Source organism: Halorubrum saccharovorum DSM 1137, assembly GCF_000337915.1.
In the GTDB taxonomy this organism is placed as follows: domain Archaea; phylum Halobacteriota; class Halobacteria; order Halobacteriales; family Haloferacaceae; genus Halorubrum; species Halorubrum saccharovorum.
Window position 1 is genome coordinate 109,121 of record NZ_AOJE01000060.1, and the last position, 54,739, is coordinate 163,859.

The following is a 54,739-nucleotide window of genomic DNA, read 5'->3' on the forward strand; positions in this document are numbered from 1 at the left end:
GCTCCGGCTGGCGGACCGGGCGATCGAGTGTCTCTCGGTCACCCCCGTCTCCGACGCTGACGCCGAGACTCCCGAGGCGGAAGGCGATAACGCCGCCGCTCGGGTGCTCGTCGGGACGTTCGACGCGGGGTTGTTCCGGTCGACCGACGGCGGGGAGTCCTTCGAGCGCGTCGCCGTCGATACCCTCGGTCCCGGCGGATCCGGACCGCGGGCGGTTACCGCGGTCGCGACGAGCCCGCACGACCCCGCTGTCGTCTGGATCGGTACGGAGCCCTCGCGGGTGTATCGGTCGACGGACGGCGGGGTGACCGCCGAGCGAGTCGGCGGACTGACCGAGGTCCCCTCCGCGTCCGAGTGGTCGTTCCCGCCCCGACCGGACACCCACCACGTCAGATGGATCGAACCGTGTCCGGCGGACCCGGACCGGTGGTTCGTGGGCGTGGAGGCCGGCGCACTTGTCGTCACGTCGGACGGCGGGAAGACGTGGGTCGACCGACCCGAGGGGTCCCGGCGCGACAACCACGCGCTCGCGACGCACCCGGACGCGCCGGATCGGGTGTACGCGGCCGCGGGCGACGGGTTCGCGGAGAGCGACGACCGCGGCGACTCGTGGCGCGTCGTCGGCCGCGAGGCGGGCCTCGACCACGGGTACGTCTGGGGGCTCGCGGTCGACCCCGACGATCCGGAGACGGCGCTCGTGAGCGCGGCCTCCGGTGCGATGGCGGCGCACCGCCGCGGCGAGGCGTACCTCTATCGCCGGTCGGCGTCTGACTCCGGCTCCCGCTTCGAGCGCCTCGACGACCGGGGGATCCCGACCGGCGAGGGAACGTACCGGGCGGTCATCGCGAGCGGGCGAACGGACGGGACGGTTTGGGCGGTACACAACGTGGGGCTCTACCGGACCCGAGACGCCGGAGGGTCGTTCGAGCGAATTCCCGCGGACCTGCCGGCGTCGCCCGCGCGGGCGCTGGCGGTCAACTAAGGAGGAAATAACGGGAAAGGTGGAACCGGAGCGACTCGACCCCGGAGCTACTCGCGCACGGCGCCGACGACGAGGTAGACGATCGGCGTGTCGAGGACGGCGATCGCGAGCTTGAGGAGGTACTGGCCGAGACCCAGCGCGAGGAGGATGCCCGGCTGGAGGGGGTCCCCGGACCCGAGTAGGATCGGCGCCCCGTAGAAGGCGACGCCGACGAAGATCGCGGTGTCGATCGCCTGACTGCTGGCGGTCGAGGCGATGTTGCGCAGCCACAGCAGTCCCTCTCCGGTGCGGTCGCGGATCGCGTGGAAGACGAACACGTCCCAGTTCTGGCTCACGACGTACGCGAGCAGGCTCCCGGCGACGATGTTCGCCGCGGGGCCGAGGGCGGTGTCGAAGGCGGCGGCGACCTCGGGGTCGATGCCCGGCGCGGCGAGGGTGGACCAGACGAGGGCGAGCACGAGGAAGTTCGCCAGGAAGGCGACGTTGACGACCACCTGCGTGGCGCGGCGGCCGTACAGCTCGGCGTAGCAGTCGGACGCGAGGAACGTCAGCGCGTACGCGAGCGCGGCGCCCGGCAGGGTGATCTCCGGACCCACGACCGGGAGCGCGAACGGGAGCGGTAAGGCGATCACCTTCGCGGCGGTGAGCTGCGAGGTGGCCAAGGCGACGACGAACAGCGTGATCAGCGAGACGGCTGCCACCGCTGAGCGGTCCAGCGGGTCGGCCGCGAACGGGCCGTCGCCCCCCGCCCGCGTCGCCGTCCCCTCACTCATCGTCGTCTCCGGCGGGCCCGTCGGAGCCGGCGGCGCCCTCGCCGTCGAGCCGGTCGTGGCGCGCGTCGATCTCGTCGAGCACGTCGAGCGTCTTGCGGATCGACGCGCGGACGGCGTCGCTGCGGTTCACGAACTTCCCCTCGTCTCCGACGTGGTCGTCGAGATCGTCGAGCAGTTCGCCCGGGATCTCGACGCTTATCTTAGGCATACCGCGTCGTCTCCGCCGCGGGCGTATGAGTGTTATTATCCGAGTATTCGCCAGGGAGTATCTATGAGGAGATCGAACCGGTGTCGGCGTCGACACCGACTGCCCCGCAGTCTCCGTCTCTCCCGATCCGACGCGCGGGCCGCGCGAACGCGGTGTGTGCCTCTGCGAGTCTTCTCATCGATCGAGGGGGGCGTGCGGTGCGGCCAGGTGTGGGTCCCTACCCGAGGCGGCGGCGTCGGACTGCGTCCGACTGCCGGTGAGCGCTTCACTCCCGCCCTTGTGCCCGGCCGCGTGCGGGGGTATCTACGCTCCTCGACTGCCTACATGTCCGGCGGATGGACGTCGGCGACGCACAGGACGGCCCGATGTGAATTGTCGGTCGGCTCGGCGCTACCGCACCGCGATCCGGCGCGCCACGATCGATGTACTGAACACCCGATCTCTGCCGTCCCCCGCGTGTCATTTATTTGCACGCGAACGCCGTAGCGAAGCGGTTAAGGGCGAACCGCGGGAAGTACGGGCAACTCGCTGGTGCGGACACAGCGGGCACTCGCCGCCGGGACCGGCTTCGACGCCGACGCCACCGTGGCCGTCGACGCCGAGTCCCGGGACGAGACGACATGTGGCCGCCTCGCGGCTGAATCGCAACCGTCCGCGGACAACATATGGCACGAAGCTTCTACTCGCACATCAAGGAGGCGTGGCGGTCCCCCAAGGAGGGGAAACTGGCAGAGCTGCAGTGGCAGCGCAAACAGGAGTGGCGCGACGAGGGCGCCATCGAGCGCATCGAGCGCCCCACTCGTCTGGACAAGGCCCGCGAGCTGGGCTACAAGGCGAAGCAGGGCGTCGTCGTCGCCCGCGTGAGCGTCCGCAAGGGCGGCTCCCGCAAGCAGCGCTTCAAGGCGGGCCGCCGCTCGAAGCGTCAGGGTGTCAACCGGCTCTCGCGGCGCAAGTCGATCCAGCGCATCTCGGAGGAGCGGGCCTCCCGCAAGTACCGGAACCTACGCGTGCTCAACTCCTACTGGGTCGGTGAGGACGGCTCCCAGAAGTGGCACGAAGTGATCCTGGTCGATCCGAACCACCCCGCGATCGAGAACGACGACGACCTCGGATGGATCACCTCCGACGACCACAAGGGGCGGGCCTTCCGCGGGCTCACCTCCGCCGGTACCAAGGGTCGCGGCCAGCGCACGCGCGGGAAGGGGACGGAGAAGACCCGCCCGAGCGTCACCGGCAACGACCGTCAGGGCAAGTAACGGTCCGTCGCGGTCTCGCCCGACTTCTTTCGTTTATCAGCCGCGTAGTAGCAACGCCGGCGTCGTCGAAGCGATCCTCGGCGATACGTGATCGACAACTCCGCGGTGAACACTGCCAAAGCCCCAGCCGCTCGGCTATAAGCGGCCCCAGCAGATCGACGGTGAACACTGCCAAAGCCCCAGCCGCTCGGCTATAAGCGGCCCCCAGCAGATCGACGGTGAACACTGCCAAAGCCCCAGTCGCGAGGACGGCGCACGCTCGTTGTGCGCTTCAGTCGCTCACTTCGTTCGCTCCTTGCAGTGCTTACGTCCCCTGCGCCGTCCTCGCGACTGCCCCTTTGAGTCCCACCCCGCCCCACACAGCACCGCACCTCACGTCTCCCCAGCCTCGTCAGTCGCCCTCCGCGTTGCTCCGGGCGACTGACTCCCTCGCGCGGCGCTGTTCGCGCCCTTCGGGCGCTCACAGGCGCACGCCACCGCAGTTCGTTTATAAATGAATATCGTCGTCGCTCACAGGCATTTAAATCACGTATGGGTATCGCTGGAATAACGGTAGCAACTGCGACGGATTTCGACGGAGCCAAAAAACGAAACTGAGGGAATGCAAGCGTGCGTGTTCGAGGTGCGGTACGCGGGCCGCTGGGGAGGGAATTGTGTCCTATCGGACGCTTACACCTCGCGGGTCGCGTACGCTCACGGGACGCATCGTCCCGTTCGCTTCGAGGTCTCCCTCCGGTCGACCTCGCTCGCTCCCCGCTCGGCAACGAGGTTCTTTCAGAACCTCGCTTACATCGCACCGCCCATGCCGCCCATGCCGCCCATGCCGCCGGCGGGGGCGCCGCCCTCGTCGTCGTCGCCGCCGGTCGAGAGGTCGCCCGCGGAGATGATGTCGTCGATTTTCAGCACGAGGTTCGCGGCCTCGGCAGCGGAGGCGATCGCCTGCTCCTTCGCGTGGGCCGTCTCGACGACGCCGGCCTCGGTCGTGTTCTCGACCTCGCCGGTGAAGACGTTGAGCCCGGCCTCGGTGTCGCCGGCCTCGTGGGCCGCGCGGAGGTCGACGAGCAGGTCGATCGCGTCGAGCCCGGCGTTCTCGGCGAGCACGCGCGGGATCAGTTCGAGCGAGTCGGCGAACGCCTCGACGGCGAGCTGCTCGCGACCCGAGACGGAGTCGGCGTAGTCACGGAGCCGGCTGGCGAGCTCGACCTCGATCGCGCCGCCGCCGGGGAGCGTGCGCCCGTCGGAGACGGTCGTCGAGACCACGTCGATGGCGTCCTGAATACCGCGTTCGAGCTCGTCGACGACGTGCTCGGTGGTGCCGTACAGCAGGAGCGTGACGCCGTGGGCGTCTTCGCCCTCGACGTAGAACAGCTCCTCCTCGGTGTCGCGGGTGACCGAGCCGACCGCGAGGTCGTCGGCGGTGAGCGAGTCGAGGTCGCTGACGATGGGCGCGCCGAGCACGTTCTTGAGGAAGCTCAGGTCGGACTTCTTCGTCCGGCGGACCGCGAGGACGCCCTCCTTCGCGAGGTAATGCTGGGCGAGGTCGTCGATCCCCTTCTGACAGAAGACCACGTCGGCGCCCGACTCCACGATCTTGTCTACCTTCTCGCGGAGCTGCTCCTCCTCCTGATCGAGGAAGCGCTGGAGCTGGTCGGGCGAGTCGACGTTGACGGAGGTGTCGACGTCTGCCTCCTCGACCTCGATCGGGTCGTTGAGGAGGAGGACGTCTGCGTCCTCGAAGTCGGTCGGCATGTCCTCGTGGACCGGATCCTTATCGATGACGGCGCCCGAGAGCAGCCGGGACTCGCCGGCCGCGCGACCGGTGCGCGTCTCGATGTTGAGGTTCGCCAGGTCGACGACGTGCGAGCCGTCGTCGGCCTCGACGGTGACGCCCTGGATCGCGCGGACGACGAGGTCGGCGAGCGTGTCCTTGTCGAGCTCCGCGCCCTTGCCGGTCATCGACGTCTCGGCGACGCTCTTCAGTGTCTCGGTGTCGTCGGGGTCGACCTCGGTGGCGACCTCGTCGACCTGCTCGCGGGCGTACTCGCTCGCGAGGTTGAAGCCCTTGATGACGGCTGTCGGGTGAATGTCCTGCTCGAGGAGGTCCTCGGCGTTCTTGAGGAGTTCGCCCGCGATAGCGACCGCGCTCGTCGTGCCGTCGCCGGCCTCGTCCTCCTGCGTCTCGGCGACTTCGACGATCATCTCGGCGGTCGGGTTGTCGATGTCCATCGTCTGCAGGATGGTGACCCCGTCGTTCGTGATGGTGACGTCGCCCATCGAGTCGACGAGCATCTTGTCCATCCCTTTCGGCCCGAGCGTCGAGCGTACGGACTCGGCGACGCCGCGCGCCGCGGAGATGTTGTACTCCTGTGCGTCTTTATCCTTGACGCGCTGGGCGTCGTCGCCCATGATGATCATCGGCTGACCCTGCTGCATTCGCTGACTCATACACCGTTTGATTGATTGTGATTCTATATAAATATGTCGTTGACCGCCGTTCGGCTGCTCCTCTCGAATTCCGCGAGACAGCCGAGAAAAACGCCCGACACAGCGGCTTTCGGACGATTTTTGTGTGTATAGTTAGCACGGGTCTCCACCGCGATCGAACGTCCTCTTCTGGTGTATTTATATGTGGCTCTTCGATGCTCGGCGGTTCCGGAGATACCTCCGTACGGGGGTGTCGCTGTGAGAGCGTTGCTGCCGGAGCGTCGCCGTCGGGGCGCCGTCACCGGATTCGCTGTGAGGACGTTGCTGTCGAGGCGCCGTCACCGGATTCGCTGTGAGGACGTTGCTGTCGAGGCGCCGTCACCGGATTCCCGTGAGGACGTTGCTGTCGAGGCGCCGTCACCGGATTCGCTGTGAGGGCGTTGCTGTCGGGACGCCGGTTCGAACTACCGAACGAGAACGGAGAAGCGGGGTCGGCCGCGAGCAGTCACCGATCGAGCTCGTTCTCGGTGAGGTACTCCGAGTCGACTTCGTCGATCGTCGGTTCCGGTGGTTCGTCGGCGGCGTCGAGCTCGCGTCGGTTGAGGTGGCTCTCCAACTGCCGGCGCTTGTTCCTCCCTTTCCGCTCGCGACCTGATTTCGTGTCTGGCATCGTCAACCGTGCTAACACCACCCATACATATGAGTCTTTTGTCGGTGTGCGGAAGCGTCCGTGACATGGGCGAACAGCGCCGCTACCCGGGGCTCCGAGTTCGAGGTCGTCGACGAAGAACGCCAGGAGAGGGATTTGAACCTCAGTCGTTCCGCCCGCTTCACTCTCTGGTTCAAACCCTCGTCTGTACTCGTCGACGCCGGACTCGCTCGTCGCTCCGCTCCTCGCTCGTGGTCGGCGTCGACGAAGAACGCCAGGAGAGGGATTTGAACCCCCGATCCCGGATGGGAACACGCTTTCCAGGCGTGCGCCTTACCACTCGGCCATCCTGGCTCGGCCTGAGATAATCCGGTGAGACTGTTAAGTCCTTCTTTTCGCGTGGAGTCGGTGTTCGGTCGCGTACGCGATCCCGCCGGACGCGACGGCGATCGCTCCCGCGAGCGCGAACACCCCGGCGTACCCGAAGGGGAGGTCGCCGTCGAGAAGCAGGTACCCCTGTGCGAGTACGAGGAACGCGAACCCACCGACGAGCCCCCAGAGAACGGCGGACTGCGCCCTCGCCCGAGGGGTCGCCGGGACGCCCGGCGGGTCTGCGACTCCCTCCGTCTCGTTCTCCTCGACGGAGTCGTCGGCCATCACTCGACGACGGCGACGGCCTCGATCTCCACATCGGCGCCCTTCGGGAGGGCGCCGGCCTGTACGGCCGACCGGGCGGGGGGAGACTCCTCGAAGTAGTCCGCGTACGTTTCGTTCATCTCGTCGAAGTCGTCGATGTCGGCGAGGAACACGGTCGTTTTGAGCACGTCCGCCGGCTCCGCGCCCGCCTCGTCGAGCACGGCCACGAGGTTGTCGAGGACCTGCTCGGTCTGTTCGGCGATCGACGCGTCGTCGAGGAGGTCGCCGTCCGGCGTCAGCGCGATCTGTCCGGCCGTGAACACGAGATCGCCGTTCGTCGTCGCCTGACTGTACGCGCCGACCGCCGCGGGGGCCGCGTCGGTGTGGACTGTCTCCTTCATACGCGTTCGCTTTCGGCGGGCGCGCATAAAGTGACCCGGGGAACGCTCTCGGTCTGTCGGCCGTGACCGCGATCGTGGTGTCGGCTGTGACCGCGATCCTGGCGCCGGTCGTGGCCGCGGTCGTCTCCCGCCGGGCCCCCGTCGCCACCGTTGCCCCTATATCCTTCGCGTGCTAACACACGACACATGACGGGAACAGAGATCGCCCCGCTCGTCGCGATCCTCGGCGCGGTGGCTCTGATCAACCTCGCGTTCGCGTGGCTGTTCACGCGTACCGACCGCGACCCGGCCGACTTCCTCGGGTCGGTGCGCGAGGTCCCCGATGACGCGACATCCGATTCGGAACCACCTCGCGACGAGACGACGGGGTTCGCGGTGAACGGTGTGGAGTCGGACCCCGCCGGCGACCCGCCGCCGCTCGACGCCGACGGCGAGACGGTCGTCTGTCGTCACTGCGGCGCGGAGAACCGGACGGGCTACCAGTACTGCCGCTGGTGCGTCCGCTCCGGCTTCGTCGACGACGGGACCGGTGGGGCCGCGGGGGCGACGATGCCGAACCGGTCGCTGTGAGTTCGCGCGGCCCGCGGCGCGTTCGGTTCCGTCGTGAGTGCACCGCGACGCGATCAGTCCGCGTCGACGCGGCACCCGCCCGAGTAGTCGATCCCCTCGATCGTCTCGATGCCGTCGTCGCCGCAGACCGGGCAGTCGGGGTTGCGCCGGTACGGCACTGACTCGAAGGTCATGTCCATCGCGTCGTAGAAGAGGACGCGCCCCTCCAGCGCCTCGCCCGCGTCGAGCAGGAGCTTGATCGCCTCGGTCGCCTGAATGCACCCCACCGTGCCGGGTAACACGCCGAGCACGCCCGTCGCCGCGCAGTCGGGCACCGTCCCCGGTTCGGGCGCCTCCGGGAACAGACACCGGTAGCAGGGACCGCCGGGGACGAGCGTCGTCGCCTGTCCCTCGAACTTGTAGATGGCGCCGTGAACGACGGGGAGCCCCTCGATCCGAGCCGCGTCGTTGACGACGTACCGAGTCCGGAAGTTGTCCGCGCAGTCGACGACGAGGTCGTAGCCGGCGAACAGGTCGCGGACGTTCCCCTCGTCAAGCCGCGTCTCGTGGGTCTCCACGTCGATGTCGGGGTTGAGCCGGTCGACGTACCGCGCCGCGGACTCGACCTTCGGCTCGCCCACGTCGGCGTCGCCGTGAACCACCTGTCGCTGGAGATTCGAGCGCTCGACCACGTCGTCGTCGACGATCCCGAGGGCGCCGACGCCCGCGGCCGCGAGGTACTGGATGACCGGCGCGCCGAGCCCGCCCGCTCCGATCACGAGCGCGCGTGCGTCGAGGAGACGCTTCTGGCCCTCCGGGCCGACCTCGTCCATGATCACGTGTCTGGAGTACCGGTCGAGCTGGTCGGCGTCGAGCGAGAGACTCATGGGTGGACGTGCGGCGTGAGCCGATATAATCGTGTTCCCGACTGTGCGGGGGTTCGGCTCTTCGAGGGGAGCGTCGCTCTCGTCGGTCGTGTCTGACCAGTCGACCTCGGTCTAGCGACGAACTCCTCCAAAGTCCGGCCTCGTCGCCTGCCGGTGGTCCCATCACCCCGCGGTCCGGCGTCGATCCAACAGGGTTCAAGTACCCCTCCGGCAAAGTTTGCGGCATGCAGACGCTGCTTCTCAACTCCGATGATGTCGACGAGAACGCCCGGATGGACCGGGTCATCGACGCGGTTCGGGGCGCGTTCACGGCCTACGAGCGCGGTAACGCCAAGATGCCCGCGAAGTCGTACATCGACCTCCCCGAGTACAACGGCGACTTCCGCTCGATGCCCGCCTACCTCGACGTGCGAACGGAGGACACCGCAGAGGAGGCCGGCTGGGACGCCGCCGGGATCAAGTGGGTGAACGTCCACACCGACAACCCCGCCGACCACGACCTCCCGACCGTGATGGGGACGATGATCTACTCTGACCCCGAGACGGCGTTCCCGCTGGCGGTCCTCGACGGGACGACGCTCACGATGAAACGGACGGGCGCGGCGGCCGCGGTCGCCACCGACGAACTGGCGGTCCCGGACGCGACCTCGCTGGGGATCGTCGGCGCCGGCGTCCAGTCGTACACCCAACTGGAGGCGATCGCGGCGGTCCGCGACATCGACGAGGTCGTGATCAGCGACCTCGACGAGGAGCGAGTCGCCGACTTCATCAACGCCTTCGACGACCGGTTCGACGTGCGAGCTGGCCCGATATCGGAGGCCGGCCACTGCGACGTGCTCTCGACGGTGACCCCGGTCGAAGAGCCGATCGTCGGTCTCGACGACGTGGGCGATCACACCCACGTCAACGCGATGGGCGCGGACGCGGCCGGCAAACACGAGCTCGCCGACGACCTCCTGTTGGACGCGACGATCGTCATCGACGACCACGAGCAGTGCACCCACTCCGGCGAGATAAACGTCCCCTACGCCGCGGGGCTTCTGACCGACGACGACATCTACGGCGAGATCGGCGAGATCGTCGTCGGGAACCGTCCCGGACGCACCGGAGCCGGGTTCGGGAGCGACGATGCGGACGCGGGTGACGGCGACGACGCGGGCGTCGACGGCGTCACCGTCTTCGACTCCACCGGTCTCGCGATCCAGGACGTGGCGGCCGCCCGCGTCGTCTACGAGCAGGCCGACGACAACGACAACGGCTACCCGTTCGACCTCCTCGGCGTCGCGGAGTAGCGCGGCTGCTCTCGTCTCTGTTCCCTGGCAGTCCCGTCCCCCCGCCCGACCGCTTTTTGTCGCCCGAGGCCGTACGAAGCCCGTGCAACTCGTCAGCGTCGCGGCGCTCGCGGAGAACCGAGCGATCGGCAGGGACGGAGAAGTCCCGTGGCCTCACATCGAGACCGACGTGCGGCAGTACCGCGAGCGCGTCGCGGGCTCGCCGGTGATCCTGGGCCGCCGAACCTTCGACTCGATGCGCGACGACCTCCCCGGCTCCCGCCAGATCGTCGTGAGCCGGAGCGTCGACGCGGTCGACGTTCCGACCGCGGTCGTCGCCGACGGCGTCGGCTCGGCGATCCGACGCGCCGAGGAAATCGCCGATCGCGACGGCAACAGCGGTGGCGACCCAGTCTACGTCCTCGGCGGCGGAACGATCTACGAGCTGTTCCAGCCCCACCTCGACCGGATGGTACTCAGTCACGTGATCGGGAGCTACGAGGGCGACACGTTCTACCCGGCGTGGGACTCGGAGGAATGGGGCGTCGCCGACGAGACCGAGTTCGACCGGTTCACGCTCCGCGAGTGGGTCCGGCGTGGCGAGGCGGCCTGACCGGGGTCAGGTCCCGTCGTCCGTTTCTCCGCCGACACCGCCGTCGCCGCCCCGGCGCAGTCGTCGCTTAACGGCCAGTCCGACGATCAGCACCGCCGCGGCGGTGACGAGCCCGGAGACGAGCGCGCCGCGGAGGCTCGTCGTCCCCGTCGCCACCGTGGTCGCCGAGGCGCCGCCGCCCGCGAGCGCGGCGCCGCCGGCGATCCCGCCGAGCCCGATACAACAGAGGCTGAGCAGCCCGACGATCGAGAGCGATTCGAAGATTCCGTCGCCGCTCACGGCCCCTTACACCTCCTCGTCGCCGTCAGTCGGGTCCGGCGCGTCCGGATCGGATGTCCCCGCGTCGACCCGCGTGGCGAACCCGAACCGCGGCTTGGCGTCGTCGACCTCGACGGTCACGGTCTCGCCCACGTCGGCGTCGGAGACGAAAAGCGAGTACCCCTCGACGTACGCGATCCCGTCGCCCTCGTCGCCGCGCTCCTCGACCGTCACCTCGATCCGGTCGCCCGCTTCGACGGGGGCCGTGTTCAGTCCCCTGGCGACGAGGTACACCTCCGAGGAGGAGTCGCGCGAGGCGGGCGGCGAGACGGTCCGGAGGTACTGGAACTCCTCGCGAACGTCCTCGCGGAACGCGTCCAGGTCCTCGCCCTGGAACACCTTCACGACGAAGTCGCCGCCGGGCGCGAGCAGCTCCTCGGCCACGTCGAACGCCTGCCGCGCGAGGTGGACCGACCGGGCGTGATCGAGGGCGTACTCGCCGGTCATGTTCGGCGCCATGTCCGAGATCACCGCGTCCGCGCCGCGCTCGCCCACCGCCTCGCGCAGGTAGTGGCGGGTGCGCTCCTCGGTCATGTCGCCGCGGATCGTCTCCACGTCGTGTTCCTCCAGGTCGTCGATGCGCTGGAGGTCGACGCCGACGACGGTCCCCGACCCCCCCACCTCCTCGGCGGCGACCTGCAGCCACCCGCCGGGCGCGGCGCCGAGGTCGACGACGGTGTCGCCGCGCTCGAACAGGTCCGACTCCTCGTCGATCTGCTTCAGCTTGTAGGAGGCGCGGCTTCGGTACCCCTGCTGTTTCGATCGGTTGTAGTACTCGTCTTTGCCGCTCATACGGGCATCACCGCGCCGCGTGGCGCCGTCCGGCGGCCGACTGCGGGCGAGATCGCGTTCATACCCGTACGAAGGGGGGCGACCCGGAAAGACGTGCCGGATCCCGGCGTGAACTCGGCATCGCCGTCCGGAACCGTAACTGACAGGCCGGCGTGCGAGGGCACGTTCCGCATGCTCGGTGACGCGGCCCGCACGTACTCGGCAGTGTTCGCTCCGGAACTGTTCGTCCTGCTCTGCGCGCTGCTGCTCGTCGGCTACGAGTGGCGGAGCGACCCCGATCGATCCCCGTCTGCCCTCGCGCCGCGGATCGGCGTACTCGGGGTCGGGTGGGCGCTCGCGTTCGCCGCCTACGAGGGCGTCCCGGCGCTCGTCGCCCTCCCGGCGTGGGGCTCCGACCTCACTGGGAGCGTCGGGCTGGGCGTCGGTGTTGCGGTCATCTGGCTCGGGTGGCGGCTCGGCGGCTGGGGCGCCCTCGTCGAGGGGTTCGCCGCGCTCCTCCTCGCCGTCACGGTGCCGCACCTCCTGATAACCCCGTTCTGGGACGTGTCGAGCCACGTCCTCTACGCGCTGGCGCCGGCGGGCTACCTCCTCGCGGTCGACCGGCGGTTCACTCCCCTGTTCGTCGCGGCGCTGGGGATGATCGCGGCGCGACCGCTCGCGGGCGCTCACACGTGGGGCGAGTCGGTCGGCGCGGCGCTCCTCGCCGGCGCGTTCCTGGTCGCGCTGCTGCGCTTTTCCCCGCCCGCGTCGCGCCCGGTCGCGGCGTGATAGCGGGGTTCGATCGAGCCGTCACCGATTCCGATCCGGCGCTCAGCCCGGACCGTCGTCGACGCGTTTGACTCCCCGCAGGCGACCGTCTCGATCGCCGATTTCGAACCCGAGATCGGCGTAGAAGGACTCGAGCGTCGGCTCGAACGCAGCCGTGACGCGATCCGCATCGGTGTCGCCTTCAGCGCGCCGGACCGCCTCGGCGACGAGCGCGGAGCCGATTCCCCGGCCGCGACGCGCGCGCCTGACCGCGACGGCGTCGACGTGGACCTGCCCCGATTCGGGGCGCGTCGCGACCAGCGCGCCGACGACCGCACCTGTCCTTTTAAATCGGGCGACGAGGGCGTCGTCCGCGCCGATCGCGGCGTCGACGCTCGCGGCGTCCGTCTCCAGCATGGCGGCGTCGAGCACGCGGAGGACATCGAGCCGGTCGGCCGGCGAGGCCGTCTCGACCGCGACGTTCTCGGGAGGGTCTCCGGAACGGTTCTGCTCGCTCACGCGCCGCCGTCAGTCGGGCTGTCGCCCGTCGACCCGCCCTTTATCAGTCGGAGCAGCCGGACCGACTCGGCGTCGACGACGCGGTCGCCGGGAACGGGCGAGCCGTCGACCAGCGCGGACGCCTCCTGCGGGTGGTAGCCCGCCTCGCGGATGAGATCGGCGTAGGTGGCGTCGTCCGGGAGGTCGTACTCCGCGGTCCCCTCGCCGACGACTTCGACGGTGACGTTCATCGACGTGGAGCCTCGCTAGCGGTCACGGACGCTACCCGTCCAGCTCCTCGCGGAGCAGCCCGTTCACCTCGCCCGGGTCGGCGCTCCCCCCCGTCGCCTGCATCACCTGACCGACGAGGAAGTTGATCGCGCCCTCGTCGCCGTCGTGGTAGTCGGCGACGGCGTCGGGGTTCTCGTCGATGGCGGCCGCGACGGCGGCCTCGACCTCGCCGCTCTCGGCTTTCCCCAGTCCCTCGCGCTCGATTATCGCCTCCGGGTCGTCGCCCTCGTCGAGCATCTCGCGGAGGACGACCTCCTCGGCGTTCTTCACCGTCAGCTCCTCGTCGGCGACGAGCTCGATCAGGCGTTTGAACTCGTCGAGCCGGTGTTCCACGTCCGTGATCGCCATCTCGCGGTAGTTGAGCTCGCCGAGCAGGTTGTCGGCGACCCACGTCGCGGCGAGTTCGGGATCGAACGACTCGGCCACGTCCTCGAAGAAGTCGGCGACCGACTTCGTGGAGGTGAGCTTCGAGGCGGACTCGCGGTCGAGCCCGTACTCCTCGCGGAAGCGCTCGCGGCGGGCGTCCGGCAGCTCCGGGATCGCGATCCGGTCTTTCCAGTCCGACACCTCCAGCGCGGGGAGGTCGGCCTCCCTGAAGTAGCGGTAGTCCTTCTCGGCCTCCTTCGAGCGCATGGAGACGGTGACGCCGCGCGCCTCGTCCCAGTGGCGGGTCTCCTGTTCGATCTCGCGGCCGCGCCGGAGCACGTTCTCCTGGCGGGTGACCTCGTACGCGAGCGCCTGCTCCGCGCCCTTGTGACTGGAGATGTTCTTCACTTCCGCGCGGTTCACGTCTGCGAGGGCGTCGTCGGTGATCGTCCCGTCGTCGTCGACCGCGCTTTCGGGGATCAGGGAGACGTTGGCGTCGACGCGCAGGCTCCCGTCGCGGGTCGCGTCGAAGACGCCGAGGTACTCCAGGACCTCCTCCAGTTTCGCCAGGAAGGCCCGGGTTTCGGCGGGCGACCGAAAGTCCGGCTCGGTGACGATCTCCATCAGGGGCGTCCCGGCTCGGTTGTAGTTCACCAGGGTGTGCGTCGCCGACTCGATGGAGCCGCCGGCGTGCTGGAGGCTGCCGGGGTCCTCTTCGAGGTGCGCGCGGGTGATCCCGATGGTTCGGGGCTCGCTGTCGACGCGGACCTCCAGCTCTCCCGACTGGCAGATCGGGGCGTCGTACTGGGTGAGCTGGAAGTTCTTCGGCAGGTCGGGGTAGTAGTAGTTCTTCCGGTGGAACGTGGTCGTCTCGGGGATGTCGGCGTCGATCGCCTTCCCGATCTTCACGGCGGCCTCGACGGCGCCCTCGTTGAGGACGGGCAGCGCGCCCGGGAGCCCGAGGCAGGTCGGGCACGTGCGCGTGTTCGGCTCCTCGTCGTCTCCGGGCTCCGTCGAGCAGCCGCAGAAGATCTTCGTGTCGGTCTCGAGCTGGACGTGGACCTCCAGCCCGATCACGACCGTCCGCTCCTCCGTCGCGGCCTGAGTGCTCATTACCGACCCGTTGCGGGCGGGTCACCTAAATCGTGTCGGGACCGATACGTGGTGTACTCGCGTCGAGTCGGCGTGATTTCTGGAATTCGTTTTCGCGGTTCCCGGCGATGCGACACTGTTGCTAACACGGTGAAGGCCTCCAAAGCCCCAGCCGGGAGGCGGGCGCACGCTCGCTGTGCTCCTCACTCGGTCGCTTCGCTCCCTCGCTGCGGTGCTTCCGTCGCCTGCGCCCGCCTCCCGGCTGCCCCTTTGAGTCCCGCCCTGCACAGCACCGCAGCCTCACGCCTCCCCAGCCTCGTCGCTCGGTCGGGGCTCCCGGCGGTCGCCCGCTCCCTCGCGACTCCCTCGCGCGTGCNCCTCCCCAGCCTCGTCGCTCGGTCGGGGCTCCCGGCGGTCGCCCGCTCCCTCGCGACTCCCTCGCGCGTGCTCCTCGCGCCCTGCGGGCGCTCGGAGGCACGCGCCACCGCAGGCGTTCCTGAATGACCGATTCCGTGGCGCTCGTCGCGCCCGATACCCTTCGAACCGTTGCTAAACCCTTATGAGCGCGCGGGTGGGAGAAGCGGTCGTATGAGCGACCTCCCGGACGACTTCGACTGCACCCTCACCAACTGGGAGTACATCTACGGGCTCTGCCGCAACGTGTCGAACGCGGTGAAACGCGCCGACTTCGAGCCGGACGTGGTCGTCGCGCTGGCCCGCGGCGGCTGGTTCGCGGGGCGGTGTATCTGCGACTTCCTCGGGCTCAACGACCTCACGAGCCTGAAGATGGAACATTACGTCGGCGCCGCCGAGAAGAGCGACGAGCCCCGGATCCGGTACCCGATGCCGGAGGGGAGCGTCGAGGGGAAGAACGTCCTGATCATCGACGACATCGCGGACACCGGCGGCTCGATCCGCCGCGCCGAGGAGTACGTCGAGGACCGCGACGCCGGCGAGGTCCGGACCGCGACGCTCCAACTGCTCGGCACCTCCGAGTTCCAGCCCGACTTCGTCGGCGAGCGGCTCGAACAGTGGACGTGGGTCGTCTACCCGTGGAACTTCCTGGAGGACATGATCGATCTCACCGAGGGCGCGATGGAGCGAGCCGACCAGGCCGTCTTTGACCGCGAGGACGTTCGGCACTACCTCGAGGAGTTCCACAGCATCGGCCGCATCGAGATGGAGGTCGCCCAGCCCGGCCGCCTCGACGAGGTGCTCGACGAGATGGTCCGACGCGACGTGGCCGACCTCGCCGACGAGGACGCCTGGACGCTCGCCGAGTAGCGGCTCACGATGGTCGGAGACGAACCGGAGTCGGACGCGGAACACGCCCTCGACGCCCTCCTCGACGCCTACGCCCTCAAAGACGAGCAGCGCACGGGCTGGCAGCTCCGCGGCGTCGACGCCCCCGAGTCGGTGGCCGCGCACGCGTGGGGCGTCGCGTACCTCGTCCTCGCGCTCGGCGACCGGTTCCGAGGGGACCTGCCCGGCGTCGACCTCGATCGCGCGCTTCGGCTCGCGGTCGTCCACGACGTGGCGGAGGCCGAGACCGGCGACGTCGCGACGCGCGCCGACTCGACGGCGGACGCGGCGGACCCGGACGCCAAGGAGGCCGCCGAGCGCGAGGCGATGGCGGACCTCGCCGGAGCGCTCCCGGAGCGCGTCCGCGACGCGTGGGAGGCGTACGAGGCCCGCGAGTCGCCGGAGGCGATACTCGTCAAGGAGTGCGACCTCCTCGACGTCTGTCTCCAGGCGGTGATCTACGAGCGCGGCGACCGGTACGACGCCGCCGCCGGCGACCCGGACGCGTTCCGCGAGTACGACGACCTCGACGAGTTCTTCGCGACGACCGGGCCCCGCTTGCGGACCGAGACCGGTCGGGCGATGTTCGATCGACTCCGCGAACGGTACCGGGCGGCTCGGGACGGCAGGTAGTCGAGCCGATCTCCGCAGGCATTCGACGAACGTCGAACCTCAAAAACGACGACTGTAGGTCCTCTCCCGCCCGATCAGCGCAGAGAGATAGCAAGAACGTTAACGGCCGAGTCCGTTTCGGGGAGTGAGAGCTTTCACCACGCATGTCCGAGAACACTGATCTGATCATCGTCGGCGGGGGAATTAGCGGGGCGTCGCTGTTGTACACGGTCGCGAAGTTCACCGACATCGACGACGTGACGCTGATCGAGAAGGAGCGGGAGATCGCCGCGATCAACTCCCACCGGACGAACAACTCCCAGACGCTGCACTTCGGCGACATCGAGACGAACTACACTCTCGAGAAGGCCGAGGAAGTCAAGGAGGGCGCCGAGCTGCTCGCGGGCTATCTCGAGGGGACGGATCCGGACCGGGAGATGCACAGCAAGCGCAGCAAGATGGTGCTCGGCGTCGGCGACGAGGAGGTCGCCAAGCTGGAGGAGCGTTACCGCGAGAACGGGTTCGGCGACCTCTTCCCGAAACTGCGCGAGATCGGCCGCGAGGAGATCGAGGAGCTGGAGCCGAAGGTCGTCGAGGGCCGCGACCCGTCCACGGAGCTCAAGGCGCTCCAGACGCCCGACGGCTACGTCGTCGACTACGGCGCGGTCGCGAAGTCGTTCGTCGACGCCGCCCGCGAGGAGGAGGGCGTCGGCGTCCACCTCGGCACCGCGGTCGAGAACGTCGACGAGGGCCGCGACGGGTTCACGGTCGAGACCGACGACGGCGACTTCGCGGCCGACGCGGTCGTCGTCGCCGCCGGCTCCCACAGCCTCCAGTTCGCCAAGGAGATGGGATACGGCGAGCACATGTCTCTGCTGCCGGTCGCAGGGAGCTTCTTCCTCGCCGACGACCTGCTGAACGGGAAGGTGTACACGCTCCAGATGAAGAAACTCCCGTTCGCCGCGGTCCACGGCGACGCCGACGTGCACGACGACGGGGTCACCCGGTTCGGCCCCACCGCGAAGCTCGTCCCGACGCTCGAACGCGGCCGGTTCTCCACCGCGAGCGACTTCGCCGACGTGTTCGGCTTCTCGCCCGCGTCGGTCCTGAGCTACGCCAACATCCTCTCGGACCGCATCCTGTTCCCGTACGTGGTCCGGAACCTCGTGTACGACCTCCCCGAGGTCGGTAAGCGCGCGTTCCTTCCGAACGTCCAGAAGGTCGTCCCCACCGTCGACGTCGACGACATCGAGCGCGCGAAGGGGTACGGCGGCGTGCGTCCGCAGATCGTCGACACGAAGAACAAGGAGCTCGACATGGGCGAAGCGAAGATCACCGGCGACGGAATTCTGTTCAACATCACGCCCTCGCCGGGCGCGTCGACCGCGCTGAAGAACGCGATGACCGACGTGCAGACCGTCCTCGACTTCTTCGACGAGGACCACGAGTTCGACGAGGAGGCCTTCCGCGAGGCGACGATCGCGAACTTCCCGCGGGTCGACGGTGGCGCGGAGACGGACGCTGACGAAGACGACGACGCCGGGGTCGAAGACGACACAGAGGCCGAAGACGACACCGGGGCCGAAGACGACGACGCCGAGGACGACGACTCCGACGACCGCGTCCCCGCCAAAGCCGACGACTGACGCGACTGACGCGACAGAGGCGACTGACGCGACTGACGCGACAGAGGCGACTGACGCGACTGACGACGGATCGGGACGACGGATCGGGACGACGGATCGGGACGACGGATCGGGACGACGGATCGGGACGACGACTGGACCCGTCGGTCCGACCCCCGTTTCACCGGGTTTCGACGCGGTTCGCGGCTCGCCGTCCGAGCGCCCCGAGCCCGTAGCTCCCCGCGACAAGCACGACCGCTATCGGCGTCCAGAGCGCCGGCGCTCCGTGTCCGTAGAACGACAGCACGAACGCCACGGGGGCCGCTTGCCGCGTCGAGATCAGCCACGTGTAGACCGCCAGCGGTCCGTACACCGGTCCGAACACCAGCGCCGCACTGGCCAGCAACCCGCCGCCGCCGTACGCCATGCCGATCGCGAGCAGGACGCCGAGCAGGACGAAGAGCCACAGGAGCGCCTCGGGTATCACGTCGAAGGCGACCTGTGACACGAGCGCGATCAGTCCGGTCGCGGCGAACAGCCCCGCCCCTGCCGCGGCTCCCAGTCGTCTCGGTGCCGATCGCGTTCCGAGGACCGCCCGCCGGACGGTCGCTTTCGCGTCGAGATTCATGTGTCCGTTCGGGGAAGTCCCCGCCTCCGACGTGGTACGCCTCCGTCGGCGATAAATCATGGGCGCGATGGTGCGGTCAACCGGCGTCGCCGTCCGGACTACGTCTCCGACGCGACGCCGACCTCCCGCTCGAACGCCTCTCGGAGCACCCGGATCGCCCGCCGCTTCGTCCCGTCGGGGACGAACACGAAGGGGATCGGCACGTCGAACGCGCGGTCGCCGTACAGCCCCCAGTCACCGACGGAGCGCGTCGTCCCGCCGTACGCGATGGGGATGTCCTCCAGCTCGTCGGGGTCGTAGGCGGGCACGTACGACCGGTCGATCCACACCTCGTGGACCGGCACGTCGAGGGCGTCGGCGAGGAGCCGCTCCAGCCGGTCGTCGCTCTCGGTGAGCCACGCCGTGAACTCGTCGAGCGCGGGGGCGCGTCCCTCGTCACCGTCGCGGTCACCGGCCACGTCGCTGCCGATCCGGTCCGCCAGCGCGATCCGGTGTTTCCAGCAGGTGGCCGGGAAGCGCCGCCCGCGGAAGCGGTCGTACATCGACGCGAGCGTCGAGTCGGGGTTCTCGCGGGCGGCGGCTTTGAGGCGTTCGAGCACGGCGTTGTCGTCGAGCTCGCGGTCGAGGATTCCGTCCACCGTCACGGGGCTCTCGCCCGTTTCGGTCGCGTACTCGCCGAGCATCGCCTGCAGGAGCCGGTTGGCGTACACCGACTTGTGGTGCTGGGTGACCCACATGTACAGCGCGATCCGCCCTTCGAGGTAGTTGCCGATGGTCGACAGCGCCTTCTCCGAGAGCGCCAGCCCCTCCTCCGGGTGGGCGGTGTAGGCGTCGACCATGCGCTCGACGTCGAAACTCAACACGCCCGCGCCGGTCATCTCGTTGTCCCGGGTGATGTAGTCGAGTCGGTCCACGTCGATGGGGGAGTGGAGCAGCTGCGCGCCGACCCCGTACTGCCACGGCTCGCCGCGCTCGTACGCGAGGCTGTAGCCGAGCACGTACGCGCACACCTCGAAGGGGTCCACGTCGAACGCGCGGAGCGCGTCGCCGTACTCCTCGACGATTATCACGCAGCCGAGCAGCTCGTGCGGATTCGCCGAACGGAGCGGGGCGCCGCCGACGCCGGCCCGATCGAAGGCGTCAACCAGGCCGGTCTCCGCGACGCGCTCCCGGAGGACGCCCTCGTCGAGGAGCCCCTCTGAGAGGTGCGAGAAGGGCGGGTGCCCCACGTCGTGGAGCAGACAGGCGCACTCGAGCGTGCGTTGGATCTCCTCCAGCTCGTCGGTCGTCGCGTCCCGCGCGAAGTACGACTGCCGGCGGAGGTTCTCGAAGACGGTCCGGCCGAGATGGTAGACGCCGAGCGAGTGCTCGAACCGGGTGTGGTTCGCGCCCGGGTACACGAGGTGCGTCGCCGAGAGCTGGCGGACGTACCGCAGCCGCTGGAACGGTCGAGTGTCGACGACGCCCTCGACGAGCGCGTCCGGCAGCTCGACGTAGCCGTGGACGGGGTCTTTGATCTGGGTGGTGGGCATCGCTCGTGGACACGACACCGCCCCGCGACCTGCCTCTTTCGGTCCACCTCCGGCCGCCGGGTCCGTTCGAATTCCGCTTCCTCCCGGAACGTCCCGATTCCGTCCTTATAAGTAGCGAGCGCGGCGATCCTCACGCATGGTATCGGACGCCGCGGACGAACCCGGTTCCCCGCTCGTCGACCGGTGGACCGCACTCGACCGGGGCTGGCAGGCGCTCGCGCTCGGGCTGGGAGTCGTCGCCGTCCACGCCGCGGCACAGGCCGCGGGCGTCTTCTGATGAGCGCCGTCGCCGCCGCACGGCCCTACCTCCCCGGCCTCGGGCTGCTGGCCGTCGGCGCGCTCCTCTCGCACCTCGTCGCCGGCGCGGTCGACGGGCTCCAGCCCCTCGTCGTCGCCGTCGCGATCGGCGCGCTCGTCGGCAACACGGTCGGGACGCCCGACGCGGCGGAGCCGGGGGTCGGCGTCGACAAGCTGTTCTTGGAGACGGGGATCGTCCTGCTGGGCGCGGCGGTCGTCGTCGAGGAGTTCCTCGCCGCGGGACCGACCGTGCTCGGTCTCGTCGTCGCGACGGTCGCCGGCGGGCTCCTGCTGGCGGAGGGGATCGCCCGGGGTCTGTTCCGGCTCGACGGGACGACGCCCTCGCTGCTGGCCGCGGGCGCGAGCGTCTGCGGGGTCTCTGCGGTCGTCGCGATCGGACGCGTGCTCGACTCGCGCGGGTCGGCGATCACGTTCGCGGCGGCGACCGTCCTCCTGTTCGACGCCGTCACGCTCGTCGCGTTCCCGGTCGCCGGCGAGTGGCTCGGGCTCACCGGTCGGCAGTTCGGCGTCTGGGCCGGCGTGAGCATGTTCTCGACCGGCCCCGTCGCGGCCGCGGGGTTCGCGCACTCCCCGGAGGCGGGCCAGTGGGCGACCGTGACGAAGCTCGCGCGCAACTCCCTGCTGGGCGGCGTCGCGGTCGCCTACTCGCTCGCGTACACCGCCCGGTCGGCGACCGACCCCGGCGTGCGCCGGCTGTGGGCGGAGTTCCCGAAGTTCCTGCTCGGCTTCCTCGCGGTCGCCGCGGTCGCGAACAGCGGGCTCCTCTCGCCGGCCGCGCTGGCGTCGATCGGGCGCGTCTCGGACGCGCTGTTCACGCTGGCGTTCGTCGGTCTCGGGCTCTCGATTCGGCTCCGGGAGATGCGCGAGGTCGGCGGCGCCGCTGTCGGCGCGGTCCTCGTCCATCTGCTCGTCGTGAGCGCGCTCGCGCTGGCGGCGGTGCGGTGGCTGCTGTGAGCGAGGCGCGACAGCCGCGTGCCGCCGACCGCGTTCACTCCTTATAAGTAGCGAGCGGGCGCACTCCGGGTATGAGCACCATCGGTTTCATCGGCGGCAGCGGCATCTACGAGGCGCTCCCCCTCAACGACGTTCGCGAGGTCGAGTACGACACGCCCTACGGCGAGCCCAGCGACGCGATCACGATCGGCGAGTTCGCCGACACCGGGACGGAGGTCGCGTTCCTCCCGCGTCACGGCTCCGAGCACGGCGTCTCGCCCACCGACCTCCCGTACCGCGCGAACATGTACGCGCTGAAGCAGGCGGGCGTCACCCACGTCTTCGCCTCGAACGCGGTCGGCAGTCTGAAGGAGGATCTGGAGCCCGGCACGCTCGTCGTCCCCGACCAGATCTACGACCGGACGAAGCACCGCGACCTCTCCTTCTACGGCGACGGCGTCGTCGTCCACCAGCCGTTCGCGGACCCCTATAGCCTCGAACTGGTCGACCATCTCACCGAGGCCGCCGAATCCGCTTCACCCGCGGACACGAACGTCGTCAAGGGCGGCACCTACGTCTGCATCGAGGGACCGCAGTACTCGACGCGCGCCGAGTCGGAGTTCTACAAGAGCCAGGGGTGGGATCTGGTCGGCATGACCGCGATCCCGGAGGCGAAACTCGCCCGCGAGGCCGAGATCGCGTACGCGACGATCGCCGGCGTCACCGACTACGACGTCTGGAAGGAAGACAGCGAGGTGACGCTCGAAGAGGTGCTGGAGAACGCCGAGCGGAACCAGAAAGCGATCAAGGCCGCCGTCGAAGAGGCCGTCCGGTCGCTCCCCGACGATCTGGAGTGCGAGGCGCACACCTCGCTCGAAGGCACCGTCAACACGCCGACCGAGGCGATCCCGGAAGAGACGAAAGAGCGCGTCGAGCCGCTGCTGGGCGACTACCTGTAAGCGGTTCTGCCCTCGACCCGCGTACGGACCGGATCAGTCCGCGATCGCTTCCGACTCCCCGGTCATCGCCGACGGGTCCTTCACCCACAGGTCGCCGAACAGGTCGTCCTGCTGGAGCCGGACCGAGCCGCGGTGGGCCATGAACAGCAGCGCGAGGTACGTCATGAAGGGGCGGCCGCCGGCGGTCTCGATCTCACCGAACAGCACCTCCGTGCGCCCGCGGTCGAAGTGGGTCCGGAGGGCGTTGTCGATCTCCACGATCACCTCCTCGATGTCCTCGTCGTGGGTGCGGTCGGTCGCCTCGCCGGCGGTCGGCTCCCCGTCCTGTCGGAACTCGTCGCCCGCGTGATAGTCGAGCGTCTGCGTGCCGCGGGCGTGGCCGTGCGGCGACTCGGAGGTGTCGTACTCGCGCGAGTCCTTCCACCACGAGCCGCGCTCGGCCTCGCGAAGCTCCCGAACCAGTTCGTCGAGGGTCTCGGGAGATCCCCGGGTGTTCTTCCGGTCGAGCCGGCGGTCCATCTCGGCCTCCAGCTCGTCGATCGGGTCGAAGTCGCCGTCGGCGGGGTCGGGCGCGCCGCCCTCCATCGCGACCTCCCACGGCTCCGGCTCGGGCTCCTCGTCCTCGTCGTCGTCCGCCAGCATCCCGTCGCTTTTCATCCGGAGCAGGACGCTGGCGTAGAAGAGGGCGCGCCCGGTCGTCCGGAGGTCCGTCTCGTCGAGCTTCTCTAAGAACGCGTCGGTCACCTGCACGATGTCGATGTCCCACGGCTCGATCTCGCCCTCCTCGGCGAGCTGGACGAGGAGCTCGACGGGCTCGACCTCGTCGTCGTCGGTCTCGTCCGGGGGCGAGACGTCGGTCACGCCCGGATCGGAGTCGCCGGTTACGTCCGGTTCGGACTCGTCGGTCGAACCGTCGTCCGGGGAGCCGCCGGTCGAATCGGGGTCGCCGTCCGGGGAGTCGTCGGCGAACGGGTCCGCGCCGTCGCGCTCGCTCGTCAGGTCCAGGTCTGGCACGCCGCCCGCCGACTCCGGCGGCTCAGTCATCCGCGGTCACCTCCTCGTCGCCGTCGTCGCCGAACTGCATCCCCGTCACGGCGGAGAGGTTGTCACCCTGCATCGTGACGCCGATGGCGCGGTCGGAGCGCTCCAGCAGCGCCGAGCGGTGCCCGACGACGACGAACTGCGCGTCCTCGGCCAGCTCCTCGATCATCTCGCCGACGCGCTCGGCGTTGACCGCGTCGAGGAACGCGTCGATCTCGTCGAGCGCGTAGAACGGCGCGGGGTTGTGCCGCTGGATCGCGAAGATGAAGGAGAGCGCGGTCAGCGACTTCTCCCCGCCGCTCATCGCGTCGAGCCGCTGGACCGGCTTGTCGGCGGGCTGGGCCTTCATCGTCAGTCCCTCCTCGAAGGGGTCCTCGGGGTTCTCCAAGAGGAGTTCGCCGCTACCCGCCGAGAGCCGCGCGAATATCTCCTCGAAGTGGTCGTTGATCGACTCGAACGTCTCCATGAACGTCCGCTTCTTCTCGGCCTCGTACCCCTCGATGCGCTCCTCGATCGCGTCGCGCTCCTCGACGAGCACGTCTCGGCGCTCCTGGAGCGTGTCCAGCGCCTCCTCGACCTCGTCGTACTCGTCGATCGCGAGCATGTTGACGGGTTCTAACGCCTCCATCTCGGCTTCGAGCTCCTCGATCCGCGACTCCACCTCGTCGAGGTCCGGGATCTCCGAGGCGTCGTACTCACCGACCTGCGACTCCAGCTCGTCGATCTCCCACGCCAGCCGGTCCTGCCGGTCGGTGAGATCCTCCAGGTCGGACTCCGCCTCCGAGACGAGCGAGCGCTGCTCGTCGCGCTCGCGGGTCGCCTCGGTGATCTCCTCGCGGAGGTCCTCGCGGTCAGCCTTCAGCTCCGTCAGCTCCTCTTCGAGCTCCGCGATCGCCTCCTTCTTCTCCGCCAGCGTCTCCTCTTTCTCCTCGATCGCGGCCTCGTGGTCGGCGATCGCTTCCTCGGCCTCGGCCTTCCGGTTCTGCGCCGTCTCGACGGTGTCGTGGAGGTCGTCGACCGCCTCCTCGGCGTACCCCTTCTCCAGTTCGAGCTCGTTGCGCCGCCCGTCGAGCGAGCTCATCCGGTCTTCGAGGTCCGAGATCTCGCCGCGGATCTCGTCGGCGCGCTCCGACAGCTCCGGGATCTTCGAGTCCGCGAGCTCCGCCTCGATGTCGTCGATCTCGGCGTCGAGCTCGTCGATCTCCGCGTTCAGCCCGTCGATCTCCTCGTCGAGCTCGCTCATCTCCGCGTCGACCGACTCGCGTTCCGCCTCCAGCTCTTCGAGCTCGGCCTCTAGCTCCTCGATGCGGTCCTCGGCGTCCGCCAACTCGCTTTCGGCGCGCTCCACGTCGGCCTCCAGCGACCGGACGCGCTCGGCGGCGTCGGCCTTCCGCTCTCGCGCGTCGTCGATGTCGCCTTCGAGGTCGTCGATCTCGGACTGCAGCGTCTGCCGCTCGTCCTCCAAGTCCGAGATTTCGGTCGCGAGCCGTTCGAGCTTCCCGCCGCCGGACTTCGTGAACGCGTACCGGGAGCCGCCGCCGGAGCCGCCGGTCATCGCGCCGGACTTCTCGACGAGGTCGCCGTCGAGCGTCACCATCCGGTAGTCGCCCATCAGGTCGCGGGCGGTCGCCATGTCCTCGACGACCAGCGTGGAGCCGAGCACGTACGAGAAGATCGACTCGTACTCGGTGTCGTAGTCGACGAGGTTGCGCGCGAAGTCCACCACGCCCGGCACAGATGGCTTGCGCGGGAGCCCCCGGTTGTCCATCTCGGTGATGGGAAGGAACGTCGCCCGGCCCGCGTTGCGCCGCTTGAGGTAGTCGATGCAGGTCGACCCCACGCCGTCGTCGTCGACGACGACGTTCGCGAGCCGACCGCCCGCGGCCGTCTCGCACGCCTCGGCGTACTCGGCCTCGACGGAGCCGAGTTCGCCGACCGCGCCGTGGACGCCGTCGATCCCGCCGTTCTTCACCTCGGTCACCGCGCGCGGCCACGAGGCGTCGCCGCGCTGGTCGGCGGCCGCCTCCAGCTTCGCGTACTCGTTCTGCTTCTCGCGGAGGTCCTCCTCGATCGCCTCCAGCCGCTCGCTCGTCTCGGCCTTGTCGGCGAACAGGTCGGCGACCGCGTCCTCGATCGTCTCCTCGTTCTTCTCGGCCTTGTCGAGCTCGCTCTTCAGCTCGGAGACTCGCGCTTTGTGCTCGGGGATCGACTCCCGTGCCTCCTCCAGGTCCGCCCGCGCCTCGCTCACCGCGTTCGAGCGCCGGCGGGCCTCGTCGAGCAGGCGGTCCTTCTCGCGCTGCAGCTCGTTTTTCTCCTCGCGCAGCGACTCGATCGACTCCTTCTTCTCCGAGAGCTCCGCTTTCAGCTCGTCGAACTCGGTGTCGGCGCCCTCGATCTCGGCCTCAACGTCGGCGAGCTCGGACCGCTTCGTGGCGATCTCCGATTTCACGGAGGCCTTCTCGACTTTCACCTCGCGGATCTCCTCGTCGAGCTCCTCGATCGTCTCCTCCTTGCGGTCGATCTGGACGAACGCGTCGCGGCGCTCGGTCTCGGCCTCCTCGGCGCGCTCCTCGGCGGCCTCTATCTTGTCCTCCAGCCGGGAGATCTCGCCTTTCACCTCCTCGATCTCCGAGCGGATCTCGATCTGCTCGTCCTCGCCTTTGGTCTCGATCTCGTGGTTGAGGTCGGCTAAGTCCTCCTCCAGCCGCGTGAGCTTCCCCTGTCTGGCGTCCAGTTCGGCGCGGAGCTCTTCGAGTTCGGCCTCGGCGTCGTCGATGTCGTCTTCGACGCCTGCGAGCGTCTCGCGCTTCTCCTCGAGCTCGGAGGCCTTGAGGAAGCCGCGGTACTCCTCCAGCTCGTCGCGGAACTGTTGGTACTGGAGGGCGGTCTCGCGCTCGTCGGCCAGCTGATCGAGCCGGTCCCGCTTCTCACCGATCCGGAGATCGGCCTCCTCGATCCGGTCCTCGACGGTCTCTAACTCCTCGTAGGCGGCCTCCTTCTTCTCGTCGAACTCGGCGACGCCCGCGATCTCGTCGATGATCCCCCGGCGCTGGTAGGGGGTCATGTTGATGATCTCGGTCACGTCGCCCTGCATCACGACGTTATACCCCTCCGGGGTGACGCCGGCTGCCGCGAGCAGGTCCTGCACGTCGGAGAGGTTCACCGAGCGCCCGTTGAGGTAGTAGTACGAGTAGTAGTTGTCCTCGGTCTCCTTGACGCGCCGCTTGATCGTGATCTCGGAGACGTCGCCGACGTTCTCCGTGCCGGCGGCGGAGACGACCTGCGAGCGGTCGAGGGTGCCGTCCTCGTTGGACAGTACCACGGTCACCGAGGCCTCGTTCGGGCCGTCGGAGCCCTCGCCGCCGTCGTGACCGGGGTTGTAGATCAGGTCCGTGAGCTTCTTCGCCCGGATCCCGCGGGTGCGAGCCAGCCCGAGCGCGAAGAGGACCCCGTCGATGATGTTCGACTTCCCGGAGCCGTTCGGCCCGGTGACGACCGTGAAGTCGTCGTAAAAAGGGATCCTCGTCGTCCGTCCGAAGCTCTTGAACCCGTCTAAGACCACTTCTGTGATGTGCATGTGCGCGGAGGGTGGACGGCGGGTTACGCGACGATGATGTCGCTGTCGGACTCCTCGTCGTCGCTCTCCGCGTCCGACCCCTCGGACGCGGCGGCCTCGGCGTCGGGCGTCGTCGCCTCCTGATCGGGAACGATCACGTCGTCGCCCTCGGAGGCGCCCGAGTCGCCGTCGGCCGCGGATCCGTCGTCAGTTCGCTCGACGACCTCGACGTGGTCGTCGGAGTGCGTCCGGCGCTCGCCGCCGGTCGGCTCGGGCTCCTCGGCGGTCGCGTCCGTCGACTCGTCCTGCACCGTCTCTGCCGACTCCGTCGACTCGGACTCCTCGGCGGCTTCGGCCGCGACGGACACCTCCTGGGCGTCTTCCACTTGTCGGACGCGCTCTTTCATCTCGACGAGCTCCTCGGTGAGCCCGTTGACCGCCGCCTGTAGCTCCGCGACCTGTCGTTCGAGGTCCTCAACGCGGTTACTCATTATACACACGTATGCCCACGCGGGCCGTATAAATCTGCGTCAGACATGTGTGTCCACGTCACACACTTTCTGAACGGCGCCGAAGACACACGTTTCAGTGGGGTGAAACGTGTCTGTCGTTCGTCGGACACGAGGAGAAGATACTTGTAGTGCGGGTTGATACCGGTTCGACATGAGCAAGATCACCTTCCGGGCCGACGACGACCTCGTCGAGCGGCTGGAAGCGTGTGACGCCTCCAAGAGCGAGGTGATGCGGGAGGCCCTCCGGACCCACCTCGACGGCGCGGTCGGCGGCGGCACGGACGGCGACGGGTCGAGCGCGTCGGACGCGACCGTCGACGCCGCGCTGGCCGATCGGATCGACGACCTCATCGCCGATCGGCTCGATGCCGCGTTGGACGAGCGGCTCGGCGAGCGACCGGCGCCTTCGCCGTCCCCCCACGCGGCGTATACGCCCGGAAACGCCGGCGATATCAACGTAAACGTCACTCTCGACGCCCCCGGTGCCGACGAGGAGGACGCGAGTGTAACGCGTGAGACGACGGCGGACGACGATTCGCAGACGCGTAAGACGCCCGCGGATCCGGACGTGCAAACGCGGGAAAACGTCTGCGGCGGATGTGGTGAAAACGTCCCGTCTGATCACGTATACTGCCCGAATTGTGGCGAGAAGCAGTCCCACCGTGCGTTCTGTGAGTGCGGCGACGAGCTCCGGACTGACTGGGCGTTCTGTCCCGGTTGCGGTCGTCGAACCCCCGCTGCCGACGTATTGAAAGACCGCTAACTGCTCTCTGAGTGCACGTATACGCCCAAATTCGGGCGTTTTCGAGATGTGTCTTACACCCTCCGGTAGTTTTATATTGGTAGCCTCGGTGACTTCAACTGCGTAAGACGGTCGTCTTACAGTGGCCGTCCGAGCCGGGGTGACCCTCCGTCGTCGGGCGATTCGTCGTTGTAAGACGCGCGCGTTGCGTGTTCGCCGTCTTACCGGGGGAATACCAATGGAGCGTGTGACACTACGAATCCCGAAACAGCAGATCGACGAGGTCGAACAGATGGTCGAGACGGGCGAGTTCCCGAACCGGAGCGAGGCGATCCGGTCGGCCGTCCGCGACATGTTGAACGAACAGGACGGCGAGCGCGACGAGCGCGGCCGCAGCCGCAACTGGGCGAAGGTGTAAACTGATGCAGGATCTCGTTCAGGACGCCCTCGACAACGCGGAAGCGGAGAAGCGCGACATGGACTCCGTCGACATGGACGACGACGAGTTCGGGGACCCCCGAATCGTCATTGTCGGTGCCGGCGGCGCCGGCAACAACACGGTCAACCGGCTGTACAACATCGGCGTCGACGGCGCCGACACCGTCGCGATCAACACGGACAAACAGCACCTCAAGATGGTCGAGGCCGACACCAAGATCCTCGTGGGCAAGTCGCTCACGCAGGGGCTCGGCGCCGGCGGCGACCCCAAGATGGGCGAGCGCGCCACGGAGATGGCCCAGGGGACGATCAAAGAGGTGCTCGGCGACGCCGACCTCGTCTTCGTCACCGCCGGGATGGGCGGCGGCACCGGCACCGGTGCAGCGCCGGTCGTCTCGAAGATCGCGAAAGAGCAGGGCGCCATCGTGGTCGGGATGGTCTCGACTCCGTTCAACGTCGAGCGCGCCCGTACGGTGAAAGCCGAGGAAGGGTTAGAGAGCCTCCGTAACGAGGCCGACTCGATCATCGTCCTCGACAATAACCGACTGCTCGACTACGTCCCGAACCTGCCGATCGGGAAGGCGTTCTCCGTGATGGACCAGATCATCGCGGAGACGGTGAAGGGGATCTCCGAGACGATCACCCAGCCGAGCCTCATCAACCTGGACTACGCCGACATGTCCACCATCATGAACCAGGGCGGCGTCGCGGTGATGCTCGTCGGCGAGACCCAGGACAAGAACAAGACCCAGGAAGTGGTCAACGACGCGATGAACCACCCGCTCTTGGACGTCGACTACCGCGGTGCCTCCGGGGGGCTCGTCCACATCACGGGCGGTCCGGACCTCACGCTCAAAGAGGCCGAGGGCATCGCGAACAACATCACCGAGCGGCTGGAGGCGAGCGCCAACGTGATCTGGGGCGCCCGCATCCAGGACGAGTACAAGGGGAAGGTCCGCGTCATGGCGATCATGACGGGCGTCCAGAGCGCGCAGGTGCTCGGCCCCTCCACCCAGAAGCAGGCCGATAAGTCCCGCGCCGCGGTAGACGCCGATGACCTCGGCGACTCGCGCTCGCGGGCGGCCGAGACGAACGGCACCGCCGGCAACGCGGCGGTCTCGGGCGGCACCGACCAGGACGCGTGGGAGTCCGACGGCGGCAGCGAGCCGACCGAAAAGAACAACGGGCTCGACGTCATCCGCTAACGCCGGGTCCGTCCGGATTCGGTGTCGTCAGCCTCGACACCGTCGCATCGATCTGCTGACCGCGGCTTTTCCGTTTACTCTCTCTGAACTCCAGTCTGCCGAGCTACGCGGCTTCGATCGAGTCGAGCAGCCGGCACTTCCGACAGACGTCTCGGCTCGTCTTCGATCCACAGCGTTCGCACTCGCCGAGGTCGGGCGAGTCGGCGGCGGCGTCGCCGCCTTCGCGGTACGTCTCGGCCGCGAGCGCGGACAGCTCCTCGTAGCCGGCCATGATCGAGTGGCGTGCCCCGGGGTGGTTCTCCTCTAACTCGTGGATCGTCGACTGGATCTCGCCGCGGTACGCCTCCGAGGAGTGGGGGCACTCCGCCATGTGGGTCGGGAGATCGCGGACGTGACAGTATAAGGCGATCTCCTTTTCCGGCACGTCCCGCAGCGGCTTGGCCCGCGGGACGAACGCGTCGGTCCCCTCGCGCTCGTCGAACGGGCCGAGCGAGGCGTCGAAGTGTTTCGCCACCTGTCGCACGTCGCCCTCCAGGAAGTTCATCATCGCGGTCTGGGCCTCGTCGTCGAGGTTGTGGCCGGTGAGCAGCTTGTCGGCGTCGAACTCGGCGGCGTACTTTTCGAGGAGGTCCCGCCGGAACACGCCGCAGTACGCGCAGGCCGCCATGTTCTCCGGGTCGCTCTCGACTACATCGTCCATCCGCACGTCGAACTCCTCAGCGTAGGAGACGACCTCGTGGCGGAGCGAGAGGTCCTCGGCGAGTTCGATCGTGGCGTCGATGCTCTCGTCGCGGTACCCCTCGATCCCCTCGTGGATCGTCAGTGCGAGCATCTCGACGCGCGGGTCCTTGCCGAACACGTCGTCGAGGATCTGCGTTAGCGCGACGCTGTCTTTCCCGCCCGAGAGGCCGATCACCCAGCGGTCGGGGTCGTCCGGCGTCGCGTCCGGATCGAGCAAGGTGTCCTCGCGGACGCGGCGTTTCACGCGCTTCTCGACCGACCGGCGGAGGTGCTCGCCACAGAGGTGCGCCCCGGAGTAGGCGGCGTGGTGGATCGCGTCGTCTCCGCACCTGTCACACTCCATCGGTGTCGGGTTGCGGACGCGCGGGGATACCCGTTTCGGGCCGTGACGAGGACGTACCCGTATGAATGAATCCGTCCGTTCTGAGCGCGACCGTCGTCGAAGCCTCGGCCGCTCGGCAGTACGTGATCGTCATCTCGGCGATGACGACCTTCAAAGCCCCAGTCGCGACGACTCGCGTGGCTCGCCGCGCTCCTCAGTCGCTCGTTTCACTCGCTCCCTGCGGTGCTTGCGTCGCCAAGCGTCGTCCTCGCGACTGCCCCTTTGAGTCCCACCCGACCGCACCGCCCCGCACCTCACTCCTCCCCAGCCTCGCCGCTCGCTCGGGGCTCCCTCCGGTCGCCCACGTCGCTCGCGGCGTCCCTCGCGCGTGCTCCTCGCGGCCTGTCGGCCGCTCGGAGGCACGCGCCACTGCAGTCGATTACGTAGGCACTCGATCCAGACAACCCCAGGCGCGTTGTCGCCGGTTCCGACACGGGTTTGACCCGGGCGAGGTCACCCGTTGACGTGACCGACTCCCCGTCCGGCGTCGACCGCGACCCCGATCCGCGTCCCCTCCGCGAGGACCCGCCGGCGGAGAGCCTCCGCACCCGGCTGTGGCGCCACGGGTTCAACCTCCTGCCCGCCTACCGCGGCACCGGCGCTCGGGTGGACCACATCGGCGCCGACTGGCGGTACGTCCGGATCCGCGTCCCGTTCAACTGGCGGACGCGCAACGCGGTCGGCGCGATCTTCGGCGGGAGCCTCTACGGCGCGATCGACCCCGTCTACATGACCATGCTTCGCCGGACGCTCGGCGACGGGTTCACCGTCTGGGACAAGTCGGCCGCGATTGAGTTCCTCGAACCCGGCCGGGACACGCTGTACGCGGAGTTCTCGCTCGCGGACGACGAGATCGAGGCTCTCCGCGCGGAGCTGGACCCGGGCGAGTCCACCGACCGGCGGTACCTCGTCTCGCTGGTCGACGACGGCGGGACGGTCCACGCGGCCTGCGAGAAGACGCTGTACGTCCGTCGGGACGAGTGAGGGCCGGAGGCTCGCGGGAGCCCCGGTGACGACCGACTCAGTCGCCCGCATGCGCTCCCGCCGCGACCTCCTCGAACTCCGAGACGGAGATGACGAGCCGGTCGTCGCTCGTCGTCGTCACCATCTTCGACTCCGCGAAGGTGGACCCGTCGGCGCGGAGCCCGGTGCTCGTTCCGGTCCACCGCTCGCCCTCCATGACCGCCGGGATGATGTGGGTGCGGATGTGCTCGACCTCCTCCGTCGGGTGGAGGCGCTGCCAGCGCTCCCCGACGAGCTCGTCCGGGTCGTACCCGTACAGCTCGCCGTACTCCTCGCCGACGAACTCGAACGTGCCGTCCGGCGCCACGGTGCAGACCCCGTCGAGCGCCACCTCGCCAGCCGGCTCGCGGGACGGGTCGCCCGCCGATTCGGGCCCGGAGTCCGACTCGAAGCGCCCGCCGACGCCCTCGACCGCGTGCTCCACCCGCCGCAACAGCGCGGTGTACCCGTCGGCGCCGCCCCGTTTCGTGACGTAGTCGCTGACGCCCGCGCGGACCATCTCGGCCGCGATTGCGTCCGGTTCCGTCGCGGAGAACAGGAGGAACGGGAGGTCGGGGTGGCTCTCCCTGGCCTCGGAGAGTAGCTCAACGCCCGTCCGGCCGGGCATGTCGTAGTCGCTGATCACGCAGTCGAACGGCTCGCGCTCGATCCGGTCGAGCGCGGTCGCCGGGTCCGTCTCGACTGCGGTCTCGCAGTCGATCTCGTCGTCGCGTTCGAGGTACGCCGCGACGAGTTCGGCCAGGCCCGGCTCGTCGTCGACGCAGAGCACTCGCAGCGGTGCGTCCGTCATACCGGCTCTCGGGGTCTCCCGTCTAAACCGTTTCCCTCCCGATGCTCAGAACTGATAGCGATACTACCGGCCGGTCACGCCGTCGCGCCCGCGACGAGGCTCTCCTCGACGGTCTCCACGAACCGGTCCGGGTGCTCGACGTGCGGGAGCAGCTTGGCGCGGTCGAAGACGACGAGGCGGGCGCCGGACGCGTCGGCGAGTTCGCGCCCGTCGGACAGCGGGCTCACCTCGGCCTCCCGGCCCCAGACGATCGTCGGGGCGGCGTCCATCTCCGCGAGAGCGCCCGCGAGGTCGAGGTCGCTGTTGAGATACCCGGAGATGAACGAGGCGGGCGCGAACCGCGCGTTCTCGACGTGGCTCGTCCGCCACTCGTAGTCGGTCCACTCGTCGCTCGGGTTCGTCGGGTCGTCGTAGCCGTGGTCGGCGTTGAAATACCGGATCGACGGCTTCGAAGCGATGCCGTTGAACAGCGCGTCGCCGACGAGCGGCGCCCGGATGAGTTCTCGGAGCCACGACTTCGGCGGGCTCGGCCCGGCGACGGTCGTCGGACAGACGCCGACGAACCCTCGGATCTCGACGCCGTCAGTCGTCGATCCGTCGACCGCCGCGGCCGCGTACGCCGCCGAGAGCGACGAGGCGACGACGGCGGGCCGATCGAAGTCGGCGAGGAAGTCGCGGACGAAGTCCTCGTACAGCGCCGCGGAGTAGCGCAGCGGCGGGCGGTCGGACCGCCCGAACCCCGGCAGGTCGGGGGCGACGACGTGGTGTTCCGCGGCCAGGTCGGCGAACACCTCGCGCCACTCGCCCGCGGAGCCGGCGGCGTTGACGCCGTGGAGGCACACGAGATCGGGGTCGGCGGGGTCGCCGGCCTCGGTGTAGGCCACGTCCATTCCGCGCCAGCGGAACGTGCCGTCGTCGCCGTCGAGCGGCGACTCTAACTCCCCTTCGTACCGGAGCCCGGTGTTGAGGGCGGCGATCCCGCCGACGCCGAGGAGGGCGGTCCCGGCGACCTTGGTGAGCTTCATGGAAACCTGTTGGTCCGCTGGCGACTTATACCTCGTGGGCTCGCGGGCACGCCGTTGCCCTCACGTCGCGTCGCGGTCGGCACGTCCCGCGTCGGACTCGACGCACTCCGCGATCGGATCGACGATCTCCGCGGCGAGGCTGTACGGGTCCGTCTCCCGCCGCCTGACCGAGTCGGCGAGCGCGTCGATCCCGCCCCGACGTTCGATCTCCGCGGCCGCGAGCGCGCCCACGTCCGAGCGGACCAGCGTTCGGATCTCCTCGGCGTAGCGCCGGCGCTTCGTCGACTCGATCGCGCCCGACTCGCGGAGGTGGGTCGCGTGCGCGTCGAACGTCTCGATCAGCTCCGCGACGCCTTCGCCGGTGTTCGCGACGGTCCGGAGCACTTCGGGGGTCCACTCCGGCGCCTCGTCCCCGCCGTCGGCTTCGTCTCCACCGTCCCCGTCCCCGCCGTCGGCTTCGTCTCCACCGTCCCCGTCCCCCTGTCCCGCTCCGTCGTCCGGGTGGTTCGGGACCTCGAACCCGTGGTGTCCCCCGTCGAGCCCCTTCGTCGGGCTCTCGCGCCGGTGGACCATCTCCTCTAACTCGGCGAGGGTGCGCTCCGCGCCGTCCATGTCCGCCTTGTTGACGACGAACACGTCGCCGATCTCCAGGATGCCGGCCTTCAGCGTCTGCACGTCGTCGCCGGAGCCGGGCTGGACGAGCACCGCGACGGTGTCGGCGGTGCGGACCACGTCGACCTCGTTCTGGCCGGCGCCGACCGTCTCGATGATGATCGCGTCCTTCCCGAAGGCGTCGAGCGCCTTCACGGCGTCCGCGGTCGCCATCGAGAGCCCGCCGAGCTGGCCCCGCGCGCTCATCGACCGGAAGAACACGTCCATGTCGCCGACGTTCGACGACATCCGGATCCGGTCGCCGAGCACCGCGCCGCCGGTGTACGGCGAGGAGGGGTCGACGGCGACGACGCCGACGGTGTCGCCGCGGTCGCGGTAGGCCGCGGCGAGCTTGTCGACGAGCGTCGACTTCCCGGCGCCGGGCGCCCCGGTGATCCCGATCACGTCGGCGTCGCCGGTGTGCTCGTGGAGCGCGGCGACGATCCCGCGGTAGCCGCTCGACCGGTTCTCGATGCGGGTGATGACGCGCGCGAGCGCCCGATGGCTCCCGGCGAGGAGGTCCTCGACGAGCTCGGCGTCTCCGTCGCCGAGCGCGGTTGCGTCCGTCCCGCCCATCTACGCTCGCTCCGGGACGTTGTTCCGGATGAACTCGATCGTCTCCTCCATCGGCGTTCCGGGGCCGAACACCTCGGCGACGCCCAGCCCCTTGAGGTCCGCCTCGTCGTCGTCGGGGATGATCCCGCCGACCAACACGAGGGTGTCCTCGAACGCGTCGTACTCTTTGAGCCCCTCGATCACCTTCGGGACGAGCGTGTTGTGCGCCCCGGAGAGGATGGAGATGCCCAGCACGTCGACGTCCTCTTGGACCGCCGCCTGCACGATCTCCTCTGGCGCGCGGTGAAGCCCGGAGTAGACGACCTCGAACCCGGCGTCTCGGAACGCCCGCGCGATCACGTGTGCTCCCCGGTCGTGACCGTCAAGACCGACCTTGGCGACCAGACAGCGGATGGCTCGCGTCTCCTGTTCGGCGCTCATACCCGACTCTCGGTCGCGTGACCGCTTGATTCTAACGGACGTTCAGGACGGTTCGGGCCGCGTCGGGGTGAAACGCCGACGTCCTTCCGCGACCGACGCGTTGAACGCGTCGGCGACGGTACTGACGCACATGGACACCGACGCCTCGCCCGACGGTCCCGACGACCGGCTTCCCGCCGAAACGCAGATCGGTCGCGCCGCGCTCCGGGTCGCCGACCTCGACGAGACGGCCGCGTTCTACCGCGACGTGGTGGGTCTCGCCGTGCTCGACCGCGACGCCGACCGAGCGATCCTCGGCGTCGACGGGACCGCCCTGCTCGTCTTGGAGCGCGACCCCGACCGCCCGGAGCGGGGCCGAACCGACGCCGGCCTCTTTCACACCGCGTTCCGGGTCCCCTCCCGGGCCGCGCTCGGCGAGGCGCTGGCGCGCGTGCGTGACCGGTGGCGGCTCGACGGCGCCTCCGACCACCTCGTCAGCGAGGCGCTGTACCTCGACGACCCCGAGGGCAACGGCGTGGAGATCTACCGCGACCGCCCCCGCGAGGAGTGGCCGGTCGACGACGACGGGACGGTCCGGATGGCGACCGAGCCGCTCGACGTTCAGGGCGTCGCCGGGGCGACGGGTGACTCGGACCGCGTCGACGCGGCGGGTGATTCGGGCCCCGCTGACCGCGCGCCGTCCGGCACCGACGTGGGCCACGTGCACCTCGAAGTCACCTCGCTGTCGGCGTTCGAGGCCGTCTACGTCGACGGCCTCGGATTCGAGGTCGGGATGACCGGACCGGACGTCCGGTTCGTCGCGGCCGGCGGCTACCACCACCACCTCGGCGCGAACACGTGGCAGGGGCGGACGACGCCGGCCGCGGGGCGCGGACTCGCGTGGTTCGAAGTCGAGGTTCCCCATTCGGCCGCGCTGGACGCCGTGCGACAGCGGCTCGACGCGGCCGCGGCCGAGGGCGACACCGATTTCGCCGTCGACGAGCGGGAAGAGGGGATCGCGGTCACCGACGCCGACGGTATCGAAGTACGCGTCCGGACGTCCGGTTCGTCGCGGCCGGCGATCCCGGAGTGAGCGGCCGGCGATCCCGGAGCGCGTCCCCGCCGAGCGGGGTCGACGCGACGCTTTCCCGACGCTCACAATTTCGAACGCTCCGTATGTTGTCTGTCTAAACCCGGGTTAATAATATATATCATGAAAATACATTAGCTAATTGTCCTGTTGAATGCAGGACGAAGGGTGCCAGCAATGTCCACAAACGACCCGCCCGAACTAGAGAAGATCCCTGGAATCGGCCCCAAGCGAGCGAAGGCGCTCCGCGTTGCCGGCTACGAGACGCTCGACGACCTGGAGGGGGCCACGGAGGAAGACCTCCGGGACGTCGCGATGTTCGACGACATCCTCGCTCGCGACATCAAAGCGACGGTCAGTCCGGACGTCGACGACCGTGTTGCGGTGAAACAGCCCAACGCCGTCACGCCGGACGACTGGCAGGTGACCGAGCGGCAACTGACCCACATCCGGACGCTGGCCGACGACGTGCCGCTGGATCTGGAGGGCTCGACGGCGCTCGACGTTCGCGACCAGTTGGAGTTCGCGATCGACCCCGACCTACTGGGCTTCCGGCAGGTCTGCGGGCGCGTCGTCACCTACGATCCGGAAACCGACGAGTACCATCCCGTTCCGAACGCGACCGTTCACGTCGAGGACACCGACTGCTCGTTCCTCTCTCATTTCCCGTCTGGCCTCGGCTACGGCTGGTTCTTCCCGTTCGACTGCACGCGGGAGACGGTCGCGACGACGACGACCAACGAGTGCGGAGAGTTCTGCGTCCACGTCCCCCTCTGGGACATCGACCGCGTCCTCGACTTCCGCCGAGAACGCGTCTGCCTCCCCGAGATCGTCCGACCTCGGCTCCGAGACGTGCTGGAACGTCCCGAGGTGTTCCCGGATCCGGTGATCCCGCCGGAGCCGCGACCCAACCCCTTCCCCCGGCCGCAGCCCCGCCCCGACCCCCGGCCCGAGCGGCTGTTCGATCCCGGCGTGTTCGAGCGCACGGCCGACCTCGTCGGCGAAGACATCGCGTTGCGGCTCGGCGCGGGCTCAGAACGCGGTGAGTTCGGTGAGTTCGAATCCGAGACCGCGGCGCTGCTCGATCGGCCGGCGTTCCCCGACCCGCCCGATCCGCCGCTGCCGGAGGGGTTCATGCGTCCGGACCCCGACGAACGGCTCGAACTGCTCGGGGACGAGATTCCGGTCGACCGCGAGGTTCTCGCCGCGATCGACCCCGACCGACACATCGGTCCGTTCCTCCGGTGTCGCGACGTGTTCGTGCCGGAGTGGCGGACGTTCGCCGACGTGCCAGACATCACCTTCCGCGTCACGCAGGACGTCGACGGCGACGGGGCGCGGGAGACGATCTACTCCGAGGGGTTCTTCGACGTCCGGTGGAACGAGAGCGGCTCTCTGAACGTCGATCTCGTTGCCGACGACGACGCCAACTCGATCCCGACCTGCGACGGGCTCACGCCCGAGAACGTCGAGTGCGAGACGCCGTCGATCGAGTCCATCGGCCTGATGCCGACCCAGAGCCCGGTCTACGACGACGGCTCCGGCTACGCTCGGCGGATCAACCGACCGAAACCGCCGGGCCCGTCCGCCGGTCGTCTCGACGGCACCGCCCCGTTCGCCGGAACGCTGCAGCTGCACGGCTGTCACCGCTTCGAGGAGGCGTCGTACTACCGGGTGCTGTACTCCTACGAGGGCGGCGCCGAGCAACCGTTCACCGGCCACGAGTGGTACGTGCCCGCGATCGGCCGCGATCCGGTTCACGTCCAGCCGACCGGGACCGACGGCTGGTACCCGATCCTCGACGTGCCGTACCTGGAGTCGTACTACGGCGAGCAGCTCAACGACAACCCGCTGCTGTTCCCGTTCTGGGTGCTGAACTGGAACACGCGCGGCTACCGGGACGGCACCTACGAGGTGCGGCTCCAGCTCGGTGACTCGAACATGGACCCGCTGTCGACGGCTTCGCCCGCCTCGACGATCACGGTCGACAACCGGCGACCGAACCTCGAGATCACCGGTCTCTCCTGGGGACTGTCGTCGGAACCGCCCGAGGAGTGGAACGACATCACCGAGTCGTGTCCGCAGATTAAGCGACCGGCCGGGAAAAAAATCGGTATCCGCGTGACGTTCAGAGCGTGGGGCGAACACTTCCGAAGCGTGCGGGCGTCGGCGCACGGCTGCGGCCGGAATCCGCCGGTGACTCAGCCGGCGTCTAGCGGCGGTCCGCCGAACCGGTACTCGTACTGGCACCAGTCGGTCGGCGATCGGAACCACGACCGAACGGTCGTGTTCGAGGTGCCGGCGGACTACCAGCCGGGCGCCTACCGGATCAAACTGCGGGCGGTCAGCCGCGCCTTCAACCCCGCCGGCGGCGGCCGCGGTCCGTCCGCGAACTGGGAGTACGACACCGACTATATCGAATCCCACCTCAACCGCCAGATCAGCATCACGAACGCGTAGCGTCTCGGTACGTCTCCCGTCTCGGACGCTCGGCCGAGCCGCCCCGACTCGGCCGACGACCGGGACGACTTTCTCGGCGGTTCCCTCTCGGAGCGGCGACCCGCTTACCGCTCGCCGGCGTCCTCACCGAACCGCTCGTCGAAGACGGCGATCACGCGCCGCTCGATCTCGTCGCGGATATCGCGGACCTCCTCGATCGGGCGCTCGCCCGGGTCCTCCAGGTCCCAGTCGTCGGTGTCGACGCCCTCCAACTCCAGCGTCGAACAGCCCATCGTGGCGACGAAGTCGGACGCGGCGAGCGTCTCGTCGTCGATCTCGCGGGGAGTTCGCCCGTTCACGTCGAGCCCGACCTCCGCGAGCGCCTCGACGACCACGTCGTGAACGCTGTCGGCGGGCATCGTGCCGCCCGTCACGATCTCGACGCGGTCGCCGAGGCCGCGTCGGTCGCGTTCGCGCTCCGCGAAGGCGGTCGCCATCTGGCTGCGCCCGGCGTTGCGGACGCACATGAACGTGAGGGTCGTCCCCATCAGTAGATCAGCTCGTCGTCGTTCTCGACCATGTACAGGGTGCGCGCCGCCACGTTGACCGCGTGGTCGGCGACGCGTTCGAGGTCGCGAACCGCGAGCAACGCGCGAGAGACCTCGTCGAGCGAGGCCTCCAGCGCCTCCGCGTCGGCGTCGTCGCCGGTCTCGCCGGTCGACGACTCGTTGCGGGCGCGGTCGGCCTCCAACAGCTCGCGGACCACGGCCTCGCTCGCGCGCCGGCACCGCTCGTCGAACTCGTCGTCGCGAGCCGCGATCTCGCGGCAGGCCTCGGCGTCGCCCGCCTCGTAGGCCGCGACCGCGTCGGCGACCATCTCGCCGGCGTCCTGGCCCAGATCGCGGAACTCCACGGCCGGGTGGACGCCCCCGTCGGGGCCGCCGTAGCCCGCGAGGTTGGTCGCCAGGTCGGCGACGCGTTCGAGGTCGGTGATCACCTTGAACGAGGCGGCCACTAACCGGAGGTCGCCCGCGACGGGCTGTTGGAGTGCGAGCAGCTCAGTGCAGTCCTCCTCCAAGCCGAGGTACGTCTCGTTCACCTCGTAGTCGCCCTCGATGACCTCTTCGGCGAGCTCGTCGTCGCCGGTCGCGGCCGCCTCGATCGCCGTGTCGTACCGCTCGCCGACGAGTTCGCCCATCGCGACCACGTCGGCCCGGAGCTCGTCGAGCCGCTCCTGATAGTTCTCGCGCGGCATCTATCCGAACTTCCCCGTGATGTAGTCCTCGACGCGCTGTTCCTCGGGATCCTCGAAGATCTTCGTCGTGTCGTCGTACTCGACGAGTCGGCCGCCGGTGAGGAACACCGCGGTCCGGTCGGAGATGCGGGCCGCCTGCTGCATGTTGTGAGTGACGATGATAACCGTGTACTCCTCGGCGAGGTCGTCGATGAGGTCCTCGATCTTCGAGGCCGCGACGGGGTCGAGCGCCGATGTCGGCTCGTCCATCAGGATGACCTCCGGGTCGGGCGCGATCGCCCGAGCGATACAGAGGCGCTGCTGTTGCCCGCCGGACAGGTCGAGCCCCGAGGAGTCGAGCTGGTCTTTCACCTCGTCCCACAGCGCGGCCCCCTTCAGCGACTTCTCGACGCGCTCGTCGACGTCGCCGTCGTACCCCTGTATCTTCAGGCCGTAGGCGACGTTGTCGCGGATCGACTTCGGGAACGGGTTCGGCTTCTGGAACACCATCCCGATCTTCCGCCGAAGGGCGACCGGGTCCACGTCGGAGTCGTACACGTTCTTGCCGCCGAACTCCACGTCGCCCTCGACGCGGCACACCTCGATCATGTCGTTCATCCGGTTGATACACCGGAGGAACGTCGACTTGCCGCAACCCGAGGGACCGATCAGCGCGGTCACCCGTTTTTCGGGAATCTCCATCGACACGTCGTCGATCGCCTGTTCGTCTCCGTAGAAGACGTTCAGGTCGCGCGCGGCGACCGCCGTCCGATCGGTCGTCGCGGTCTGTTCGTTCGATCCGGTCTCTACGTCCGTCGTGATGAGCGAGTCGCTCGATTCTGTGTTACTCATGGTTAGTTCCCCCGCTCCGCGCGGTTCCGCAGCAGTATCGCCGTCCCGTTCATGCCGATGAGGATGATCAACAGGGTGATCACGCCGGCCGCGACGACCCCGTACCGGAACTCCGCCTGCGGGAAGTTCGCCCACGCGTAGATCTGCATCGGCATCGCGCTGAATCGGCTGAAGAGGCTGTCCGGCGCGCTGAACACGGTCGTCGCCGCGCCGATCATGAGGAGCGGCGCGGTCTCGCCGATCGCCCGCCCGAGCGCGAGGATCGTTCCGGTCAGGATGCCGGGGAACGCCTCGGGGAGCACAACGTTCTTCGTCGTCTGCCACCGGGTCGCGCCCATCGCGTCCGACCCGCGACGCAGGTCGTCCGGGACCGACCTGATCGCCTCCTGCGCGGAGATGATCGTGATCGGGAGGATGAGCAGCGACAGCGTCAGCGAGGCCGTCACCGCGGTCCCGAGCCCGAACCCGAGCAGGTTCGCGAACAGCCCGAGCCCGAGCAGCCCGTACACGACCGACGGGATGGCGGCGAGGTTCGCGATGTTGACCTGCAGCAGCCGCGTCAGCGACCCGAGGACACCGCTCTCGGGCATGTACTCCTCTAAGAAGACGGAGGTCCCGACGCCGAGCACGAACGACAGCACCGCGACCAGCGCGATGATGATCACCGAGCCGACGATCGCCGGGTACAGTCCGGCTTCGATCGCAGTGCTCGACGGCGACTCCGTGACGTATCCAGCGTCGAGCCACGGGTCGGGCGCGGGAACGCCCCACGCCTCGACGACGAGCGCGCCGACGAGCGCGCCGCCGACGAGGAGGACCGGCAGCGCCAGGCCGACCACGCCGTCACCCTCGTCGATCGCGCGGTGAACGTAGACCGCCGTCGGCACGCCGACCGTGACGAGGACGATCAGCGCGGTGGGACCGGGGACGCCGAAACCGCCGGCGAGGAACCCGCCGGCGACCGCGACTGCGAGCGGCACTCCCCCGGCGGCGACCGCGGCGGCCCGGCTGCCGCGGTCGGCCACGACGCGCCAGCCGGCGATCGCGATCGGGACCGCGAGCGTCCAGGCGTAGATGATGAGATCCGACGGGTACGTGGTGACGACTCCTCGGAGGACCACCGCGACGACGACGCCGACGAGTCCGACGGGGATCGCCGCGGCCACCGCTCGCGGCGCCGAGCGCCGAGCGCCGTACGCGTACAGCGCGACGGCCGGAACGACGCCAAGCGTGTACGCGAGGAACCACACCAGCGGGTCGAACACCAGGAACAGCGTCCCGACGGCGAGCCCGAGCGCGGCCCCGCCGACGAGCCGGCCCATCAGTCCGAAGCCGACGGCGCCGACCCGGCCGCGGCTCCCGACGTACGCGAGGTACGCCGTCACCGGCGTCGCGACGACGAAGAGGTACGCGAGCTGCCAGGAGAGCCGCGGGATCTGCGCGACGAACGCCTCGATCGCGGTGAAAAGCGCCGCGACGGCGACGAGCCCGCCGCCGAGGGCGCCGAGGGCCCGTCGGGTCACCGTCGGATCGTTCGCGCTGTACAGGCAGAACGCGAGGAACGGGACGACGAGGGTGAGGAAGTACGTCAGCAGCCACTCCGGGCTGGCGTTCGCCAGGTCGAAGGCGTCTATCGTGACGTACACGAGGAGCACGCCGAGCGCGACGAGCCCGGCCACGCTCGCGCCGAGGGAGAGGTACTCGAAGACAACCCCCCGAAGCCGGCTCACCTCGCCGAACCCGCCCGCGTTCGCGTTGTCCGTCGCCATCAGTACTCCTCCCGGTACCGCTGTGCGATGATATCACTGATCACGTTCATTACGAGGGTCACCACGAACAGCGTGAGGCCGAGCGCGAACATCGAGTCGTACGGGATCGACCCGCCGGTGAGGTCGCCGCCGGCGATCTGCACCATCGCGACGGTGATCGTCATCCCGGACTGCAGGAGCACGTCGGCGGGATTGACGAACGGGATCCCGAAGGCGACCTCCTGCACCGCCGGCATCCGCGCCTGCGCGCCCATCGCGACGACGACGATCATCGTCTCGCCGATGGCGCGAGAGATCGCGAGGATGTACGATGAGGCGATCCCCGAGATGGAGGCCGGGACCACGATCCCGGTCGACACCTCGAACTTCGTCGCGCCGAGCCCGTAGCCGGCCTGGCGCAGGTCGTCCGGAACCGCGCTCATCGCGTCCTCGGAGATGGACGACACCATCGGGATCGTCATGATACCGACCATGATCGACGCCGAGAGCGCGTTGAACGTGCTCATCTCCGGGAACAGCGTCGCCTTCAGCGCCGGCGTGATGTACACCAGCGCGAAGTAGCCGTACACGACCGTCGGGATGCCGGCGAGGATCTCCAAGAGCGGCTTCAGTATCGAGCGCGCGTTCGGCGTCGCGTATTCGCTGAGATAGATCGCGGTCAGCGTTCCCACCGGGAGCGCGATGAACGCCGCCGTGACCGTCACGACGAGCGTCCCGATCAGCAGGGGGATGATGCCGAACGCCTGCCCGCCGCCGGCCGGATTCGGGCTCCAGTTGGTGCCGGTCAGGAACTCGGCTATCGGTATCTCTTGGAAAAACACCACCGCGTCCGACAGCAGCGTCACGAAGATCGCTACCGTCGTGAGTAGGGTGATCGCCGCACACGCGGCGAAGAGGCCACCGTAGGTTCCCTCCTTCAGTCGTCTGAGCCCGCTCCGACGCTGGAGATCGGGACTCTCGGTACTATCTGTCACAACCGGTCGGGTATCGAACGCTGTCGTAAATCAATACACCGGTTCATAGCGGACGTTACTCCTGCGCCCGCTCGATGGCGTCTTCGAGGATCTCCATCTGCTCCTCCTGGGTCTCCTCGGTCGCGGGCACGTACCCCACGTCGCCGGCGACGAGGTCCTCGTTCGTCGTCTGCTCGACGAAGTAGCGGGCGAACTCGGCGACGTGTTCCTTGCCGAGCGACTCGATCGAGGGGTAGGTGAACAGCGGCCGTGAGAGGGGCGTGTACTCGCCGCTGGACGCCGTTTCGAGGCTCGGCTCTACCGGTCCGTCGCCGGCGTCGATCCCGAGCGCCTTGAGCTGGTCGGGGTTCTGGTAGTAGTACGCGAAGCCGAAGTAGCCGATCGCGTACTCGCTGCCCGAGACGCCCTGCGCGATCGAGTTGTCCTGCTCGGTCGCCTGGTAGTCGCTGGTGTGGCCGCGCTCCTCTAAGATCGCCTCGATGAAGTAGTCGTACGTCCCGGAGGTGTCGGCGGCGCCGAACCGGTTGATCTCCTCGTTCGGGAACTCGTCGCGGACCTCGTCCCAGGTCTCGACGGCGTCCTCCTCCCAGATCGTCGCCAGCTCCTCGACGGTGAGGTGGTCGATCCAGTCGGCCTCGGGGTTGACGACGATCGTGAGCGCGTCCGTCGCCGCGATGAGCTCGACGTACTCGACGCCGTTCTCCGCGCAGCGCTCCTCCTCCGCGGGCTGGATCGGCCGGCTCGCGTTGTTGAAGTCGGTGTCGCCGACGCAGAAGTAGTTGGAGAACCCGCCGCCCGAGCCGGTAGGGCTGATGTCGATAGAGACCTGGTCGTGGTCCGCGGCGAAGTCCTCCGCGATCGCGCTCATCAGCGGGAAGACGGTCGAGGAGCCGGCGATGTTGATCGAGCCGGAAAGGCCGTCGCCGCCGCCGTCCCCCGAGCTCTGCGTACAGCCCGCGAGCGCCAGCGCGCCGGCACCGCCGAGCGCCGAAAGTGCTTTCCGCCGCGTGATCCCCTCGGTATCCGCGTCGTGGCTTGATGCCATCACCTGACCGTGGGTGTGTTCCGGTTAAGTAGTATGCTATGAGCGGTACAAGCGACCCAGTACCGCTCCCCGGTGCTATATATTCTATATAGATCGGTCGGAAACCCCGATCCCCGCCGTCGTCGCCCGTCCGGCGGTTCGACCGTATTTTTAAGACCCTCCGTGCGAAGACCCGGACGATGGCCCCACCGACGACCGGGGACTCGATCACGCTCTCGCTGTCGCACGAGGAGGCGTGGGTCGCCCACGCCGCGCTCCTCGACGCGGGCGAGGCCGCCGTCGACGCCGGTGACGACGCCCCCGAACAGTGCCGACCGATCCGTCGCATCGAGCGCGGCCGCCCGCTCGCGCCCCGCGACGCCGTCCTCCTCCGCGACGCCCTGGTCGATTACCTCGGCGACGCGCCCGTGCGCGACCGGGCGCCGGGGCGGGCGCTGCTGGGTCGGATCGACGACGCGGTCGAGTCGCGGTCGCCGTCGTCTCCCTGAGACGCGGGCCGCGGCGCGACTACGGGACCGTCCCGACCGATTCCGCCTCTCCCGTCCCCGCTTCCACCGCCTCGATCAGGAGTTCGGCGACGTCGACGATCTCCACGTCCTCCTCGAAGTCCCCCGTCTTCCGCCCGTCCTCGAACATCGTCGTGCACATCGGGCAGGCGACGACGAACTTCTCGATCGCCGACCCCGCGTCGGTGTCCTCGACAGCCTCGCGGAGGCGCTCTTCGCTCGGCTTCACGTCCTCGTCGTGTTCGGTCCACAGCCCGCCGCCGCCCCCGCCACAGCAGAACGAGTCCTCGCGCGAGCGCGGCATCTCGTAGAGGTCGGCGCCGGTCGCGGAGATTAGCTCGCGGGGCGCCTCGTACTCGTCGTTGTACCGGCCGAGGTGACACGGGTCGTGGTAAGTGACGGTGTAGTCGAGCTCGTCGCCGGAGAGGTTCAGCCGTCCGTCCGCCACCAGCTCCTCGACCACCTGCGTCCAGTGGAACACGTCGATCTCCCCCTCCGGGTTCCACGGCTCCTCGCGGTCGAACGGCATCATCGGGTCGTCGGCGAACTCCGCGAAGTCGACCTCGGGGTACTCGTTTTCGATCGTGTTGTACGAGTGCGGGTCCGTACAGACGATCGAGTCGAACTCGCAGTCGGCGAACGTCTCGACGTGGTGACCGGCAAGTTCGAGGTAGAGGAACTCCTCGCCGATCCGGCGGATGTCGTTGCCGTCGGTCTTCTCGTCGTCGAAGAGAATCCCGAACGACACGTCGGCCTCGTCGAACAGCCGGGCCAGTGCCCGCGCGACCTTCCTGTTCCGGTCGTCGAAGCTCGGGTAGTCGCCGACGTACCAGAGGTACTCCACCTCGCGCTCGCGGGCGTCCGCGACCTCGATGTCGTCGAGGTTGTCCGCCCAGTCGCCGCGCGCCGACTGCGACTCGCCGAAGGCGTTCCCCTTCTGCATCACGTCCTGGAACACGTCTTGGAGGTTCGAGTCGACCGCCCCCTCGTCGACGAGCTGGCGGTTCATCTTGGTGAACGACGTGAGGTGTTCGATGTCGACGGGGCAGGCGTCCATGCAGGCCATACACGACATACAGGACTCCATCGACTCGCTCGCGATGACGCCTCCCTCGTCGGCGACGATGGGGACCGTCCCGCCGTCGTTGACGGCGCCGGAGTCGGTCACGCCGCCGTCCGTCGCGACCGACCTCCCGCCGCCTGCGCCCGCGACCGCGTCGTCGCTCACGGACTCGCGGTACGCCTTCAGGTCGAGGATTACGTCCCGCGGGTCGAGGTTCCGTCCCACCGTGTCGGCGGGGCAGGCGTCGGTACAGCGCCCGCACTTCGTGCAGGCGTCGCCGTCCAGCAGCTCCTTCCAGGTGAAGTCCTCCAACGACTCGGCGTTGGTGTGATCGAGGTCGGCGGGGATGTTCGGGAGCCGGGCGCCCGCCTTCTCGTCGCGGGCGACGACGTTCGCGAACGAGGAGATCATGTGGAACGGCTTCGCGTACGGGATCCACGCGATGAAGGCGAACGCGAGCAGCGAGTGGCTCCACCAGACGACGCCGTAGATCGCCTCGGCACCGCCGGCCGTCAGCCCGCCCCACCGGAACCCCGCGGCCATCGCCATGCCGATGAAGCTCACCGTCTCGTCGGCCCGCGCGGGCTGGCCGACGATGCCGAGCGCCTGCACGACGAAGCCGCCGACGCCGAGGAGGAAGAGCGTCCAGACGAACGCGTCGTCCTCCAGCGAGGTGTGTTTCCCCCACAGCCGCCCGTCGCGCTCGCGGTACCGGCGGTACATCGCCATGCCGACGCCGACGACGAACAGCAGGCCGAACGCGTCGACGACGAACTGGTAGGCTAAGTAGAACTCGCCCACCCAGAACGACTCGCCCGCGATCGGGCGGTACACGTCGATGTCGAACCCGAGGATGGTCGTCGCGACGAGCAGCGTGAGGAAGCCCCACAGCACGAACGTGTGCATCACGCCGGCGTACAGGTCGCGGTCGAACTGGTTCTCGTTCGAGAGCACCGTCTTGGTCGCCGCGACCGTCCGGGCGGGGAGGTCGGACAGCCGGTCGCGCGGGTCCTCGCTCCCGCGGGCGTACGCCGCGAACCGGGCGTACACCCCGTAGAGGAACACGAGGATCGCGACCGCGGCGAGCCAGTAGAACGCGGCCTTCCCGACCGGACCGATCGTCCAGAACGTCTCCCGGGTGGCCGCCTGCAAGGGGATCATGATCGATCAGGCGGATACGGTCGGGTTAAAACTTGCCACAACGCTGGGCGTGTCGCCCGGCGTTTCCGGACGGTTACGCGGTGTCCCCCCGTCCCGGTGGCTACACGATGGTCATCGCGACCGCCGCCGCCAACAGCCCCGCGCCGACCGCGAGCGCCGGGTAGTCCGCGGGGCCGAACGCCAACCGCGGGAGCGTCGGGTTCCACGCGAAACACCGGGCGTTCAGCGCGGTCCCCAACCGGTCGGCGCGCCCGAACGCCCGATTGATGCCCGCGACGGCGACGAGGCGCATGCGCTCGCGGACGGGAAGCGTACCGCCGCCGCGCGATCGGACCGCCTCGCGGGCCGTCAACAGGTCCCGCTTTAGGAGGGGGAGGAACCGGAACACGAGCGCGACGCCGGTGCCGAGGAACTGTCCGGGCTTGCCCGGCACCGCGCGCTGGACCGCCGCTCGCGAGTCCCGGACCGGCGTCGACCTGACGTAACCTGCGGCGACGACGAGAATGAGGAGGACGCGGTAGCTCGCGAGCCCCGTGGTCGCGGCGCGCTCGACTCGGAACCACGGCGCGCCGAGCGTCGCGCCGGCGACGAGGGGGGCGACGAGGAGCACCGGGAACGCGGCCCGGTAGGTCCACAGGTCGCGGGGGCCGCCGCCGGCGAGCCACAGGCAGGCGACGGCCAGGAAGGTGAGCGCGGCGAGCCCGCGAGGCGTCGTGTACGCGTACGCGGCCGCCGCGAACCCGACCTGCACGAGGAGCTTCGACCGGGGGTCGAGCCGGTGGGCGAGCGAGTCGCCGGGGACGTACGAGAGGGTCACGGATCGTCGGTCTCGCCGGCGGCGGGGGCGTCCGCGGGTCGATCGTCGAACGCGGCCGGCACCCGCACGTCCAGCTCCGGTAGCTCCTCGGCCGCCTCCCGCGGCGCGGCGTCGACGGCGACCCGTCCCGCCGACAGCCCCACCACCCGGTCCGCGAGCCCGAGCACGTCGCGGAGGTCGTGGGTGACGACGATCACGCTCGTCCCGGCCGCGCGGAGCGCCCGAAGCCGGTCGAGCACCGACCGCCGAGCCGGCTCGTCGAGCCCGGTGAACGGCTCGTCCAAGACGAGGTGGTCGGGCTCCATCGCGAGCGCCCCCGCGATCGCGACGCGCTCGCGCTCGCCCCCGGAGAGGCTCGCGATCCGCTCGTCCTCGCGCCCGGCCATGTTCACCGCCGCGAGCGCGTCGGCGACCCGTCGGTCGATCTCGGCGTGAGAGCACCCGAGGTTCTCCGGGCCGAACGCCACGTCGGCGCCGACGGTGGCGGCGACCAGCTGGTCGCGGGGGTCCTGAAACACCATCCCGACCGCCGAGCGCGCGGCGACGAGATCGTCGCTCACGGGGGCCCCGTTCACCGAGACCGTCCCGGCGTCGGGCTCGACGAGCCCGTTGAACGTCCTGACGAGCGTCGTCTTCCCGGAGCCGTTCGCGCCGGCGACGATCAGGAACTCGCCGTCGGGGACCGAGAGGGTCACGTCGTCGACGGCGACGAGGCCGCCACCGTCGTCCGCGTCGCTCCCGCCGCTCCCGGGTCGGCCGTACCGACAGGTGACGCCGGTGGCGTCGATCACGGTCTCGCCTCGTGCGCGTTCACGACGGCCTCACGCGGCCGCGACCGCGTCGGACCGCACGATGCCGACCGCGGCGGCGACCTTCAGCGCCTCCGCGGGGAGGAACGCGACCGCGCCGACGGTCACCGCCTCGACGGGACCGAGCGAGAGGACGTACGCAAGCCCGGCGACGCCGAGCGCGTAGATGACGACGGTTCCGAGGACCATCGCCCCGACGAGCGTCGGGACGCCGACCGTATCGAGGTCGCGGAGGCTCGCGCCGCGGTGGACGACCGCGCCGACGACCGCCGCGGCCAGCGGGTACGACCAGAGGTAGCCCGCGGACTGGCCGACGAGCGATCCCACGCCGGCGGAGCCGCCCTCGAACACCGGCGCGCCGACCGCGCCGGCCACGAGATAGAGGACGAGCGACGCGCCCCCCCACACCGGGCCGAGGTAGATCCCGGCGAGGAACACGCCGAGCACCTGCAGCGTCACCGAGACGGGCGAGACGGGATTCGGGAACGTCACGTACGCGAACGCGCCGACGAGCGCGGCGAACAGCGCCGCGCGGGCGAGGTTCGTCGCGGCCTCGTCGCCGACGAGATCCACCGACTCCGTGCTGGTTGCCATGTCTCCGACACCATCGTAAACCGACTTGAAAGTACTGGTTGACGACACAGTCGGTCTCCGGTTCTCTCCGGAAGCCCTCCCCACTCTATCCCGCCGGAGGCCGCCTAGACCGTACGCGAGGCTTATTTACCGCCGGCGCGTATCCCCCCGTCCATGGACGAGAAGACCTCCGATCTCCGCGACATCTTCGTCGAGACCACCGGGTCCGAGACGGTCACCGAGCGGCAGGCGGAGTCGCGCGGGACGCTCACCGACCGCGACGAGGCGGCGGTCGACGAGCGGGTCCGAGAGCTCGTCGCCGCGATGCGCGAGCGGTACGACTTCTCGACCGACCTCGACGACGCGACGTACGCTCGGATCGCCCGCGCGCGCTTCGAGGAAGACGACGACGAGGCGATCGCGTCCGCGCTCGTCGAGGAGCGCGAGGAGGGTGGAAATGGAGAGGAAACCCCGCCCGTCGTCGACCCCGCGGCCGTCCGCGACGCCCGGCTCGACCTCCACCTCGTCCGCGAGGTCGACCGCGACGTCGACGACGCCTCGTTCGAGTACGACGACCTGAAGCAGCTGACCGCGGAGGGGCGCTCGATCCCCGAGTGCGCCGACGCCCTCGACGCCGACCCCGACGTCGTCGCGAAGCACGCCCGCGTCGCCCGTGTGGACCTGACTTCCACCCGCGCGAACGACCGGTTCCGCGACGAGTTCCGCGACCTCCTCACCGACGCCGAGATCGAGGGCTCGCACGCCGAGACCGCCCGCGACGACGGGCTCGAAGAGGCGACCGAAGACATGGAGACGGACGTCTCTTTATAAGCGATTGCGGTGGCGCGTGCCGCCGAGCGCCCGCAGGGCGCGAGGTGCACGCGCGAGGGAGTCGCTGGCGCCGCCGGCGCCAGCGACGAGGCTGGGGAGGCGTGAGGCTGCGGTCCCGCGAGCGGAGCGAGCGGGAGCACGGAAGTCGCAGCGCTGAGCGCAGCGAGGCGGTCGTCTTCCGGCGGTTGCTGTGCGGAATGGGTGGGGCTCAAAGGGGCAGCCGCGTCGACGAAGCACGACGACGTAAGCCGCGTGGCGCGTAGCGCCACGGGCAGCCGGCGGCAAAGCCGCCGGCGACACCGAAAGGAGCGAGTGAAACGAGCGACTGAGGAGCGCAACGAGTCGCGCGAGTCGACGCAGCTGGGGCTTTGGCGGTGTTCACCGTCGACCCTCCGTCGACTGCTTATAAGCGAGCGGTTGGGGCGTTAGAAGCGTCCCTCGTTGATCCGCCGTCAGTAACGCCCGTTGATAAGTAACCACCCGCGATCGACGCTTCAGAACGGCCCCTTCCCGCCGCCCATCATGTCGCCGAGGCCGCCGCCGTCGCCGCCGCCCATCTTCTTCATCATGCGCTGCATGTCGCCTTCGCCCATCCCCTGGAACTGGCTGATCGTCTGCTCCATCATCGAGTGCTGTTCGAGCAGCTGCTGGACCGTCTCCTCGTCGGTGCCGGAGCCGCGCGCGATCCGCTCCGTGCGCGACTGGCCGACGACGCGGGGGTTCTCCAGCTCCTCCTCGGTCATCGAGTCCATGATGCGCTCGAAGCGGCGCATCCGGTCTTGGGTCACGTCCATCGCGTCGTCCGGGAGCTGGTCCATCATCCCGCCGCCCATGCCGGGGATCATGTCCATCACCTGATCTAAGGGGCCCATCCGGTTCATCGCGTCCATCTGCTTTTTCATGTCCTTCAGGGTGAACTCGCCCTGCAGCATGTCCTCGGGGTCCCAGTCCTCGTCCTCCTCCTGGGCCTCCTCCATGGCGCGCTCGACGCGCTCGGAGAGCTGCTTGAGGTCGCCCATCCCGAGCAGCCGGGAGATGAACCCGGAGGGCTCGAACCGCTCGATGTCCTGGACCGTCTCGCCGGTCCCGAGGAACGCGATGGAGGAGTCGGTCTCGTTGACCGCCGTCAGCGCGCCACCGCCCTTCGCGGTCCCGTCGAGCTTGGTGATCATCACGCCCTCGATGCCGATCGACTCCTCGAACTGGCGGGCCTGATCCTTCGCGCCCTGCCCGATCGCGGCGTCTAACACGAGGAGCGAGCGGTCGGGGTCGACCGCCTGCTCGATCTCCTCGATCTCCGCGATGAGGTCGTCTTCGAGCGCGTGGCGACCGGCCGTGTCAACGATGTGCACGTCGGCGTCTTCGGTCTCCTCGAGGCCCGTCCGCGCGATGTCGACCGGATCGTCGTTGTCGGGGTTCCCGTAGAAGTCGACCTCAGCGCGCTCGCACATCTCCTTGGCCTGGTCGTACGCGCCGGGCCGGAAGGTGTCCGTCTGGATGACGGCGGGGCGGAGCCCCTTCTTCGAGAACCACCAGGCCATCTTGGCCGCGGAGGTGGTCTTCCCGGACCCCTGCAGGCCGGCCAGCAGGATCGTCTGGTTCTCCAGGGGAAGCTCCGTGGAGTCGCCGACCAGATCGACCATCTCCTCGTAGACGATCTTGAGAACGTGGTCCTTCGCGGTCGTACCGCCCGGCGGCTCCTCTTCGAGGGCGCGAGTCTTGATCGAGTCCGACAGCTCCATCACGAGGGAGACGTCGACGTCGGCGGAGAGGAGCGAGCGCTGGATCTCTTTGACGATCTCCTCGACGTCGCTCTCGGAGAGTCGGGACTTCCCCTGGAGCTTGTCGAGGCTGCTCCGGAGGGACGTACCGAGGTCGTCGAGTACCATTTGCCGGAGATAGGCGGTCGACGCGGTAAAGCTTTGTTCGTCGCCGGGCGCGGAGTACGACGTGATCGGAAACCGTGGATCGGCGGTGAAGGTCTCCAACGGCCCGCCGTGAGGCCCACCCCACCCGCAACCGCAGCCTCAGACCTCCCCAGCCTCGTCGGTCGCCCTCCGCGTTGCTCCGGGCGACCGACTCCAGCGAGGGACCAGAGGTCCCTCTGGCAGCCGGCGCTACNCCCCAGCCTCGTCGGTCGCCCTCCGCGTTGCTCCGGGCGACCGACTCCAGCGAGGGACCAGAGGTCCCTCTGGCAGCCGGCGCTACGCGCCGGCGACCTCGCACGCGCTGACTCGCGGCCGCCGAAGGCGTCCGCTCGCAGGCGCGCGCCACCGCACAAGATCTCATCGCTCGACGAGTCGCGCGCCCGCGGCGTCGATCCGACAGACTTCGGGGTCGTAGCCCGCGTCGGAGAGCCCGGTCCCGAGCGCGAAGACGGTGCGGCCGAGCATCGCCATGGCTGCGCCGTGATCGTCCCCGTCGCTCCCGGAGTCGTCTCCGGACTTCTCGACCGCCGCGATCGCTTCCGCGACCTCGGGAACGAGGAGGTCCGCATCGCGGGCGAACCCGCGGGCCGCGTCCATCAGCGTCGGGAGTCGGGGGTCCTCGCGAAGCCGGGCGAGCGCGTCCTCACCGGCTGCGGAGAGGGCAGCGGTGTCGCCGCCCAGCACCTCCTCGGTCGACAGCTCGCCGAACGTGACGTACTCGACCCGCGCTGTGGCGGGAATCCCGTCGAGGTCGCCGACTCCCGGCGCACCGGGCTCCAGTCGGATCGGGACCCCGCCGCGCGCCTGCGCGACCACGTCGCCGAGCCCGGTCCCCCGTCCCACCTCCGACTCGTGGGCGATCCGGACCAGTTCGTTCTCGGATCGCCCCCGGTCGAACGCCGCGTTCGCGGCGAGCGCGGCGCCGAGCGCCGCGGCGCCCGAGACCCCGAAGCCGGCGCCGATCGGGAGGTCAGTCTCGACGGCGACCTCGATCGTCCGCCCGTCGCCCGCTCCGCGAACGCCCAACTCCGCGAGTACGTCTTCGACCGCGCCGATCGTCCCCGGCTCGCCGTCGATAGTGCGCGGTCCGACCGGCTCGGTGGGCTGGCCCGGCGCGACGCTCGCACCCGCTTCGTCCGCCGCCGACACGCGAACCGTCACCCCGTCGGTGAGCGTCACCCCGGCGCCGCGCGAGCCGGCGGCCGCGGGGCGCTCGGCCGGGTGCGCGCTGAAGAACGCGGTGACGTGACCGGGAACGAACGCGGTCGCCCGCTGCCTGCTCATGGCGAGTCGGAGGGGTGGCCGTCGATTAACGGTTGTTATCCGCGTCGGCGAGCCGCCGCCGGCGCCGCGGAAACCGATCGCCTCCGCGGCCGGCGACGCCGACACCGCAGGCCTAAGTACCGGCCGATCGAACCGGCGAGATATGCGAGACCAGTTCCGCCCCCTGCTCGCCGCGGTGCTGGCGATGGCGCTGCCGGGCCTCGGTCACCTCACCCTGCGCCGATGGGGGCGGGCGCTGCTGTGGCACCTGACTATCGTCGGCGGCGGCGTGGCGCTGTTCGCCCTCTACGACGTCCCCGTCGAACCGACGGTCTCGGTGACGGAGGCCGCCGAGACGGCCGCGGCGCTCCCGACGGACGTGACCCTCCCGATCGTCGTCTTATACGCCCTCTCCGCGGTCGACGCCTACCTCGTCGGCCGAGCTGACATCGCCGAGCGCCGGCGCGCCGACGCGACGGCCGAGGCGATCCGCCGCCGCACCGCGAGCGACGACACCGAAGCGATCGACGAGCCCTCCGGCGCGAACTTTCGGTCCTCGGACCCGGCCGTCGCCGAGGGCGACGCGAGACCGGCGGAAGTCGAGTGCCCGCACTGCGGCAAGGAGACCGACGCCGATCTCGA

At 69.2% G+C, this 54,739-nt stretch carries 54 protein-coding genes, 1 tRNA gene and 1 pseudogene (2 of these 56 cut by a window edge); 21 read left to right on the forward strand and 35 right to left on the reverse strand.

The genetic code is table 11. The features are described from left to right. Nucleotides 1–982 carry the 3' portion of a WD40/YVTN/BNR-like repeat-containing protein gene (locus C471_RS11785; protein ID WP_004049318.1) on the forward strand. 71 nt of this gene lie to the left of the window's left edge, so the window shows 982 of its 1,053 coding nt (coding positions 72–1,053); the start codon falls outside the window, past its left edge; the stop codon is at nt 980–982. A gap of 47 nt (nt 983–1,029) precedes the next feature. On the opposite strand, the gene C471_RS11790 is transcribed toward C471_RS11785, so the two are convergent. After that, nucleotides 1,030–1,755 carry a queuosine precursor transporter gene (locus C471_RS11790; protein ID WP_004049320.1) on the reverse strand — a complete coding sequence of 242 codons (726 nt, stop codon included), beginning with the start codon at nt 1,753–1,755 and terminating at the stop codon, nt 1,030–1,032. Further along, the gene (locus C471_RS11795) at nt 1,748–1,963 is read right to left on the reverse strand and encodes a ribbon-helix-helix domain-containing protein (RefSeq protein WP_004049322.1); all 216 of its coding nucleotides are present in this window, start codon (nt 1,961–1,963) and stop codon (nt 1,748–1,750) included. The genes C471_RS11790 and C471_RS11795 overlap by 8 nt, the downstream gene beginning before the upstream one ends. A 665-nt stretch (nt 1,964–2,628) precedes the next feature. On the opposite strand from C471_RS11795, the gene C471_RS11800 reads away from it, so the two are divergent. Further along, on the forward strand, nt 2,629–3,219 hold the full coding sequence (locus C471_RS11800) for a 50S ribosomal protein L15e (protein ID WP_004049324.1): 591 nt from the start codon (nt 2,629–2,631) through the stop codon (nt 3,217–3,219). Between the two features lie 786 nt (nt 3,220–4,005). On the opposite strand, the gene thsB is transcribed toward C471_RS11800, so the two are convergent. The 5 genes from thsB to C471_RS11820 form a co-directional block, all read right to left on the reverse strand. Next, entirely contained in the window at nt 4,006–5,652 is a 1,647-nt protein-coding gene (gene thsB / locus C471_RS11805; RefSeq protein WP_004049326.1) for a thermosome subunit beta, read from the reverse strand. 496 nt (nt 5,653–6,148) lie between these two features. Further along, a complete protein-coding gene (locus C471_RS17480) occupies nt 6,149–6,313 on the reverse strand; it encodes a hypothetical protein (RefSeq protein WP_169332432.1) in 165 nt (54 codons plus the stop codon). 251 nt (nt 6,314–6,564) lie between these two features. Beyond that, nucleotides 6,565–6,646, reverse strand: a tRNA-Ser gene (locus tag C471_RS11810). Nucleotides 6,647–6,673: 27 nt separating this feature from the next. Further along, the gene (locus C471_RS11815) at nt 6,674–6,949 is read right to left on the reverse strand and encodes a hypothetical protein (RefSeq protein WP_004049329.1); all 276 of its coding nucleotides are present in this window, start codon (nt 6,947–6,949) and stop codon (nt 6,674–6,676) included. Further along, nucleotides 6,949–7,329 carry a Rid family detoxifying hydrolase gene (locus C471_RS11820; protein WP_004049331.1) on the reverse strand — a complete coding sequence of 127 codons (381 nt, stop codon included), beginning with the start codon at nt 7,327–7,329 and terminating at the stop codon, nt 6,949–6,951. The genes C471_RS11815 and C471_RS11820 overlap by 1 nt, the downstream gene beginning before the upstream one ends. A gap of 186 nt (nt 7,330–7,515) precedes the next feature. Between C471_RS11820 and C471_RS11825 the strand changes: the two genes are divergently transcribed. Continuing rightward, complete coding sequence (locus tag C471_RS11825) at nt 7,516–7,899, forward strand: DUF7577 domain-containing protein (protein WP_004049333.1); 384 nt, start codon at nt 7,516–7,518, stop codon at nt 7,897–7,899. A gap of 53 nt (nt 7,900–7,952) precedes the next feature. Here C471_RS11825 and ubaA read toward each other — a convergent pair whose 3' ends face one another. Next, entirely contained in the window at nt 7,953–8,765 is an 813-nt protein-coding gene (ubaA, locus tag C471_RS11830) for an SAMP-activating enzyme E1 (RefSeq protein WP_004049335.1), read from the reverse strand. A 224-nt stretch (nt 8,766–8,989) separates the two neighbouring features. Here ubaA and C471_RS11835 point away from each other — a divergent pair, with 224 nt between their 5' ends. Both C471_RS11835 and C471_RS11840 read left to right on the forward strand, forming a co-directional pair. Beyond that, nucleotides 8,990–10,057, forward strand: coding sequence for an ornithine cyclodeaminase family protein (locus C471_RS11835; RefSeq protein WP_004049337.1), 1,068 nt, complete (start codon nt 8,990–8,992; stop codon nt 10,055–10,057). An 82-nt stretch (nt 10,058–10,139) separates the two neighbouring features. After that, on the forward strand, nt 10,140–10,649 hold the full coding sequence (locus tag C471_RS11840; protein ID WP_004049338.1) for a dihydrofolate reductase: 510 nt from the start codon (nt 10,140–10,142) through the stop codon (nt 10,647–10,649). 6 nt (nt 10,650–10,655) lie between these two features. Here C471_RS11840 and C471_RS11845 read toward each other — a convergent pair whose 3' ends face one another. Then, complete coding sequence (locus C471_RS11845; RefSeq protein WP_004049340.1) at nt 10,656–10,928, reverse strand: hypothetical protein; 273 nt, start codon at nt 10,926–10,928, stop codon at nt 10,656–10,658. A 6-nt stretch (nt 10,929–10,934) separates the two neighbouring features. Then, nucleotides 10,935–11,759, reverse strand: a complete 825-nt coding sequence (locus C471_RS11850; protein WP_004049342.1) for a 23S rRNA (uridine(2552)-2'-O)-methyltransferase — start codon at nt 11,757–11,759, stop codon at nt 10,935–10,937. A gap of 171 nt (nt 11,760–11,930) precedes the next feature. Between C471_RS11850 and C471_RS11855 the strand changes: the two genes are divergently transcribed. Further along, entirely contained in the window at nt 11,931–12,527 is a 597-nt protein-coding gene (locus C471_RS11855; RefSeq protein ID WP_004049344.1) for a hypothetical protein, read from the forward strand. Nucleotides 12,528–12,569: 42 nt separating this feature from the next. On the opposite strand, the gene C471_RS11860 is transcribed toward C471_RS11855, so the two are convergent. From C471_RS11860 to gatB, 3 genes are read right to left on the reverse strand one after another with little or no spacing between them, the layout of a single operon-like run. Further along, nucleotides 12,570–13,025 (reverse strand): GNAT family N-acetyltransferase, encoded by a 456-nt coding sequence (locus C471_RS11860; RefSeq protein ID WP_004049346.1) that lies wholly within the window; start codon nt 13,023–13,025, stop codon nt 12,570–12,572. Further along, the gene (gene samp2 / locus C471_RS11865) at nt 13,022–13,255 is read right to left on the reverse strand and encodes a ubiquitin-like small modifier protein SAMP2 (RefSeq protein ID WP_004049347.1); all 234 of its coding nucleotides are present in this window, start codon (nt 13,253–13,255) and stop codon (nt 13,022–13,024) included. The genes C471_RS11860 and samp2 overlap by 4 nt, the downstream gene beginning before the upstream one ends. Nucleotides 13,256–13,286: 31 nt before the next feature. Then, a complete protein-coding gene (gatB, locus tag C471_RS11870) occupies nt 13,287–14,774 on the reverse strand; it encodes an Asp-tRNA(Asn)/Glu-tRNA(Gln) amidotransferase subunit GatB (protein ID WP_004049349.1) in 1,488 nt (495 codons plus the stop codon). 567 nt (nt 14,775–15,341) lie between these two features. Between gatB and C471_RS11875 the strand changes: the two genes are divergently transcribed. The 3 genes from C471_RS11875 (at nt 15,342) to C471_RS11885 (ending at nt 18,313) form a co-directional block, all read left to right on the forward strand. Continuing rightward, complete coding sequence (locus tag C471_RS11875; RefSeq protein WP_004049351.1) at nt 15,342–16,037, forward strand: phosphoribosyltransferase; 696 nt, start codon at nt 15,342–15,344, stop codon at nt 16,035–16,037. Nucleotides 16,038–16,046: 9 nt separating this feature from the next. Further along, nucleotides 16,047–16,688: an HD domain-containing protein gene (locus C471_RS11880; protein ID WP_004049354.1), complete on the forward strand. Its 642-nt coding sequence runs from the start codon at nt 16,047–16,049 to the stop codon at nt 16,686–16,688. Nucleotides 16,689–16,831: 143 nt separating this feature from the next. Then, the gene (locus tag C471_RS11885) at nt 16,832–18,313 is read left to right on the forward strand and encodes an FAD-dependent oxidoreductase (RefSeq protein ID WP_004049356.1); all 1,482 of its coding nucleotides are present in this window, start codon (nt 16,832–16,834) and stop codon (nt 18,311–18,313) included. 160 nt (nt 18,314–18,473) lie between these two features. Here the strand turns inward: C471_RS11885 and C471_RS17485 are convergent, their stop codons facing one another. Both C471_RS17485 and C471_RS11895 read right to left on the reverse strand, forming a co-directional pair. Continuing rightward, on the reverse strand, nt 18,474–18,920 hold the full coding sequence (locus C471_RS17485) for a hypothetical protein (RefSeq protein ID WP_004049358.1): 447 nt from the start codon (nt 18,918–18,920) through the stop codon (nt 18,474–18,476). A gap of 98 nt (nt 18,921–19,018) precedes the next feature. Next, the gene (locus C471_RS11895) at nt 19,019–20,452 is read right to left on the reverse strand and encodes an HD domain-containing protein (protein ID WP_004049361.1); all 1,434 of its coding nucleotides are present in this window, start codon (nt 20,450–20,452) and stop codon (nt 19,019–19,021) included. Nucleotides 20,453–20,588: 136 nt separating this feature from the next. On the opposite strand from C471_RS11895, the gene C471_RS17735 reads away from it, so the two are divergent. The 3 genes from C471_RS17735 (at nt 20,589) to mtnP (ending at nt 22,662) form a co-directional block, all read left to right on the forward strand. Then, entirely contained in the window at nt 20,589–20,729 is a 141-nt protein-coding gene (locus C471_RS17735; RefSeq protein WP_004049363.1) for a hypothetical protein, read from the forward strand. Further along, on the forward strand, nt 20,729–21,724 hold the full coding sequence (locus C471_RS11900) for a YeiH family protein (RefSeq protein ID WP_004049365.1): 996 nt from the start codon (nt 20,729–20,731) through the stop codon (nt 21,722–21,724). The genes C471_RS17735 and C471_RS11900 overlap by 1 nt, the downstream gene beginning before the upstream one ends. Nucleotides 21,725–21,795: 71 nt before the next feature. Next, complete coding sequence (gene mtnP / locus C471_RS11905) at nt 21,796–22,662, forward strand: S-methyl-5'-thioadenosine phosphorylase (RefSeq protein WP_004049366.1); 867 nt, start codon at nt 21,796–21,798, stop codon at nt 22,660–22,662. A 33-nt stretch (nt 22,663–22,695) separates the two neighbouring features. Here the strand turns inward: mtnP and C471_RS11910 are convergent, their stop codons facing one another. The 3 genes and pseudogenes from C471_RS11910 to C471_RS11920 all read right to left on the reverse strand — a co-directional run bounded on the left by C471_RS11910 (nt 22,696) and on the right by C471_RS11920 (nt 27,750). Next, on the reverse strand, nt 22,696–23,676 hold the full coding sequence (locus tag C471_RS11910) for a segregation/condensation protein A (protein ID WP_394295194.1): 981 nt from the start codon (nt 23,674–23,676) through the stop codon (nt 22,696–22,698). 25 nt (nt 23,677–23,701) lie between these two features. Beyond that, nucleotides 23,702–27,280, reverse strand: a pseudogene (gene smc / locus C471_RS11915) (chromosome segregation protein SMC); the annotation flags it as partial. Nucleotides 27,281–27,303: 23 nt separating this feature from the next. Further along, nucleotides 27,304–27,750: a DUF7518 family protein gene (locus C471_RS11920; RefSeq protein WP_004049378.1), complete on the reverse strand. Its 447-nt coding sequence runs from the start codon at nt 27,748–27,750 to the stop codon at nt 27,304–27,306. 172 nt (nt 27,751–27,922) lie between these two features. Here C471_RS11920 and C471_RS11925 point away from each other — a divergent pair, with 172 nt between their 5' ends. The 3 genes from C471_RS11925 to ftsZ all read left to right on the forward strand — a co-directional run bounded on the left by C471_RS11925 (nt 27,923) and on the right by ftsZ (nt 30,156). Then, complete coding sequence (locus tag C471_RS11925; RefSeq protein WP_004049381.1) at nt 27,923–28,534, forward strand: double zinc ribbon domain-containing protein; 612 nt, start codon at nt 27,923–27,925, stop codon at nt 28,532–28,534. 217 nt (nt 28,535–28,751) lie between these two features. Further along, nucleotides 28,752–28,931 carry a ribbon-helix-helix domain-containing protein gene (locus C471_RS11930; RefSeq protein WP_004049383.1) on the forward strand — a complete coding sequence of 60 codons (180 nt, stop codon included), beginning with the start codon at nt 28,752–28,754 and terminating at the stop codon, nt 28,929–28,931. Between the two features lie 4 nt (nt 28,932–28,935). After that, a complete protein-coding gene (gene ftsZ, locus C471_RS11935; RefSeq protein WP_004049385.1) occupies nt 28,936–30,156 on the forward strand; it encodes a cell division protein FtsZ in 1,221 nt (406 codons plus the stop codon). Nucleotides 30,157–30,259: 103 nt separating this feature from the next. On the opposite strand, the gene ncsA is transcribed toward ftsZ, so the two are convergent. After that, on the reverse strand, nt 30,260–31,240 hold the full coding sequence (ncsA, locus tag C471_RS11940) for a tRNA 2-thiolation protein NcsA (RefSeq protein ID WP_004049387.1): 981 nt from the start codon (nt 31,238–31,240) through the stop codon (nt 30,260–30,262). A gap of 504 nt (nt 31,241–31,744) precedes the next feature. Between ncsA and C471_RS11945 the strand changes: the two genes are divergently transcribed. Further along, nucleotides 31,745–32,263 carry a DUF4442 domain-containing protein gene (locus C471_RS11945; protein ID WP_004049390.1) on the forward strand — a complete coding sequence of 173 codons (519 nt, stop codon included), beginning with the start codon at nt 31,745–31,747 and terminating at the stop codon, nt 32,261–32,263. A 37-nt stretch (nt 32,264–32,300) separates the two neighbouring features. Here the strand turns inward: C471_RS11945 and C471_RS11950 are convergent, their stop codons facing one another. The 4 genes from C471_RS11950 to C471_RS11965 all read right to left on the reverse strand — a co-directional run bounded on the left by C471_RS11950 (nt 32,301) and on the right by C471_RS11965 (nt 35,764). After that, the gene (locus tag C471_RS11950; RefSeq protein ID WP_004049392.1) at nt 32,301–33,092 is read right to left on the reverse strand and encodes a response regulator; all 792 of its coding nucleotides are present in this window, start codon (nt 33,090–33,092) and stop codon (nt 32,301–32,303) included. 74 nt (nt 33,093–33,166) lie between these two features. Then, entirely contained in the window at nt 33,167–34,117 is a 951-nt protein-coding gene (locus tag C471_RS11955; RefSeq protein ID WP_004049393.1) for an alpha/beta fold hydrolase, read from the reverse strand. Nucleotides 34,118–34,177: 60 nt separating this feature from the next. Further along, nucleotides 34,178–35,344, reverse strand: coding sequence for a methylmalonyl Co-A mutase-associated GTPase MeaB (gene meaB, locus C471_RS11960; protein ID WP_004049396.1), 1,167 nt, complete (start codon nt 35,342–35,344; stop codon nt 34,178–34,180). Then, a complete protein-coding gene (locus tag C471_RS11965) occupies nt 35,345–35,764 on the reverse strand; it encodes a cobalamin B12-binding domain-containing protein (RefSeq protein WP_004049398.1) in 420 nt (139 codons plus the stop codon). It lies immediately after the preceding gene. A gap of 130 nt (nt 35,765–35,894) precedes the next feature. Between C471_RS11965 and C471_RS11970 the strand changes: the two genes are divergently transcribed. Continuing rightward, on the forward strand, nt 35,895–36,836 hold the full coding sequence (locus tag C471_RS11970) for a VOC family protein (protein WP_004049400.1): 942 nt from the start codon (nt 35,895–35,897) through the stop codon (nt 36,834–36,836). Between the two features lie 174 nt (nt 36,837–37,010). Further along, the gene (locus C471_RS11975) at nt 37,011–39,293 is read left to right on the forward strand and encodes a helix-hairpin-helix domain-containing protein (RefSeq protein WP_004049402.1); all 2,283 of its coding nucleotides are present in this window, start codon (nt 37,011–37,013) and stop codon (nt 39,291–39,293) included. A 104-nt stretch (nt 39,294–39,397) separates the two neighbouring features. Here the strand turns inward: C471_RS11975 and C471_RS11980 are convergent, their stop codons facing one another. The 6 genes from C471_RS11980 to C471_RS12005 are packed head-to-tail and all read right to left on the reverse strand — an operon-like array spanning nt 39,398 to nt 45,146. Then, nucleotides 39,398–39,820 (reverse strand): arsenate-mycothiol transferase ArsC, encoded by a 423-nt coding sequence (locus tag C471_RS11980; protein WP_004049404.1) that lies wholly within the window; start codon nt 39,818–39,820, stop codon nt 39,398–39,400. After that, complete coding sequence (phoU, locus tag C471_RS11985) at nt 39,820–40,527, reverse strand: phosphate signaling complex protein PhoU (protein ID WP_004049406.1); 708 nt, start codon at nt 40,525–40,527, stop codon at nt 39,820–39,822. Before phoU ends, C471_RS11980 begins: the two co-directional genes overlap by 1 nt. Next, complete coding sequence (gene pstB / locus C471_RS11990; RefSeq protein WP_004049408.1) at nt 40,528–41,358, reverse strand: phosphate ABC transporter ATP-binding protein PstB; 831 nt, start codon at nt 41,356–41,358, stop codon at nt 40,528–40,530. Nucleotides 41,359–41,360: 2 nt separating this feature from the next. Next, nucleotides 41,361–43,127, reverse strand: a complete 1,767-nt coding sequence (gene pstA, locus C471_RS11995; RefSeq protein ID WP_004049410.1) for a phosphate ABC transporter permease PstA — start codon at nt 43,125–43,127, stop codon at nt 41,361–41,363. Beyond that, on the reverse strand, nt 43,127–44,101 hold the full coding sequence (gene pstC, locus C471_RS12000) for a phosphate ABC transporter permease subunit PstC (protein ID WP_004049411.1): 975 nt from the start codon (nt 44,099–44,101) through the stop codon (nt 43,127–43,129). The genes pstA and pstC overlap by 1 nt, the downstream gene beginning before the upstream one ends. 55 nt (nt 44,102–44,156) lie before the next feature. After that, nucleotides 44,157–45,146 (reverse strand): PstS family phosphate ABC transporter substrate-binding protein, encoded by a 990-nt coding sequence (locus C471_RS12005; RefSeq protein ID WP_004049420.1) that lies wholly within the window; start codon nt 45,144–45,146, stop codon nt 44,157–44,159. A gap of 179 nt (nt 45,147–45,325) precedes the next feature. Between C471_RS12005 and C471_RS12010 the strand changes: the two genes are divergently transcribed. Beyond that, nucleotides 45,326–45,634, forward strand: coding sequence for a DUF7853 family protein (locus C471_RS12010; RefSeq protein WP_004049421.1), 309 nt, complete (start codon nt 45,326–45,328; stop codon nt 45,632–45,634). Nucleotides 45,635–45,653: 19 nt separating this feature from the next. Here C471_RS12010 and C471_RS12015 read toward each other — a convergent pair whose 3' ends face one another. The 4 genes from C471_RS12015 to C471_RS12030 all read right to left on the reverse strand — a co-directional run bounded on the left by C471_RS12015 (nt 45,654) and on the right by C471_RS12030 (nt 50,096). Next, complete coding sequence (locus C471_RS12015; protein ID WP_004049423.1) at nt 45,654–47,876, reverse strand: heterodisulfide reductase-related iron-sulfur binding cluster; 2,223 nt, start codon at nt 47,874–47,876, stop codon at nt 45,654–45,656. A 100-nt stretch (nt 47,877–47,976) separates the two neighbouring features. Further along, nucleotides 47,977–48,693 (reverse strand): energy-coupling factor transporter transmembrane component T family protein, encoded by a 717-nt coding sequence (locus C471_RS12020; RefSeq protein ID WP_004049430.1) that lies wholly within the window; start codon nt 48,691–48,693, stop codon nt 47,977–47,979. Further along, a complete protein-coding gene (locus tag C471_RS12025; RefSeq protein WP_004049433.1) occupies nt 48,690–49,484 on the reverse strand; it encodes an energy-coupling factor ABC transporter ATP-binding protein in 795 nt (264 codons plus the stop codon). The genes C471_RS12020 and C471_RS12025 overlap by 4 nt, the downstream gene beginning before the upstream one ends. A gap of 30 nt (nt 49,485–49,514) precedes the next feature. Further along, complete coding sequence (locus C471_RS12030; RefSeq protein WP_004049434.1) at nt 49,515–50,096, reverse strand: biotin transporter BioY; 582 nt, start codon at nt 50,094–50,096, stop codon at nt 49,515–49,517. 153 nt (nt 50,097–50,249) lie between these two features. Here C471_RS12030 and C471_RS12035 point away from each other — a divergent pair, with 153 nt between their 5' ends. Continuing rightward, complete coding sequence (locus C471_RS12035) at nt 50,250–50,906, forward strand: hypothetical protein (protein ID WP_004049436.1); 657 nt, start codon at nt 50,250–50,252, stop codon at nt 50,904–50,906. Nucleotides 50,907–51,400: 494 nt separating this feature from the next. On the opposite strand, the gene C471_RS12040 is transcribed toward C471_RS12035, so the two are convergent. Continuing rightward, nucleotides 51,401–52,795 (reverse strand): signal recognition particle protein Srp54, encoded by a 1,395-nt coding sequence (locus tag C471_RS12040; RefSeq protein WP_004049439.1) that lies wholly within the window; start codon nt 52,793–52,795, stop codon nt 51,401–51,403. 396 nt (nt 52,796–53,191) lie between these two features. Then, nucleotides 53,192–54,118 (reverse strand): pantoate kinase, encoded by a 927-nt coding sequence (locus tag C471_RS12045; protein WP_004049441.1) that lies wholly within the window; start codon nt 54,116–54,118, stop codon nt 53,192–53,194. Nucleotides 54,119–54,260: 142 nt separating this feature from the next. Between C471_RS12045 and C471_RS12050 the strand changes: the two genes are divergently transcribed. Next, nucleotides 54,261–54,739, forward strand: partial view of a zinc ribbon domain-containing protein gene (locus C471_RS12050; protein ID WP_004049443.1) — the 5' portion only. 49 nt of this gene lie beyond the right edge of the window; only the first 479 of its 528 coding nucleotides appear in the window; its start codon is at nt 54,261–54,263; the stop codon falls past the right edge of the window.

Bases quoted from the DNA above. Each gene is read 5' to 3' on its own strand.
- phoU (WP_004049406.1), bottom strand. From the start codon at position 40,527: ATGCCGCGCGAGAACTATCAGGAGCGGCTCGACGAGCTCCGGGCCGAC.
- C471_RS11820 (WP_004049331.1), bottom strand. From the start codon at position 7,329: ATGAAGGAGACAGTCCACACCGACGCGGCCCCCGCGGCGGTCGGCGCG.
- thsB (WP_004049326.1), bottom strand. From the start codon at position 5,652: ATGCAGCAGGGTCAGCCGATGATCATCATGGGCGACGACGCCCAGCGC.
- ncsA (WP_004049387.1), bottom strand. From the start codon at position 31,240: ATGGAGTGTGACAGGTGCGGAGACGACGCGATCCACCACGCCGCCTAC.
- samp2 (WP_004049347.1), bottom strand. From the start codon at position 13,255: ATGAACGTCACCGTCGAAGTCGTCGGCGAGGGGACCGCGGAGTACGAC.
- C471_RS11900 (WP_004049365.1), top strand. From the start codon at position 20,729: ATGAGCGCCGTCGCCGCCGCACGGCCCTACCTCCCCGGCCTCGGGCTG.
- C471_RS17485 (WP_004049358.1), bottom strand. From the start codon at position 18,920: ATGAATCTCGACGCGAAAGCGACCGTCCGGCGGGCGGTCCTCGGAACG.
- C471_RS11930 (WP_004049383.1), top strand. From the start codon at position 28,752: ATGGAGCGTGTGACACTACGAATCCCGAAACAGCAGATCGACGAGGTC.
- C471_RS12035 (WP_004049436.1), top strand. From the start codon at position 50,250: ATGGACGAGAAGACCTCCGATCTCCGCGACATCTTCGTCGAGACCACC.
- C471_RS11800 (WP_004049324.1), top strand. From the start codon at position 2,629: ATGGCACGAAGCTTCTACTCGCACATCAAGGAGGCGTGGCGGTCCCCC.
- C471_RS11925 (WP_004049381.1), top strand. From the start codon at position 27,923: ATGAGCAAGATCACCTTCCGGGCCGACGACGACCTCGTCGAGCGGCTG.
- C471_RS11850 (WP_004049342.1), bottom strand. From the start codon at position 11,759: ATGAGCGGCAAAGACGAGTACTACAACCGATCGAAACAGCAGGGGTAC.
- C471_RS17480 (WP_169332432.1), bottom strand. From the start codon at position 6,313: ATGCCAGACACGAAATCAGGTCGCGAGCGGAAAGGGAGGAACAAGCGC.
- C471_RS11895 (WP_004049361.1), bottom strand. From the start codon at position 20,452: ATGCCCACCACCCAGATCAAAGACCCCGTCCACGGCTACGTCGAGCTG.
- C471_RS12040 (WP_004049439.1), bottom strand. From the start codon at position 52,795: ATGGTACTCGACGACCTCGGTACGTCCCTCCGGAGCAGCCTCGACAAG.
- meaB (WP_004049396.1), bottom strand. From the start codon at position 35,344: ATGGGCGGGACGGACGCAACCGCGCTCGGCGACGGAGACGCCGAGCTC.
- C471_RS12030 (WP_004049434.1), bottom strand. From the start codon at position 50,096: ATGGCAACCAGCACGGAGTCGGTGGATCTCGTCGGCGACGAGGCCGCG.
- C471_RS11965 (WP_004049398.1), bottom strand. From the start codon at position 35,764: ATGAGCGCCGAACAGGAGACGCGAGCCATCCGCTGTCTGGTCGCCAAG.
- C471_RS11825 (WP_004049333.1), top strand. From the start codon at position 7,516: ATGACGGGAACAGAGATCGCCCCGCTCGTCGCGATCCTCGGCGCGGTG.
- C471_RS11970 (WP_004049400.1), top strand. From the start codon at position 35,895: ATGGACACCGACGCCTCGCCCGACGGTCCCGACGACCGGCTTCCCGCC.
- C471_RS12010 (WP_004049421.1), top strand. From the start codon at position 45,326: ATGGCCCCACCGACGACCGGGGACTCGATCACGCTCTCGCTGTCGCAC.
- C471_RS11955 (WP_004049393.1), bottom strand. From the start codon at position 34,117: ATGAAGCTCACCAAGGTCGCCGGGACCGCCCTCCTCGGCGTCGGCGGG.
- C471_RS11875 (WP_004049351.1), top strand. From the start codon at position 15,342: ATGAGCGACCTCCCGGACGACTTCGACTGCACCCTCACCAACTGGGAG.
- mtnP (WP_004049366.1), top strand. From the start codon at position 21,796: ATGAGCACCATCGGTTTCATCGGCGGCAGCGGCATCTACGAGGCGCTC.
- C471_RS12005 (WP_004049420.1), bottom strand. From the start codon at position 45,146: ATGGCATCAAGCCACGACGCGGATACCGAGGGGATCACGCGGCGGAAA.
- C471_RS11790 (WP_004049320.1), bottom strand. From the start codon at position 1,755: ATGAGTGAGGGGACGGCGACGCGGGCGGGGGGCGACGGCCCGTTCGCG.
- C471_RS11795 (WP_004049322.1), bottom strand. From the start codon at position 1,963: ATGCCTAAGATAAGCGTCGAGATCCCGGGCGAACTGCTCGACGATCTC.
- ubaA (WP_004049335.1), bottom strand. From the start codon at position 8,765: ATGAGTCTCTCGCTCGACGCCGACCAGCTCGACCGGTACTCCAGACAC.
- C471_RS12015 (WP_004049423.1), bottom strand. From the start codon at position 47,876: ATGATCCCCTTGCAGGCGGCCACCCGGGAGACGTTCTGGACGATCGGT.
- pstA (WP_004049410.1), bottom strand. From the start codon at position 43,127: ATGGCGACGGACAACGCGAACGCGGGCGGGTTCGGCGAGGTGAGCCGG.
- C471_RS17735 (WP_004049363.1), top strand. From the start codon at position 20,589: ATGGTATCGGACGCCGCGGACGAACCCGGTTCCCCGCTCGTCGACCGG.
- C471_RS11885 (WP_004049356.1), top strand. From the start codon at position 16,832: ATGTCCGAGAACACTGATCTGATCATCGTCGGCGGGGGAATTAGCGGG.
- pstB (WP_004049408.1), bottom strand. From the start codon at position 41,358: ATGAGTAACACAGAATCGAGCGACTCGCTCATCACGACGGACGTAGAG.
- ftsZ (WP_004049385.1), top strand. From the start codon at position 28,936: ATGCAGGATCTCGTTCAGGACGCCCTCGACAACGCGGAAGCGGAGAAG.
- C471_RS11815 (WP_004049329.1), bottom strand. From the start codon at position 6,949: ATGGCCGACGACTCCGTCGAGGAGAACGAGACGGAGGGAGTCGCAGAC.
- C471_RS11835 (WP_004049337.1), top strand. From the start codon at position 8,990: ATGCAGACGCTGCTTCTCAACTCCGATGATGTCGACGAGAACGCCCGG.
- C471_RS11920 (WP_004049378.1), bottom strand. From the start codon at position 27,750: ATGAGTAACCGCGTTGAGGACCTCGAACGACAGGTCGCGGAGCTACAG.
- C471_RS11980 (WP_004049404.1), bottom strand. From the start codon at position 39,820: ATGGGGACGACCCTCACGTTCATGTGCGTCCGCAACGCCGGGCGCAGC.
- C471_RS12045 (WP_004049441.1), bottom strand. From the start codon at position 54,118: ATGAGCAGGCAGCGGGCGACCGCGTTCGTTCCCGGTCACGTCACCGCG.
- C471_RS11975 (WP_004049402.1), top strand. From the start codon at position 37,011: ATGTCCACAAACGACCCGCCCGAACTAGAGAAGATCCCTGGAATCGGC.
- C471_RS11855 (WP_004049344.1), top strand. From the start codon at position 11,931: ATGCTCGGTGACGCGGCCCGCACGTACTCGGCAGTGTTCGCTCCGGAA.
- C471_RS11950 (WP_004049392.1), bottom strand. From the start codon at position 33,092: ATGACGGACGCACCGCTGCGAGTGCTCTGCGTCGACGACGAGCCGGGC.
- gatB (WP_004049349.1), bottom strand. From the start codon at position 14,774: ATGAGCACTCAGGCCGCGACGGAGGAGCGGACGGTCGTGATCGGGCTG.
- C471_RS11880 (WP_004049354.1), top strand. From the start codon at position 16,047: ATGGTCGGAGACGAACCGGAGTCGGACGCGGAACACGCCCTCGACGCC.